Annotated in this window: 55 protein-coding genes (1 of these 55 running past the window's edge); 23 read left to right on the forward strand and 32 right to left on the reverse strand. The window is 72.1% G+C overall.

All coding sequences use genetic code 11. The features are described from left to right. The 4 genes from BMY61_RS33265 to BMY61_RS33280 form a co-directional block, all read right to left on the reverse strand. Nucleotides 1-606: ABC transporter permease (locus tag BMY61_RS33265; protein ID WP_075004170.1), on the reverse strand; the 606-nt coding region annotated here is incomplete at its 3' end. Further along, nucleotides 603-1550 carry an ABC transporter permease gene (locus BMY61_RS33270; RefSeq protein WP_042452577.1) on the reverse strand — a complete coding sequence of 316 codons (948 nt, stop codon included), beginning with the start codon at nt 1548-1550 and terminating at the stop codon, nt 603-605. The genes BMY61_RS33270 and BMY61_RS33265, both read right to left, overlap by 4 nt. After that, nucleotides 1550-3202 (reverse strand): ABC transporter substrate-binding protein, encoded by a 1653-nt coding sequence (locus tag BMY61_RS33275; protein ID WP_143094660.1) that lies wholly within the window; start codon nt 3200-3202, stop codon nt 1550-1552. The genes BMY61_RS33270 and BMY61_RS33275 overlap by 1 nt, the downstream gene beginning before the upstream one ends. 29 nt (nt 3203-3231) lie before the next feature. After that, nucleotides 3232-4944 (reverse strand): amidohydrolase, encoded by a 1713-nt coding sequence (locus BMY61_RS33280; RefSeq protein ID WP_042452573.1) that lies wholly within the window; start codon nt 4942-4944, stop codon nt 3232-3234. 135 nt (nt 4945-5079) lie between these two features. On the opposite strand from BMY61_RS33280, the gene BMY61_RS33285 reads away from it, so the two are divergent. The 4 genes from BMY61_RS33285 (at nt 5080) to BMY61_RS33300 (ending at nt 8060) form a co-directional block, all read left to right on the forward strand. Then, a complete protein-coding gene (locus BMY61_RS33285; protein WP_042452571.1) occupies nt 5080-5793 on the forward strand; it encodes a TetR/AcrR family transcriptional regulator in 714 nt (237 codons plus the stop codon). A gap of 7 nt (nt 5794-5800) precedes the next feature. Beyond that, the gene (locus tag BMY61_RS33290) at nt 5801-6412 is read left to right on the forward strand and encodes a TetR/AcrR family transcriptional regulator (RefSeq protein WP_042452568.1); all 612 of its coding nucleotides are present in this window, start codon (nt 5801-5803) and stop codon (nt 6410-6412) included. Nucleotides 6413-6483: 71 nt separating this feature from the next. After that, nucleotides 6484-7077 carry a TIGR03086 family metal-binding protein gene (locus tag BMY61_RS33295; RefSeq protein WP_042452649.1) on the forward strand — a complete coding sequence of 198 codons (594 nt, stop codon included), beginning with the start codon at nt 6484-6486 and terminating at the stop codon, nt 7075-7077. A gap of 113 nt (nt 7078-7190) precedes the next feature. After that, nucleotides 7191-8060 carry an MBL fold metallo-hydrolase gene (locus tag BMY61_RS33300; protein WP_042452566.1) on the forward strand — a complete coding sequence of 290 codons (870 nt, stop codon included), beginning with the start codon at nt 7191-7193 and terminating at the stop codon, nt 8058-8060. A gap of 13 nt (nt 8061-8073) precedes the next feature. On the opposite strand, the gene BMY61_RS33305 is transcribed toward BMY61_RS33300, so the two are convergent. Next, complete coding sequence (locus BMY61_RS33305) at nt 8074-8883, reverse strand: HAD family hydrolase (RefSeq protein WP_042452564.1); 810 nt, start codon at nt 8881-8883, stop codon at nt 8074-8076. Between the two features lie 184 nt (nt 8884-9067). Between BMY61_RS33305 and BMY61_RS33310 the strand changes: the two genes are divergently transcribed. Together BMY61_RS33310 and BMY61_RS33315 are read left to right on the forward strand one after the other, a co-directional pair. Further along, on the forward strand, nt 9068-10900 hold the full coding sequence (locus BMY61_RS33310; protein ID WP_042452562.1) for a beta-glucoside-specific PTS transporter subunit IIABC: 1833 nt from the start codon (nt 9068-9070) through the stop codon (nt 10898-10900). Nucleotides 10901-10981: 81 nt separating this feature from the next. Next, nucleotides 10982-12403, forward strand: a complete 1422-nt coding sequence (locus BMY61_RS33315) for a glycoside hydrolase family 1 protein (protein ID WP_042452559.1) — start codon at nt 10982-10984, stop codon at nt 12401-12403. Here the strand turns inward: BMY61_RS33315 and BMY61_RS33320 are convergent, their stop codons facing one another. The 8 genes from BMY61_RS33320 to BMY61_RS33355 form a co-directional block, all read right to left on the reverse strand. Next, nucleotides 12404-13117, reverse strand: coding sequence for a cytochrome b/b6 domain-containing protein (locus tag BMY61_RS33320; protein ID WP_063773315.1), 714 nt, complete (start codon nt 13115-13117; stop codon nt 12404-12406). Next, nucleotides 13098-13826 (reverse strand): molybdopterin-dependent oxidoreductase, encoded by a 729-nt coding sequence (locus BMY61_RS33325; protein ID WP_042452557.1) that lies wholly within the window; start codon nt 13824-13826, stop codon nt 13098-13100. The genes BMY61_RS33320 and BMY61_RS33325 overlap by 20 nt, the downstream gene beginning before the upstream one ends. Nucleotides 13827-13902: 76 nt before the next feature. Further along, the gene (locus tag BMY61_RS33330) at nt 13903-14703 is read right to left on the reverse strand and encodes an ABC transporter ATP-binding protein (protein ID WP_042452553.1); all 801 of its coding nucleotides are present in this window, start codon (nt 14701-14703) and stop codon (nt 13903-13905) included. Continuing rightward, nucleotides 14700-15695, reverse strand: a complete 996-nt coding sequence (locus tag BMY61_RS33335) for an ABC transporter ATP-binding protein (protein WP_042452551.1) — start codon at nt 15693-15695, stop codon at nt 14700-14702. Before BMY61_RS33335 ends, BMY61_RS33330 begins: the two co-directional genes overlap by 4 nt. After that, nucleotides 15692-16561 carry an ABC transporter permease gene (locus tag BMY61_RS33340; protein ID WP_042452548.1) on the reverse strand — a complete coding sequence of 290 codons (870 nt, stop codon included), beginning with the start codon at nt 16559-16561 and terminating at the stop codon, nt 15692-15694. The genes BMY61_RS33335 and BMY61_RS33340 overlap by 4 nt, the downstream gene beginning before the upstream one ends. Beyond that, entirely contained in the window at nt 16558-17514 is a 957-nt protein-coding gene (locus tag BMY61_RS33345) for an ABC transporter permease (RefSeq protein ID WP_082015276.1), read from the reverse strand. The genes BMY61_RS33340 and BMY61_RS33345 overlap by 4 nt, the downstream gene beginning before the upstream one ends. Beyond that, on the reverse strand, nt 17511-19166 hold the full coding sequence (locus tag BMY61_RS33350; RefSeq protein WP_042452543.1) for an ABC transporter substrate-binding protein: 1656 nt from the start codon (nt 19164-19166) through the stop codon (nt 17511-17513). Before BMY61_RS33350 ends, BMY61_RS33345 begins: the two co-directional genes overlap by 4 nt. A 26-nt stretch (nt 19167-19192) precedes the next feature. Continuing rightward, nucleotides 19193-20884, reverse strand: coding sequence for an amidohydrolase (locus tag BMY61_RS33355; protein WP_052439013.1), 1692 nt, complete (start codon nt 20882-20884; stop codon nt 19193-19195). Nucleotides 20885-20990: 106 nt separating this feature from the next. On the opposite strand from BMY61_RS33355, the gene BMY61_RS33360 reads away from it, so the two are divergent. Both BMY61_RS33360 and BMY61_RS33365 read left to right on the forward strand, forming a co-directional pair. Beyond that, entirely contained in the window at nt 20991-21716 is a 726-nt protein-coding gene (locus BMY61_RS33360) for a TetR/AcrR family transcriptional regulator (RefSeq protein WP_052439012.1), read from the forward strand. Nucleotides 21717-21789: 73 nt separating this feature from the next. Further along, the gene (locus tag BMY61_RS33365) at nt 21790-23445 is read left to right on the forward strand and encodes a flavin monoamine oxidase family protein (RefSeq protein ID WP_042452539.1); all 1656 of its coding nucleotides are present in this window, start codon (nt 21790-21792) and stop codon (nt 23443-23445) included. Nucleotides 23446-23582: 137 nt separating this feature from the next. Here BMY61_RS33365 and BMY61_RS33370 read toward each other — a convergent pair whose 3' ends face one another. Then, nucleotides 23583-24821 (reverse strand): cytochrome P450 family protein, encoded by a 1239-nt coding sequence (locus tag BMY61_RS33370; RefSeq protein WP_042452538.1) that lies wholly within the window; start codon nt 24819-24821, stop codon nt 23583-23585. 106 nt (nt 24822-24927) lie between these two features. On the opposite strand from BMY61_RS33370, the gene BMY61_RS33375 reads away from it, so the two are divergent. Further along, on the forward strand, nt 24928-25728 hold the full coding sequence (locus tag BMY61_RS33375; protein ID WP_236656272.1) for an SDR family oxidoreductase: 801 nt from the start codon (nt 24928-24930) through the stop codon (nt 25726-25728). Between the two features lie 24 nt (nt 25729-25752). On the opposite strand, the gene BMY61_RS33380 is transcribed toward BMY61_RS33375, so the two are convergent. From BMY61_RS33380 to BMY61_RS33400, 5 genes are read right to left on the reverse strand one after another with little or no spacing between them, the layout of a single operon-like run. After that, nucleotides 25753-26181, reverse strand: a complete 429-nt coding sequence (locus BMY61_RS33380) for a hypothetical protein (protein ID WP_042452533.1) — start codon at nt 26179-26181, stop codon at nt 25753-25755. Beyond that, on the reverse strand, nt 26178-26969 hold the full coding sequence (locus tag BMY61_RS33385; RefSeq protein ID WP_052439011.1) for a methyltransferase domain-containing protein: 792 nt from the start codon (nt 26967-26969) through the stop codon (nt 26178-26180). Before BMY61_RS33385 ends, BMY61_RS33380 begins: the two co-directional genes overlap by 4 nt. Beyond that, the gene (locus BMY61_RS33390; protein ID WP_042452530.1) at nt 26966-27748 is read right to left on the reverse strand and encodes a DUF2071 domain-containing protein; all 783 of its coding nucleotides are present in this window, start codon (nt 27746-27748) and stop codon (nt 26966-26968) included. Before BMY61_RS33390 ends, BMY61_RS33385 begins: the two co-directional genes overlap by 4 nt. Continuing rightward, a complete protein-coding gene (locus tag BMY61_RS33395) occupies nt 27745-28788 on the reverse strand; it encodes a DUF3419 family protein (RefSeq protein WP_063773314.1) in 1044 nt (347 codons plus the stop codon). The genes BMY61_RS33390 and BMY61_RS33395 overlap by 4 nt, the downstream gene beginning before the upstream one ends. Beyond that, nucleotides 28785-29195 (reverse strand): DoxX-like family protein, encoded by a 411-nt coding sequence (locus BMY61_RS33400; protein ID WP_201777608.1) that lies wholly within the window; start codon nt 29193-29195, stop codon nt 28785-28787. The genes BMY61_RS33395 and BMY61_RS33400 overlap by 4 nt, the downstream gene beginning before the upstream one ends. A gap of 227 nt (nt 29196-29422) precedes the next feature. Between BMY61_RS33400 and BMY61_RS33405 the strand changes: the two genes are divergently transcribed. The 3 genes from BMY61_RS33405 to BMY61_RS33415 all read left to right on the forward strand — a co-directional run bounded on the left by BMY61_RS33405 (nt 29423) and on the right by BMY61_RS33415 (nt 33348). Then, the gene (locus tag BMY61_RS33405; RefSeq protein ID WP_042452528.1) at nt 29423-29875 is read left to right on the forward strand and encodes an SRPBCC family protein; all 453 of its coding nucleotides are present in this window, start codon (nt 29423-29425) and stop codon (nt 29873-29875) included. Nucleotides 29876-30095: 220 nt separating this feature from the next. Beyond that, nucleotides 30096-32612 carry a DEAD/DEAH box helicase gene (locus BMY61_RS33410; RefSeq protein ID WP_042452526.1) on the forward strand — a complete coding sequence of 839 codons (2517 nt, stop codon included), beginning with the start codon at nt 30096-30098 and terminating at the stop codon, nt 32610-32612. 76 nt (nt 32613-32688) lie between these two features. Beyond that, nucleotides 32689-33348, forward strand: a complete 660-nt coding sequence (locus BMY61_RS33415) for a hypothetical protein (protein WP_042452524.1) — start codon at nt 32689-32691, stop codon at nt 33346-33348. A gap of 12 nt (nt 33349-33360) precedes the next feature. Here BMY61_RS33415 and BMY61_RS33420 read toward each other — a convergent pair whose 3' ends face one another. Further along, nucleotides 33361-33774 carry a winged helix-turn-helix transcriptional regulator gene (locus tag BMY61_RS33420; RefSeq protein WP_042452522.1) on the reverse strand — a complete coding sequence of 138 codons (414 nt, stop codon included), beginning with the start codon at nt 33772-33774 and terminating at the stop codon, nt 33361-33363. 92 nt (nt 33775-33866) lie between these two features. Between BMY61_RS33420 and BMY61_RS33425 the strand changes: the two genes are divergently transcribed. Then, nucleotides 33867-34802, forward strand: a complete 936-nt coding sequence (locus tag BMY61_RS33425) for an NADP-dependent oxidoreductase (RefSeq protein WP_042452520.1) — start codon at nt 33867-33869, stop codon at nt 34800-34802. On the opposite strand, the gene BMY61_RS33430 is transcribed toward BMY61_RS33425, so the two are convergent. Genes BMY61_RS33430 through BMY61_RS33440 form a run of 3 tightly spaced genes read right to left on the reverse strand, consistent with a single transcriptional unit; the run spans nt 34783 to nt 39187 of the window. Then, nucleotides 34783-36249, reverse strand: a complete 1467-nt coding sequence (locus BMY61_RS33430; RefSeq protein WP_236656270.1) for a DUF2079 domain-containing protein — start codon at nt 36247-36249, stop codon at nt 34783-34785. The genes BMY61_RS33425 and BMY61_RS33430 overlap by 20 nt on opposite strands. Nucleotides 36250-36299: 50 nt before the next feature. Further along, the gene (locus BMY61_RS33435; RefSeq protein ID WP_082015274.1) at nt 36300-37118 is read right to left on the reverse strand and encodes a class I SAM-dependent methyltransferase; all 819 of its coding nucleotides are present in this window, start codon (nt 37116-37118) and stop codon (nt 36300-36302) included. A gap of 44 nt (nt 37119-37162) precedes the next feature. Continuing rightward, on the reverse strand, nt 37163-39187 hold the full coding sequence (locus tag BMY61_RS33440; protein WP_042452516.1) for a beta-galactosidase: 2025 nt from the start codon (nt 39185-39187) through the stop codon (nt 37163-37165). Between the two features lie 268 nt (nt 39188-39455). Between BMY61_RS33440 and BMY61_RS33445 the strand changes: the two genes are divergently transcribed. From BMY61_RS33445 to BMY61_RS33455, 3 genes are read left to right on the forward strand one after another with little or no spacing between them, the layout of a single operon-like run. Further along, the gene (locus BMY61_RS33445; RefSeq protein WP_042452514.1) at nt 39456-40154 is read left to right on the forward strand and encodes a response regulator; all 699 of its coding nucleotides are present in this window, start codon (nt 39456-39458) and stop codon (nt 40152-40154) included. Continuing rightward, nucleotides 40151-41383, forward strand: a complete 1233-nt coding sequence (locus BMY61_RS33450; RefSeq protein WP_236656268.1) for a sensor histidine kinase — start codon at nt 40151-40153, stop codon at nt 41381-41383. The genes BMY61_RS33445 and BMY61_RS33450 overlap by 4 nt, the downstream gene beginning before the upstream one ends. Before the next feature lie 56 nt (nt 41384-41439). Further along, complete coding sequence (locus BMY61_RS33455; RefSeq protein ID WP_042452511.1) at nt 41440-41796, forward strand: hypothetical protein; 357 nt, start codon at nt 41440-41442, stop codon at nt 41794-41796. Between the two features lie 6 nt (nt 41797-41802). Here BMY61_RS33455 and BMY61_RS33460 read toward each other — a convergent pair whose 3' ends face one another. Then, entirely contained in the window at nt 41803-43581 is a 1779-nt protein-coding gene (locus tag BMY61_RS33460) for a phosphatidylglycerol lysyltransferase domain-containing protein (protein WP_042452509.1), read from the reverse strand. 168 nt (nt 43582-43749) lie between these two features. Continuing rightward, the gene (locus BMY61_RS33465) at nt 43750-44997 is read right to left on the reverse strand and encodes a polysaccharide deacetylase family protein (RefSeq protein ID WP_042452506.1); all 1248 of its coding nucleotides are present in this window, start codon (nt 44995-44997) and stop codon (nt 43750-43752) included. Nucleotides 44998-45364: 367 nt separating this feature from the next. Here BMY61_RS33465 and BMY61_RS33470 point away from each other — a divergent pair, with 367 nt between their 5' ends. Together BMY61_RS33470 and BMY61_RS33475 are read left to right on the forward strand one after the other, a co-directional pair. Continuing rightward, nucleotides 45365-46000, forward strand: a complete 636-nt coding sequence (locus BMY61_RS33470) for a hypothetical protein (RefSeq protein WP_042452504.1) — start codon at nt 45365-45367, stop codon at nt 45998-46000. Nucleotides 46001-46006: 6 nt separating this feature from the next. Beyond that, the gene (locus BMY61_RS33475; RefSeq protein ID WP_042452502.1) at nt 46007-46279 is read left to right on the forward strand and encodes a Smr/MutS family protein; all 273 of its coding nucleotides are present in this window, start codon (nt 46007-46009) and stop codon (nt 46277-46279) included. A 37-nt stretch (nt 46280-46316) separates the two neighbouring features. Here BMY61_RS33475 and BMY61_RS33480 read toward each other — a convergent pair whose 3' ends face one another. The 3 genes from BMY61_RS33480 to BMY61_RS33490 are packed head-to-tail and all read right to left on the reverse strand — an operon-like array spanning nt 46317 to nt 47490. Further along, on the reverse strand, nt 46317-46844 hold the full coding sequence (locus BMY61_RS33480; protein ID WP_042452499.1) for a hypothetical protein: 528 nt from the start codon (nt 46842-46844) through the stop codon (nt 46317-46319). Nucleotides 46845-46876: 32 nt separating this feature from the next. Continuing rightward, entirely contained in the window at nt 46877-47272 is a 396-nt protein-coding gene (locus tag BMY61_RS33485; RefSeq protein WP_425314721.1) for a hypothetical protein, read from the reverse strand. Next, on the reverse strand, nt 47269-47490 hold the full coding sequence (locus BMY61_RS33490; RefSeq protein WP_042452493.1) for a toxin-antitoxin system HicB family antitoxin: 222 nt from the start codon (nt 47488-47490) through the stop codon (nt 47269-47271). Before BMY61_RS33490 ends, BMY61_RS33485 begins: the two co-directional genes overlap by 4 nt. 64 nt (nt 47491-47554) lie before the next feature. Between BMY61_RS33490 and BMY61_RS33495 the strand changes: the two genes are divergently transcribed. Beyond that, nucleotides 47555-48295, forward strand: a complete 741-nt coding sequence (locus BMY61_RS33495; protein ID WP_042452490.1) for an SDR family NAD(P)-dependent oxidoreductase — start codon at nt 47555-47557, stop codon at nt 48293-48295. Here BMY61_RS33495 and BMY61_RS33500 read toward each other — a convergent pair. From BMY61_RS33500 to BMY61_RS33515, 4 genes are all read right to left on the reverse strand, one after another. Then, nucleotides 48253-49332, reverse strand: coding sequence for an aminotransferase class V-fold PLP-dependent enzyme (locus BMY61_RS33500; protein WP_042452487.1), 1080 nt, complete (start codon nt 49330-49332; stop codon nt 48253-48255). The two genes, BMY61_RS33495 and BMY61_RS33500, sit on opposite strands and share 43 nt — an antisense overlap. Nucleotides 49333-49553: 221 nt before the next feature. Next, on the reverse strand, nt 49554-50645 hold the full coding sequence (locus BMY61_RS33505) for a threonine aldolase family protein (RefSeq protein ID WP_042452485.1): 1092 nt from the start codon (nt 50643-50645) through the stop codon (nt 49554-49556). Next, nucleotides 50627-51358: an SDR family NAD(P)-dependent oxidoreductase gene (locus BMY61_RS33510; RefSeq protein WP_174514529.1), complete on the reverse strand. Its 732-nt coding sequence runs from the start codon at nt 51356-51358 to the stop codon at nt 50627-50629. The genes BMY61_RS33505 and BMY61_RS33510 overlap by 19 nt, the downstream gene beginning before the upstream one ends. Continuing rightward, the gene (locus tag BMY61_RS33515) at nt 51355-52764 is read right to left on the reverse strand and encodes a DUF6421 family protein (protein ID WP_042452484.1); all 1410 of its coding nucleotides are present in this window, start codon (nt 52762-52764) and stop codon (nt 51355-51357) included. The genes BMY61_RS33510 and BMY61_RS33515 overlap by 4 nt, the downstream gene beginning before the upstream one ends. A gap of 289 nt (nt 52765-53053) precedes the next feature. Between BMY61_RS33515 and BMY61_RS33520 the strand changes: the two genes are divergently transcribed. The 4 genes in view from BMY61_RS33520 to BMY61_RS33535 are tightly spaced (at most 41 nt apart) and all read left to right on the forward strand, a layout consistent with a single transcriptional unit that may run on beyond the window. After that, the gene (locus BMY61_RS33520; RefSeq protein WP_082015282.1) at nt 53054-53899 is read left to right on the forward strand and encodes an ABC transporter substrate-binding protein; all 846 of its coding nucleotides are present in this window, start codon (nt 53054-53056) and stop codon (nt 53897-53899) included. Between the two features lie 41 nt (nt 53900-53940). After that, nucleotides 53941-54831: an amino acid ABC transporter permease gene (locus BMY61_RS33525; RefSeq protein WP_143094666.1), complete on the forward strand. Its 891-nt coding sequence runs from the start codon at nt 53941-53943 to the stop codon at nt 54829-54831. Beyond that, nucleotides 54828-55589: an amino acid ABC transporter ATP-binding protein gene (locus BMY61_RS33530; protein WP_042452479.1), complete on the forward strand. Its 762-nt coding sequence runs from the start codon at nt 54828-54830 to the stop codon at nt 55587-55589. The genes BMY61_RS33525 and BMY61_RS33530 overlap by 4 nt, the downstream gene beginning before the upstream one ends. Next, a protein-coding gene (locus BMY61_RS33535) for a hypothetical protein (protein WP_042452476.1) crosses the window boundary here: on the forward strand, nt 55586-55895 show its beginning. The gene runs 773 nt beyond the window's last position; the window shows 310 of its 1083 coding nt (coding positions 1-310); it begins with the start codon at nt 55586-55588; its stop codon lies off the right edge, out of view. Before BMY61_RS33530 ends, BMY61_RS33535 begins: the two co-directional genes overlap by 4 nt.

Genomic DNA, 55895 nt, shown 5'->3' on the forward strand with positions numbered 1-55895 from the left:
GGTGATGTTGCGCAGGATGTGACGGACCGTGATCCGCAGCACGCCGAAGCCCTGCACCGCGAGCGCGTCCACATACGGGCTGACCCGCTGCTGCCGCGCCGCCGCCCGCACGATCCGCGCCAGGAACGGAATGTAGGCGATGGAGAGGGCGACCACGGCCGGGGTGAGGCCGGGGCCGAACAGCGCCACGGTCAGCACCGCGAGCAGCAGCCCGGGCAGGGCGTAGACCAGGTCGAAGACCCGGGCGACCACCCCGTCGACCCAGCCGCCGTACCAACTGGCCAGCAGCGCCAGCGGGATGCCGATCAACAGGGAGACCCCGACGACGAGCGCGGGGCCCAGCAGGGAGGTCCGCGCGCCGTAGATCAGGCGGGAGAACAGGTCGCGGCCGATGCCGTCGGCGCCCAGCAGGTGGGCGCCGGACGGGCCGGCATAGGCGTCCAGCAGGCTGGACTGGTTCGGGTCGGCGGGCGCGACCAGCGGCGCGAGGACCGCGGCAAGCAGCACGACGACCAGGAAGGCCAGCGACAGCATCCCGGAGCGGCCGAGCGCCTTGTTCAGCCGCCTCCACAGGGACGGCTTCGAGGGTGACTTCGGGGGGTTCACGACGTGCTCCCTGCCTCGCGCAGCCGCGGGTCGACCACGGCCTGGATCAGATCGCTGGCCGCGTTGCAGACGACGAACGCGGCGACCAGCATCAGGGCCACGGCCTGGACGACGGGGAAGTCCTTCTGCGCGACCGACTGGATGGTCAGCTGCCCGATCCCGGGCACCGCGAAGGCGGACTCGACGACGAGGGTCGAGGCGAAGGTCCCGGCCGTCAGCAGGCCGACGGCGGTGATGATCGGCGGCATGGCGTTGCGCAGCACGTGGCTGCGGAGCACCGTGCGCCGGGGCAGGCCGCGCACCAGCGCGGTCTGCACGTGCTCGCGCTCCAGCTGGTCGCGGACCGCGTTGCGGGTGACCCGGGCGAGGAAGCCGCAGGAGAGGATCGCCAGCGCGACGGCCGGCAGCACCAGTCCGTCGACCTTCCCGCCGAAGCCCTGGCCGAGGCCCGAGGCCGGGAACCAGCCCAGCTGGACGGCGAAGACCGAGATCAGCAGCGCCGAGGCGACGAACGAGGGGATGGTGACGGTCACCGAGGTGAGCGCGTTGACGAGGCCGTCGACCCGGCCGGGCAGCAGAGCGGCGACCAGGCCCATGGTCAGGCCGAAGAGCACCACCATGATCATGCTCATCAGCACCAGCAGCAGGGTGGTGGAGAGCCCGGAGCCGACGCGGTCGGCGACGGGCTGGCCGGTGACCATGGAGGTGCCGAAGTCGCCGTGGAGCACGCCGGTCAGCCAGTCCCAGTAGCGGACGGGCAGCGGCTGGTCGAGGTGGAGCCGGTGCCGCACGGCCGCGCGGGCGGCGGCCGTGGGCGTGCGGGATCCGAAGATGACGTTCTCGGGGCTGCCGGGGGCCAGGTAGAGGCTCCCGAAGATGACGATGCTGGACAGGAAGAGCGTCGTCAGCAGGCCGCCGAGCCGGTGCAGGAGCAGACGACCCATCAGGGCGCCCCCACCGCGGTGATCCAGGAGTTGTCCATGTAGGAGAAGGTCAGCGGCGCGCCGGTGACGTCCTTGCTCTGGAAGAGCAGCGCGCGGGGCGCGATGATCGGGATCCAGGGCAGGTCCTTGTTCAGGATCGCCTGGGCCTTGAGCACGTCCTCGGCGCGCGCCTGCGGGTCGTTGGTGCCCTGGGCGGCGTCGAGGGCGGCCTGAACCTCGGGGTTGGCGTAGCCGTTGAAGTTCTGCACGCCCGACTTGGTCCCGTAGCTCGCGTACATGGTGGCCGCTTCCGGGAACTCCATGTAGTTGATGGTCAGGAAGCCGTCGTAGGAGGCGCGCGCCTTCGGGTCGGTGAAGAGGCTGCCGTACTGCTGGTCCGGCAGGCCCACGATCTTGATGTTGAGACCGATCTGCTGGCCGGTCTGCTGGATCACCTGGGCCAGCTGGGCCTGCTGCGGAACGCCGGCCGTGTAGGCGATGGTGACCAGCTTCCCGGCCGATCCGGCCTGCTGCACCAGCTTGGACGCGCCCGCCACGTCGGCGCCCTTGGCGGCGAGCTGGTCGTAGGCGGCCTTGTAGGTGGCGGCCGCCGGACCGCCCTGCCAGAAGCCCGGTCCGGCCACCGCGTAGAGCGGGTCGGCGGCGCCGCCGGCCAGGGTCTTGGCGATACCGACGCGGTCGAGCGCCATGCTCAGCGCCTGCCGGGTCCGGGCGTCGCCCAGGCCCCCGGAGAAGTTGGAGACGATCAGGTCGATGTTCTGCGTGGTCGAGCCCGTGGCGCCGATGTAGAGCTTGCCCGCGGTGCTCTTGCTGAGCTGCGGGATCACCGAGGCGCCCAGGTTGAACGCGCCCTGCATCGAGCCGGAGGAGAGGGCGTTGGCGAGGGCGGAGGGGTCGGCGAGGAACTTGAAGGTGACGTTCTCGGCCTTGCCCGCGTGGCTCGGGTCCCAGTAGGTCGGGTTCTTCTTCAGCACCATCTGGTTGGTGCCGTCGAAGGAGGCGATCGTGTAGGGCCCGGTACACATGACGCCGACGTTGGCGTTGCCGAAGTTCTGCCCGGCCTTCACCGCGAAGGCCTTCTCGACGATCGCGGAGCCCAGGATGCCGAGCTGGCGGTCGAAGATGTAGTCGGGCTTGGTCAACGTGAAGGTGACCTCGTGCGGACCGGTGGCCTTGGCGCTGCCCAGGTCGTTGAAGGAGTCGGCGTAGTTGCTGGCCTCGTTGGGGTCGAGGTTGCGCATGATGCTGTAGACCACGTCGTCCGTGGTCACCGGCTTGCCGTCGGCGAAGGTGGCGCGCGGGTCCAGCTGCACCACGACGTGCTTCGAGTCCGGCTGCGTCCAGGACTTGGCGATGCCGGGCTGGAGCGAGTAGTCGGCCCCGACCCGGATCAGCGGCTCGCAGACGTTGCCGAGGATGGTCTCCTCGGGGTAGTCGGCGGTCTTCAGCGGGTCCTCGGAGTAGGGGGCGCGGTAGTCGCCGGACCAGGTCAGGTTGGTCAGCGGCTTGGTGCCGGGCGCGGTGGTGACCTGGGCGGTGGAGAAGTTGCTCTTGGCGTCGGGCGTCTTGGCGGCGCCGCCGGAGCTGCAGGCGGTGGCCAGCAGGGCGACGGACGTCCCGGCCAGGGCGGCACGGAGCATTCTGTTGCGCATCGGGGTTCTCCTTCTCACGGTTCGGCAGCTCACAGCTCGGTGGCGGCGTGGACGAGCTCGCCCTGGACGTAGGTGCGCAGCACGCGGGTCTCGGCGATGGCCTGGCTGGGCCCGTCGAACGGGTTACGGTCCAGGACGACCAGGTCGGCGAGCTTGCCGGTCTGGATCGAGCCGGTGAGGTGGTCGAGGTGGTTCACCCGCGCGGTCCCGGCGGTGTAGGCGGCGAGCGCCGAGCCGAGGTCGAGGCGCTCCTCGGGGCCCAGCACGCGGTTCGGGTCCTCCTCGCCGGTGCGGTTGACGGCCACGTGGACGCCGGCCATCACGTCGGGGGTGGAGACGGACCAGTCGCTGCCGGCGGCGAGGGGCACGCCGGCACGCAGCAACGAGCCGAAGGGGTACTGCCAACCGGCCCGGCGCTCGCCGAGGAACGGGATGGTCAGCTCGTCCATCTGCGGCTCGTGGCAGGCCCACAGCGGCTGGATGTTGGCGATGGCGCCGAGCTCGCGGAAGCGGGCGATGTCGTCGGGGTGGACGACCTGGAGGTGGGCCAGGTGGTGCCGGTTGCCGCGGTCGCCGTTGCGGCGCAGCGCCTCCTCGATCGCGTCGAGGGCGTTGCGGACGGCGCGGTCACCGAGGGCGTGGAAGTGCACCTGGAAGCCGGCCGCGTCGAGTTCGGCGACGTACCCGGGCAGCTTCTCGGGGTCGACGAAGTCCAGGCCGGTGGTGTTGGTCTGGCAGCCGCAGCCGTCGAGGTAGGGCTCCAGCATGGCGGCGGTGTGGTTCTCGGCGACGCCGTCCAGCATGATCTTGACCGTGCCGGCCCGGAACCGCTCGCCGTTGCGCTCGGACTCCTCACGGCGCTCCAGGAAGAACGGGAGCTGCTCGAGACCGCCCTCGCGGTCCCACCACTGGGCGCCGCGCACCCGGGCGGTCAGCGTGCCCTCGCGGTCGGCGCGCAGGTAGGCGCCGTAGACGTCACCGGTGCCGAAGTTCGGGCCGACGCCGGCGTCCTGCCAGCCGGTGATGCCGTAGGAGTGCAGGTAGGCCTGGCCGGCCAGCAGGCCCTGGTAGAAGTCCTCGTCGGTCGCCGCGGGCATGAAGCGGGTGACGAGCTCGGCGGCGCCCTCCTGGAGCATGCCGTTCGGGGTGCCGTCCGGGTCGCGCTCGATGCGGCCGTCGGCGGGGTCCGGGGTGTCCTTGGTGATCCCGGCTATCTCCAGCGCGCGGCTGTTGGCCCACAGCGCGTGCCCGTCGGCGACGGGCAGGGCGACGGGGCGGTCGCCGACGGAGGCGATCGCGTCCAGCATGGTGCGGTGCGGCATGCCGCCGGGGAAGGCCTGGAAGGACCAGCCGCCGCCGGTGATCCACTCGGCGTCGGGGTGGGCCGCCGCGTAGTCGGAGACCGCGGCGAGGTACTCGTCCTTGGTGGCCAGCTCGTGCAGGTTGCAGCGGGCCAGGGTGGTGCCGGCGAGCACCGGGTGGACGTGGGAGTCCTGGAAGCCGGGCAGCAGCAGCTTGCCCGCGAGGTCGACGACCTCGGTGCCCGGGCCGATGAGCGGCCGGACGTCGTGGTCCTGGCCGACGGCCACGATCCTGCCGTCGCGGACGGCGACGGCACCGGCCCAGGAGCGGGCCGGGTCCACGGTGTAGACGGGTCCGCCGAGGAAAACCAGGTCGGCGGGGTGGAGATCAGGGTGCACGGGCGCTCCAAGACAGGGGGGTGCGCAGGACCGGGGCGGCATCGCTGCCCGACGTGTGGAGAAGGAAACCCCGTGACAACGACCCTGTCAATGCCATTGACAGCGACTCGCCGTTACGATCGGATGAAGCACGCTCGCAAGGGCGGCATACCGAGGCGAACCTGAGGAGTGGCCCGAGTGGAGGCCCGAGTGGCGGAGCAGTCGTCCAAGCGGCGCGTGACGCTGACCCGAGAGTCGATCCTGGAGGCGGCCCTGCGGCTGTGCTCCCCCGAGGGCGGCGGCCAGCTGACCTTCAGCCGCCTGGGCAAGGAGCTGGGCGCCGACCCGACCGCCGTCTACCGGCACTTCCGCGACAAGGACGAGCTCGTCCTCGCCCTCACGGATCTGACGGTCCAGGAGGGCATGGAGCTGTCGCGGCAGGCGCTGCCCGACGGGCCGTCGGACGACTGGCGGGCCTGGCTGACCGTCACCGCGCAGTCGGTGCGCGCCTCCTACCTCGCCCGCCCCGCGCTCGCCGTGCTGGCCGCCGCCCGCACCACCGCGAGCCCGGCCGAGACGCACAGCGTCGAGCAGCTCATCACCGTCCTGCACCGGGCCGGTCTCCCGGTGATCGAGGCCGCCGAGTGCTACCGCGCGCTGCTCGACATGACGCTGGCGATGACGCAGTACACCGCCGCGTTCTCGATCCTGGACCGCTCCGCGCAGGAGAAGGACGAGGCGGCCTGGGCGGTCAAGTACGGCATGCTGCCCGAGGACGAGTTCCCGCTGCTGCACCAGAGCGCACCGCGCCTGACCGAGCTGTTCCGCGACGACGACGGCGTCTTCGCCCTGGTCCTCACGACGTTCCTGGACGGCGTCGCGGCCCGCATCGAGCGCGCACGGAAGGCGTGAGCCGGCGATGACGACCGACGGCCGGGTACTGAAGGGCAACGAGACCCGACGCCTGGTGCTCGGGCAGGCCATGCGGATCGCCTCGGTCGAGGGGCTCGCGGCCCTGTCGATCGGGCGGCTGGCGGGCGAGCTGGAGCTCAGCAAGAGCGGGGTCTTCGCGCTCTTCGGCTCCAAGGAGGAGCTGCAGTTGGCGACGGTCCGCGCGGCCGAACGGGTCTACCACGACCGGGTGATCGCACCCGCACTGGACCGTCCGGAGGGCGCTGCCCGCCTGTGGGCCCTCGCCGAGAACTGGCTGGCCTACTCGCGCACGCGCGTCTTCCCCGGCGGCTGCTTCTTCTACGCGGTCGGTGCGGAGTTCGACGCCCAGCCGGGCCGGGTGCGGGACGCGCTCGCCGAGGGCAGCAACGCCTGGCACGCGCTGATCGCCGGTCAGCTGGCCGCCGCGCGCGCGGCGGACCGACTCGGCGCCGACGAGGAGGTGGAGCAGCTGGCTTTCGAGGTGGTGGCGGTGCTGGAGTACGCCAACGCGATGTCCCTGCTGCACGACGACGCGTCGCCGTACGACCGCGCGCGCACCGCGCTGCGGCGCCTGCTGGGCGCCGACCCGAACGACTGAAGCGGCACCCGCAGGCGCGGATCTCGCGGTCGGCCTAAAACTACACGAACGGTCGTGCTAGTTTTGTGGGCATGATGCTCGCACCCCTGCACTCCAGGGCGCTGGCCCTGATGACGCCCCTGGTCTCCTCCGTCCGCCCGGAGGACCTCACCCGCCGCACGCCTTGCGCCGCGTGGGACGTGCACCGCCTGCTCTCCCATGTGATCGGCCAGCAGGACGGCTTCGCCGAGTCCGCGTACGGGCGCGGCGACGTGCCCGGCGTCTTCGACGACCGCCCGCTGCCGCCCGGCACCGACCTGTCGGCCGCGTTCCTGCACTCCGCCAAGGGCCTGACGGAGGCGTTCACCGAGGCCGAGGCCACCGGACGCACGCTCGCGATCCCGGAGATCCTGCCCGGTCACGGCTTTCCCGCCGCGCAGGCGATCGGCTTCCACCTGCTGGACACCGTCGTCCACGCCTGGGACCTGGCCGCCGCCCTCGGACAGCCCTTCGACTGCCCGGAGGAGCTGCTGCCGACTGTCGTGCAGGTCGCGGAGTTCGTGCCCACCGACCCCGCGTACCGCGGGCCGGGACGGGCCTTCGCGCCGGTCCTGCCGGGTGCTCCCGAGGGCGGCCTCGACCGCGCCCTGCGGCTGCTCGGTCGCGATCCGGACTGGCACGCCTGAGAGCGCCCCGCCCTGGAAAGCACAAGATCGGCGGCTCTACCGGTTCCCACCTCGGGTGGGCTATCCCTGAAGGGGGAGTCCCCCGAAACCCCGACACACGAGGAGCCCCGGCTGTGGACGGCTGGTCCGTGGACGACAACTGCATCAACTGCGACGTGGCCCGACAGTTGGCACCCGGGCTGATCGACGAGGTGGACGGCCGGTCCCGGATCGTGCGGCAACCGGTCGGCCCGGCGGAGGAGCAGCGCCTCCAGGAGGCCGCGTTCGCCTGCCAGACCCGCTCGATCCGGCCGGGCTCCGGCCGCCTGGACGCCACCCTCGATCCCTATCCGCTGGCCCTGGACGACGGCGTCCTGCTCTGCGGCCACAACTCCCGACTGACGGCCGGGGCCAACTCCTACCTGCTGCGGCGGCCCGCCGGTTCGCTCATGATGATCGACACCCCGCGCTGGAGCGCCGGGCTCGCCCGGCGCTACGCGGCCCTCGGCCCGGTCACCGACGTGCTGCTCACCCACCGCGACCACGCCCGGCACGGGCGCGCGTACGCCGACCGCTTCGGCGCCCGGCTCTGGATCCACGAGGGCGACCTCGACGCCGCTCCCGACGCGGACCAGGTGATCCGCGGCGTCGAACCGGTGGAGATCGGCGAGGGTGTCACCGCCCATCCACTGCCCGGTCACACCCGCGGCAGCGTCCTCTTCCTCGCGGACGACCGGTACTGCTTCACCGGCGACAGCGTCTACTGGTCCCGCACGACCGGCGACCTGGAGGTCCACGAGAACGTGACCTGGTACTCCGTCGAGGAGTTGGCCGCCTCGCTGGCCCGGAGCGCCGGACGGCTGCGCTTCGAGTGGGTCCTGCCCGGCCACGGCGACCGCCGCCGGCTGCCTGCCGAGGAGATGGCCACCCGCCTGAACGCGCTGACCGCCCGCACCCAGCTGCTCCGACCCCGCGCGGTCGACTTCGCCGCGACCCGCTGGTAGCCCGGGCCCTGCCCTAGGCCGCGGCAACGAGGCGTTCCAGCACCACGGCCACCCCGTCGCTCATGTGATCCAACGTCATCTCGTCCGCCACCGCCGCGAGATCGGGGTGTGCATTGGCCATCGCGACGCCGTGGCCGGCCCAGGCGAACATCGGGATGTCGTTGGGCATGTCGCCGAAGGCGATCGCCCGTGCCGGGTCGGCGTCGAGGCGTTCCGCGGCCAGCTCCAGGCCGACGGCTTTCGACAGGCCCGGTGGCAGGACCTCGACGCAGGTCGGCCCGGCCACCACGGCGTCGACCAGGCCGTCTGCGAACTCTCGTACCGCCGCCGCGAGTTCGTCGTCTCCAAGGACGCCGTGCTGCACCATCACCCGGCCGATCGGCCGGGACCAGAGGGCCTGCGCGTCCCGTACGCGGGAGGTCGCGTCGGCTCCGGCACCCGGGGTGGCGAAGCCGGGGCCGAAGAGCACCTCGCCCTCCAGCCCGTCCTGGACGACGGCGAGGGCCAACGGACCGACCTCCGCCTCCACCCGCGCCAGCGCCGCCGAGGCGTCGCGGCGGTCCAACGGGACACTGGTCAGCAGCCGGTCGGCGGCCGCGTCGTAGACCTGACCCCCCTGGCCGCAGACCGCCAGGCCCGTGTAGCCCAGCGAATCCAGCACGCCCTTGGCCCAGTTGGCGGGACGCCCGGTCACCACGACGTGCCGCATGCCGGCCTGCTCCGCATCCCTCAGGGCTGCCCGACTGCGGGCGGAGACGGTGTGGTCGCGGCGCAGCAGGGTGCCGTCGAGATCGGTGGCGATGAGGTCGAACGGCACGGGCACGGGGACACCTTTCTGGACAAGTCTCCTTTCATTCCTACCCGAGGTCACCCGATCCGACAAATACCCATCAAGTGACCAATACCGACTGAATCCAGGACCTAAGTCCCCCAGGTCCGCGCCGGTCCTCGTGAAGGGTGAAGTCGAGCCCGGGAAGGGGCCACGGCAGGTCAAGGGAGACCACAGCATGAACCATCGGACAACGGCCGAAAGGGTCCTGGCCGGGGTCGGCGGCGAGCAGAACGTCGCCTCCCTCGCCCACTGCGCGACCCGGTTGCGCTTCAAGGTCAAGGACGCCACGGCAGTCGACAAATCGTCACTGGAGGCGACGCCCGGCGTCGTCGCGGTCGTCGAGGCCGGCGGACAGCTCCAGGTGGTGATCGGCAACGAGGTTCCCCGCGTCTTCGCGGAGATCGGCGCGATCGCCACGCTCGGGGACGCCGCCGACGGCAACGCCCCGAAGGGCAGCCTGCTGGCCCGGACCATCGACATGATCTCCGGCATCTTCCTGCCGCTGCTGTGGCCCATGGCCGGCGCGGGCATGCTCAAGGCCCTGCTCGCCCTGGTCGTCAAGGTGGGCTGGCTGTCGGCCGCCTCCAACGAGTCCCTCGTCCTCAACGCCGCGGGCGACGCGCTCTTCTACTTCCTGCCGGTGCTGCTGGCGGCCACCGCCGCCAAGCGCTTCGGCGCCAACCAGTACGTCTCCATGGCGATCGCGGGGTCGCTGCTCTACCCGGCGATCGTGCAGTTGCACGACAAGGGCGAGGCGGTGCACTTCCTCGGCCTGCCGATGGTCCTGATCTCCTACGCCTCCTCGGTGCTGCCGATCCTCCTCGCGGTCTGGGTGCAGAGCCAGGTCGAGCGCTTCTTCGGCAGGGTGCTGCACTCCAGCGTCCGCAGCTTCCTCACCCCGATGCTGACGCTGGCCGTGGTCGTGCCGGTCACGCTGCTGTCGATCGGCCCGCTCGCGGACTACGCGGGCAAGGGCGTCTCCTCCGGCGTCACCTGGGTGTTCGGGCTGAGCCCGTTCGTCGGTGGCGCGCTGCTGGGCGGGTTCTGGCAGGTGCTGGTGATGTTCGGTCTGCACTGGGGCGTGGTCCCGGTGATGATCAACGACCTCTCCACGCAGGGCCACTCGGTCCTGTCCGGGCCACTGGTCCCGGCCGTGCTGGCGCAGGTCGGCGCAGGCGCGGCGGTATTCCTGCGCACCCGCAACCGGGGCCTCAAGGGCCTGGCCGGCACCGGTGCCGTCTCCGGGTTCCTCGCCGGGGTCACCGAGCCACTGGTCTACGGCGTCACGCTGCGGCTGAAGAAGCCGTTCATCTACGCCTGCGTGGCCGCCGCGGTCGGCGGCGGCATCGCCTGCTCGGGCGGCTCGGCCGCCAACACCTTCGCCCTGGCCAGCGCGCTGACGCTGCCCGCCTACCTGAGCGTCGGCAACTTCACGCTCCAACTGATCGGCTGCGCCGTCGCACTGGGCCTCGGCTTCGCACTGACGATGGTGCTGGGCTTCAAGGACATCCCGGAGGAGGCGAGCGAGGCGGAGGAGACCCCCACGACGGCCGGTTCCGGCCCGGTGGAGGTCACCGCTCCCGTCGCCGGAGCGGTGCTGCCGCTGGACCAGGTACCCGACCCGATGTTCTCCGCCGGCCTGCTCGGCGACGGGGCCGCCATCACCCCGAGCAGCGGCGAGGTCCACGCGCCCGTCGAGGGCACGCTCGTCAGCGCCATGCCGCACGCCTACGGCATCCGGACCCACGACGGCGTCGAGGTTCTGGTCCACGTCGGCATCGACACCGTGCAGTTGCACGGCGAGCACTTCACCCAGGCGGTCCAGCAGGGCGCCGAGGTCGAACAAGGCCAGCTGCTGGGCGAGTTCGACATCGACGCGATCCTGGCCGCCGGCTACGACCCGGTGACCATGGTCGTCGTCACGGCCGCCCCCGACGAGCTCGGCCCGGTCACCCCCACCGACAGCACCGAACTGCGCAGCGGCGAAGCGCTGCTCACCCTCGCCTGAACACTCCCACGGGCCAGATCACTCCCAAAGGCCAGATCACTCCCGCGGACCAGATCACCGCCACGGAAAGGACGAACCACCATGCAGCACCGACAGCTCGCCCCCTTCTCCCCCGACTTCCTGTGGGGTGCCTCCACCTCCGCCTACCAGGTCGAGGGAGCCTGGGACGCGGACGGCAAGGGCCGCTCCGTGCAGGACGCCCGGACCAACTTCCCCGAGGGCACCACCGACTACAGGGTCGCCGCCGACCACTACCACCGGTTCGCCGAGGACGTGGAGCTCTTCGCCGAGCTCGGCCTGACCGCCTACCGCTTCTCCGTCGCCTGGACCCGCATCGTCCCGGACGGCGACGGCGAGGTGAACCGGGAGGGGGTCGCCTTCTACCACCGCCTGATCGACGCGCTGCTGGAGCGCGGCATCGAGCCGGTCCTGACGATGTACCACTTCGACCTGCCGCAGGCCCTGCACGAGAAGGGCGGCTGGGGATCGCGGGCCACCGTCGACGCGTTCACCCGCTACGCCCGGATCCTCTTCGAGGAGTTCGGCTCCAAGGTCCGCTACTGGCTGACCATCAACGAGCAGAACATGATGATCCTGCACGGCGCCGCGATCGGCACGGCGGGCGACGCCGCCAACCCGCAGAAGGCGCTGTACCAGCAGAACCACCACATGATGCTGGCCCAGGCGGAGACCATGCGGCTCTGCCACGAACTGGTCCCGGGCGGCAAGATCGGCCCCGCGCCGAACATCTCCGTCGTCTACCCGGCCTCGCCGCGCCCCGAGGACATCCTGGCCGCCGAGGACTTCAACGCCATCCGCAACTGGCTCTACCTCGACATGGCCTGCCGCGGCAGCTACAACCCGACCGCCTGGGCCTGGCTCACCGAGAAGGGCATCGCACCCGAGATCGCCGACAGCGACCTGGAGATCCTGGCCTCCGGTCGCCCCGACTTCCTGGCACTGAACTACTACTCCACCGCCACGGTCGCGGCCCCGCTCGACGGCGGGGGCGTCGGCGCCGTCGACGGCGCCGACCAGCAGCTCGCCGTCGGCGAGGAGGGCGTCTTCCGCTCGGTGCGCAACGAGCACCTGCCGGTCAACGCCTTCGGCTGGGAGATCGACCCGGTGGGCTTCCGCACCACGCTCCGCGTCGTCCACGACCGCTACCGGCTCCCGCTGCTGGTCACCGAGAACGGTCTCGGCGCCTTCGACACCCTGGAGGCGGACGGCAGCGTCCACGACCCGTACCGGATCGAGTACCTGGCCGCCCACATCAGCCAGATGCGCGCGGCGGTCAGCGACGGCGTCGAGATGCTGGGCTACTGCCCGTGGTCCGCGATCGACCTGATCTCCACCCACCAGGGCGTGCGCAAGCGCTACGGCTTCGTCTACGTCGACCGGGACGAGTTCGACCTCAAGGAGCTGAAGCGGTACCGCAAGGACAGCTTCTTCTGGTACCAGCAGCTGATCAAGTCCGACGGCTCCGAGGTGTCCGCCGCCTGATCAGCCACGATCCCCGGGTGGGGTGGTGTCCGCCGGCGCCGCCCCGCCCGGTTCCTGCTGCTGTTCGCGTGTCCCGCGCGTCTCGCGCTCCCAGAGCGGGTGTTCGCGCCTGGCCCAGGGACGGCCCACACGCCCGGTCCGCATCCCGTGCCGCGCCTCCGGGTCCTTCAGCGCCATCCGGATGTGCCCGATCACCAGGATGCCGATGACCAGTGCCAGCCAGTCGTGGACGAAGGTCGCCCCGGTCCGCACGTCCAGCGCGGCCAGGTGCGGGAACCAGAGGATCAGCCCCGTACCGACCATCACCAGCGTGGCACCCGCGATGAAGGCCGCGTAGAGCTTCTGCCCGGCGTTGAACTTCCCCGCCGGTCCCGCCGCGCGGGTGCCGTGCCGCACCGCCCGCCAGGCCCAGCCGCGATCCCCCGGCCGGAACCGGTTCAGCCGCCGCAGGTCCGCGCGGACCGAGCGGAAGCCCAGCCCGACAGCGAGCGGCAGTGGCAGCAACACCCCGCTCCACTCGTGCACGGTCACCAGCAGCCGCCGTCTGCCGACCAGCTCGGCCAGCTGCGGCACGTAGAGGAACGCGGCCGTCAGGATCGCGGCCATCATGAGCGTCGACGTGGTGCGGTGCACCCAGCGCTCGGCGGTGGTGAACCGACGCAGCTCCGCGCTGTCGCCGCCTTCGCTCTTGGGGTCAGCCGGAGGTCGGGGCATCGTTGCGTCCGTTGGAACGTCCCACCCAGGCCTCGACGTCATAGCCGTAGTGCTCCCAGTAGCCGGGCTCGACCTGCGAGGTCACCGTGATGCCGGAGAGCCACTTGGCCGACTTGTAGAAGTACATCGGGGCGACGTACAGCCGCACCGGCCCGCCGTGGGCGGAGGTGACGGGCGCGCCGTTCATCTCGTGCGCGATCAGCACGTCGCTGCGGCGCGCCTCGTCAAGGCTGAGGCTCTCGGAGTAGACCCCGTCGAAGCAGGTGAACTTCACCGCCGTGCCCTGCGCCTGCACACCGGCCATGGACAGCAGGTCGCGCAGCAGCACGCCGGAGAACTCGGTGTTGGGCACCCGCCAGCCGGTGACGCACTGGACGTCCTTGACCAGCCGGGTCTGCTGCATCGCCTTGAGGTCGGCGAGGGTGTAGGTGGCGGGCCGGTCCACGAGCCCGTCGACGGTGAGCCGATAGTCCGTCGCGCTGCGGTGCGGGATGGAGTCGGCGACGTTGTAGAACTGGAAACCGCCGCCACCGGGCAGGAGCTGCGTCAGCCCGGTCGGGTCCTTGGCGCTCACCTCCGCGAGCACGTTGTCCAACCCGTTCTGGATCTTCGCCCCGAATGCGACACCCACCGCACCCAGCCCGAGCACCCCGAGCACCACCCGTCTCCCGACAGGTTTGCCCACGCTGCGTCGACCCCGCTCTTCCATGCCTCCATCCCATCACTGCGGGCCCGCGCTGACCAGGGCAAAGGGGGTGCCGTCACACTTTCATAAGCAATGCAACCTAAGCGGCCCGCCGTCGTCGGGCGATGGACTCCGGGTCCCAGCCCGGGTGCGGAACGGAGTCCAGGAGGAGACGGGTGTAGTCGTGGTCGGGGTTGTCGAGAAGTTCCTCCATCGGCCGGTGCTCCACCGGGCGCCCGCGCAGCAGCACCAGCGCCTCGTCGCAGACGTACCGCACCACCGCGAGGTCGTGGCTGACGAAGACCAGGCCGATCCCGGCCTCCCTGCGGATGTCCGTCAGGACGTTCAGCACCTGTGCCTGCACCGAGACGTCCAGTGCCGAGACGGCCTCGTCGAGGACCAGGACCGCCGGTTCGACCGCCAGCGCACGCGCGATCGCCGCGCGCTGGCGCTGGCCGCCGGAGAGGTGGCGGGGCAGGGCCGCCGCCTCCCGGTCGCCGAGGCCGACCTGGCCGAGGAGCTCGCGGATCCGGGCCGCCCGCGCGACGCGGTCGCCTTGGCCGTGGAGGCGCAGGACGCCGTCGAGGGTGGCGCCGATGGTGAGGCGGGCGTCGAGGGAGAGGTACGGATCCTGGAAGACGATCTGGATCGCCTTGGCCCGGGCCAGCCGCGCCGCGCGGCCGCGCACCTGCGCGCCCAGCGGCTGCCCGAGGACGGTGATGCTCCCGCTGTCCGGGCGTTCCAGCCCGACCAGCATCCGGGCCGTCGTGGTCTTGCCGGAACCCGACTCGCCGACCAGGCCCAGTGCGCCGCCCGGCGGGAGGGTGAACGAGACGCCGTCGACGGCCGTCGTCCCGCCGTAGGTCTTGCGCAGGTCGGTGACCTCCAGCAGCGCGGTCATGAGCGGACCTCCGTAGCAACGACAGGCGGGAGTTCGGCGACGCGGACGCAGGCCGCGCTGCGGTCGGCCGCGCCCGGGACGGGCAGCAGTCGCGGCGGGGACTGGTCGCAGCGGCCGGGCTCGGCGAAGTCGCAGCGTGCGGCGAACGCGCAGCCCGGCGCGGACTCGGCGAGGCTCATCGGCGCGCCCGGCACCGGCCGCAGCCGCTCCAGCGGGCCGGTCAGCGGCGGCGTGGAGCCGAGCAGGCCGCGGGTGTAGGGGTGGCGGGGCGAGCCGAACAGCTCACCGGCCGAAGCCTCCTCGACGATCCGGCCCGCGTACATCACGTAGACGCGGTCGCAGGAGGCCGCCGCCAGCTCGATGTCGTGGGTGATCAGCAGCAGGCCGAGGCCGCGTTCGCGCTGCAGGCCGCCGAGCAGGGCGAGGATCTCGGCCTGGGTGGAGACGTCGAGCGCGGTGGTGGGCTCGTCGCAGAGCAGCAGCCGTGGCTCCCCGGCCAGCGCACCGGCGATCATGACGCGCTGGAGCATGCCGCCGGAGAGCTGGTGCGGGTACTGCCGCAGGTGCCGGGGAGGATCGGGCAGGCCGACGGCGGCCAGCAGCTCCAGCGCCCGCGCCTCGGCCTGCCGCTTGGACCAGCCCTTGGTCAGCCGCAGCGGCTCGGTGAGGAAGTCGCCGATCCGGCGGACGGGGTTGATGCCGGCGCGCGGGTCCTGGAAGACCATCGACGCCACCCCCGTGCGCACCTCGCGCAGGTGCGCCGCGTCCGCACCGACCAGGTCCTTCCCCTCGACGAGGACCCGGCCGGTGACGCGCGCCTTCGCGGGAAGAAGCCCCAGCGCGGAGCGGGCGGTGACGGACTTGCCGGAGCCGGACTCGCCGACCAGGCCGACGACCTCCCCGGCCGCGACGCTCAGGTCGACCGCGTCGAGCACGGGCCGGGCCGAGCCCGGCAGTTCGACGGTCAGACCCTCGACAGAGAGAAGAGTCATTTCGCGTCCCTCCGGGCGAGCTGGTCGCCGAACTGCTCGCCGACGACGTTGAAGGCCACCACCACCAGCACCACGGCCACGGCCGGGACGACCGCCGACAGCGGTTGTCCCTGCAGCACCGCCGCCTCTGCCTGGTTGATCATCGCGCCCCAGTCGGGCGTCGGCGGCTGCACGCCGAGGCCGAGGAACGACAGCGCCGCCAGGTCCAGCAGCGCGTAGCCGAAGTTGACCGTCGACTGCGCCAGCACCGTCGGCCCGAGGTTCGGCAGCAGCCGTCGCACCGCGACATAGACCGGGGCATGGCCCTGGACCAGGTAGGCGGACACGTACGGGCGGTTCTTCTCCTGCGCGGTGAGGCCGCGCACCAGCCGGGCGGTGTAGGGCATGTAGGCGACGGCCATGGCCAGCACCGGCGCCCCGAGCCCCTTGCCGAACAGGGCGACCGCGAGGATCGCCAGCAGCAGTGAGGGGAAGGCGAAGAGGATGTCGAGGACGCGGCCGATCACCGCGTCGACCCAGCCGCCGCGCCATCCGCTGAACAGGCCGACGGCGATCCCGACGACGGTGGAGAAGACCACGACGCCGAGGGGGCCGAGCAGGCTGGTGCGGGCGCCCACCAGCAGCGCGGAGAAGGTGTCGTGGCCGCCCTGGTCGGTGCCGAGCAGGTGGTCGGCACCGGGTCCGGCCATGGTGTTCGCGAAGTCGCCCATGGTCGGGTCCTGCGGGGCCAGCCACGGCGCGAACACCGCGACGACCACGAAGCCGACGAGCAGCACCAGGCAGACCCGGAACAGCCACCCTTGGGCGAGGAAGCCGCCGCGCAGGCGGCCCAGCAGGGGCCGGCGGACGAGAACGGTCGTGCTCATCGAGCTCCTCCCCCGGCCGCGATGCGCGGGTCGATCAGCGGGTGGACCAGGTCCACCAGGGTGTTGACGACGACGAAGACGGCGACGACGAGCAGCACCAGCGCCTGCACGACCTGGAAGTCGAGCTCGTCGACGCACTGGACCAGCAGCGAGCCGATCCCGGACATCCCGAAAGCGGTCTCCACGATCGCGGTGCTGACGAGCATCCCGGAGACCAGCAGCCCGGAGACGGTGACGATCGGGCCGAGCGCGTTGCGGAACACGTGCCGCCGCAGCACGCTGCCGCGCGGCACGCCGCGGCTGAGCGCCACCTCGACGTGCTCGCGGCCCAGTTCGTCCAGCATCGAGGCGCGGGTGACGCGGGTGACCAGCGCCATGAAGGTCACCGACAGCGCGACGGCGGGCATCGCGACGTGGTGCAGCTCGTCGAGAAGGCCGGTGCCGTTGCCGATGGTCGGGAACCAGCCGAGCCGGACCCCGAAGACCGAGCGCAGCAGCACGGCCGCCGCGAACGACGGCACCGCCGCGCCGACGGTGACCAGCAGCAGCACGCCCTTGTCGGTACGGGTGCCGCGCCGCAGCGCGCTGAGCGCTCCGGCGCCGATGCCGACGACGGCGATCAGCAGCGTGGCGACGCCGACGAGCAGCAAGGAGGCGGGCAGCCGGGCCCAGATCACCGCGCCGACGCTCTCGTGGAAGAGGTAGGAGCGGCCGAAGTCGCCGTGCAGGACCGCGTCCAGCCAGTGCCAGTAGCGCACCGGGAACGGCTGGTCGAAGCCGAACTCCTTGCGGATCGCCGCCAGTTCGGCCGGGCTCGGGCTACGGCCCTTGACCAGGAAGGAGACCGGGTCGCCGGGCGCGAGGTAGAGCGAGGAGAACACCAGGAACGAGGTGACCAGGAGGGTCACCGCCATGCCGACGACCTTGCGCAGCACGGCGACCGCGACGCTCATCCCTTCGCCCCGATCTCGGCCGCCCACGGGTAGTACAGGTAGTCGATGGAGGGCGAGACGCCGGTGATCCGCTTGCCGAGGAAGAGGCTGACCGGCTCGGTGTAGAGCGGCAGCCACGGCAGCTGCTCCATGGTGATCTGCTGCGCCTTGGCTGCGGCCTGCGCGTGCGCGGTCGGGTCGTAGGCGCCGACCGCCTGGTTGACGGCGGCGTCGAACTGCGGGTCGGACCAGTTGCCGTAGTTGGCGAACGCGCCGCTCTGCAGGTCGCCGTACATGTCCAGCGGGTCGGTGATGGAGGTGTACCAGAAGGTCAGGAAGAGGTCGATGCCCTTGCGCGCGGCCGGGTCGGTGAACAGGGCGGTGTACTTGTCGGCCGAGACGGTGTCGATCTGCGGCTTCAGCCCGATCGCGGTGGCGGCCTGGGCGACTGCCTGCGTGATGATCGTGGTCTGCGAGTCCAGCGGGCTGGTCGCGATGACCACGGTCTGCCCGTTGACGCCGGCCTTGGCGGCGAGCGCCTTGGCCCTGGCCGGGTCGTAGGGGTACTGCGGCAGGTTCTTCAGCAGCGCGTCGACGCTCGTCCGCGAGCCGCTGCCGTTCCAGTTGTTGCGGGTGACCAGCGAGTCGGCCACGTCGCCGACACCGCCCGCGCCGGCCTTGATGATGCCCTTGCGGTCGATGGCCATCAGCAGCGCCTGCCGCACCTGGGCGTTGCCGAGCACGCCCTTGAGGTTGCCGACGACCTCGTCGGCGACGGTGGTGTTGCGGCCGTAGTAGAGCGTGCCGGCGGAGCTGGTGGAGAGCTGGCTGTAGGAGTCCGGCGGGACCATCCAGCCGCCGTCGACCTCGCCGGTCTGGAAGGCGTTGACGCGGGCGGTGGCGTCGGAGAGGAAGACGAACTTGACCTGTCCGGCCTTGGCCTTGAGCTTCGGGTCCCAGTAGCCGTCGAACCGCTTGAGGATCAGGGACTGGCCGGGCGTCCAGGAGGAGAAGGAGAACGGGCCGGTGCAGTTGACGCCCTTGCCGGGGTTGCCGTAGTCCTTGCCGTCCGCCTTGAGCGTGGCGGCGGACTCGACGGTGCCGGGGCTGGCGGCCAGGTACTTGTTGAACGTCGAGTCGGGGGTGTTGAGCGTGACGGTGACCTGCAGCGGGCCGGTCGCCTCGACGGACTTCACGTTGCGGAACGGGTAGGACCAGTCGCTGCCGACGTTCGGGTCGAGGTTGCGGCGCAGCGAGGCGACCACGTCGGCGGCGGTGAGCACGGTGCCGTCGTGGAAGTGCACGCCGCTGCGGATCGTGTAGACCCAGGTGGTGGGCGTGGGGTTGGCGTAGGCGGTGGCCAGGCCGGGCGAGACGGTGAGGTCCGGGTTCCAGCGCAGCAGGCTCTCGCAGACGTTCGCGAGGACGGTGTTCGGCGGGTAGTCGAAGGAGTAGGCGTAGTCGATCGAGGTCGGCTCGGCGAAGAGCGACCAGGTGAAGGAGGAGAGTTCGCCCTTGCTCGCCGGGGTGGTGTCGCTCAGGTGGTAGGCAGCCGCGTCGGCGCTCGCGCTGCCGCCGCCGTGGGCGGTGCCGCTGCACGAGGTGAGCGCGAGCGCGGTGAGCGGGACGGTCGCGAGGACGAGGGATCTGCGGCGCGTGCGGGGACGGGTCACGGGAGGGCCTCCGGGGAAGAGTGGGGTCAGTGGTCGGCGACGTGCACGGCGACGCCGTCGACGAAGGTCATCCGGACTCGGGTGGCGCCGATCTCCTCGGGCGGTCCGGCGAAGGGGTCGCGGTCGAGCACGACCAGGTCCGCGCACTTGCCGGGCTCGACGGTGCCGGTCTCCTGGTCCAGGTGGTTCACCCAGGCACTGCCGGCGGTGTACGCGGTGAAGGCCTGGGCGAGGGTGAGCGCCTGCTCGGGGTAGAAGGGCCGCCGCGGCCGGCGGTCCGCGGCGGCGTTCGGGGCGTCGGTCGGCACGGCGCGGTTGACCGCGACGTGGATGCCCCAGAGCGGGTTGGGACTGCTGACCGACCAGTCGCTGCCGGCGACCAGGCGGGCACCCGCACGGGCCAGGTCCCCGAACGGGTACTGCAGCGCGGCACGCTCGGGGCCGAGGAACGGGATGGTCAGCTCGTCCATCTGCGGCTCGTGCGCGGCCCACAGCGCCTGGATGTTGGCGGCGGCTCCGAGTTCGGCGAAGCGCTTGTAGTCGCCGGGGTCGACGACCTGGAGGTGGGCGAGGTGGTGGCGGTTGTCGTTCGCGCCGTTCGCCGTGCGGGCGCCCTCGAGCGCGTCCAGCACCTCGCGCACGGCCCGGTCGCCGAGCGCGTGGAAGTGCAGCTGGAAGCCGAGGGAGTCCAGTGCGGCGACGGCGGCGTTCAGCACCTGAGGCGGGACGAAGCTGAGGCCTGCGTTGGCGGTGGCACAGCCGCAGCCGTCGAGGTAGGGCGAGAGCATCGCGGCGGTGTGGTTCTCGGCGATGCCGTCCTGCATGATCTTGACGGTGGTGGCGTTGAACCGGCCGACCTGTCCGTGCAGGCGACGCTCCACGAGGTCGGGGATCTGCTCGGTGCCGCGCTCGCGGTCCCACCACAGGGCCCCGACGACGCGGGCGAGCAACGAGCCGTCGCGGGCGGCGTCGACGTAGACGGCGAAGTTGTCCGGGTTGCCGGGGAACGCGCCGATCATCGCGTCCTGCCAGGCGGTGACCCCGAGCGAGAACAGGTGCTGCTGGGCGACGAGCAGTCCGGCCCGGGCCTCCTCGGCGGTGGCGACCGGGACGAGGTCGCCGACCAGGTCCATGGCGCCCTCCTGGAGCATCCCGATCGGGGTGCCGTCCGCCTCGCGCTCGATCCGGCCGTCGGCCGGGTCGAGGGTGTGCTTACCGACCCCGGCCAGTTGCAGGGCGCGGGAGTTGACCCAGGCGCCGTGGCCGTCGCGGTTGGTCAGCAGCACCGGCCGGTCCGGGACGACGGAGTCGAGCATGGCGCGGGTCGGGATGCCGTCCGGGAACACGTCCATGGACCAGCCGCCACCGCGGATCCACGCGGCGTCGGGGTTGGCCGCGGCGTAGGCGGCGACGATGGCGAGGTAGCCCTCGATGCTGCGCTCCCCCGAGAGGTCGCAGCGCAGCATCTGCACGCCGGCCACGGCCGGGTGGACGTGGGCGTCCTGGAAGCCGGGGGCGAGCAGGCCGCCGGCCAGGTCGACGACCTCGGTGGCCGAGCCGACCAGCGCTCGCAGCTCGGCTTCCGGTGCTACGGCGAGAATCCGCCCGTCCCGGACGGCCACGGCGGCATCGACGGGCGCCGGCCCGGTCGCGGTGAATACCCGACCGCCACGGAACAGCAGCTGAGCAGGGGTTTCTGACGGTGCTTGGGACGCCATCGGCGCTTCCTCCCCGAGTGATGGTGAGGAGGAGTGAAGCGCGGCGCAACACTGTTGTCAACACTGTTGCGCTCGACGGACCCCGCATCGTTACACTGGCCGCACCATGACGAATCCCGCCTCGAAGCCCGCCTCGAAGCCGGCCGTTCCGGCACCGGCCCCCCGCAGCCGGAGCAAGCGCTCGGGCAGCCAGCTCACGCCCGAAGCGATCGTTCAGGCCAGCCTGCGCATCGCCGCGCGCGGCAGTTCGGACGCGTTCACCGTCCGCCGCCTCGGCGAGGAGCTCGGCGCCGATCCCACCGCCGTCTACCGGCACTTCCGCGACAAGGACGAACTGCTGCTGGAGGTCGCCGACCGCACCCTCGGCGAGGTTCTGGACAGCATCCGGCCGGGCCTGGGCTGGCAGGACCGCATCCGCGCCCTGGCCGACGGCTCGCTCGCGGTCGCCCTCAAGTACCCGGCCGTCGCCTCCGCCATGGCCAGCCGCACCACCCGCCGCGCCAACGAGTTCCGCGTGGTCGAGCTGATCCTCGGCGCCGTGACCGAGGCAGGCCTGCGCGGTGCGGAGGCCGCGGTGCACTACCGCATGGTCGGCGACTCGCTGCTCGCCCTGGTCGGCCAGCGCGCCGCCTACCTGCTCTTCTCCGCGGAGGCGCGGGCGGCGGACGAGTCGGCCTGGAGCCGGGAGTACCGACTCGTCGACCCGCAGGCGTTCCCGCAGATCACGGCGGTCGCCGAGGAGCTGGCCGGGGTCACCCAGGACGCGGTCTACCAGGCCCGGGTCGAGGCGCTGATCACCGCGATCGAGACCAGCGTGGCGCAACACCGTTGACAACACTGTTGCGCCAGCGCTTCACTCCCGGTCAACATCGTTCGATCGATCCCCCAGAGAGGGGTTCTTCGTCATGGACCGGGAACCTGCCAGATCGAGCTCCACCCGTACCGGACTGCCCACCTCGCTCGGCCTCGCCTTCTCGCTGGAGGGCGAGGCCCGTCGGCGCGGCATGCCTGTCGCCGAGGTCGCCGGCGAGCGCGCCGAGCGCGCCGAGCGCGCCGAGCGTGAACTGAGTCGTCGTCACCTGCTGATGGCAGCAGGCGCAGCCACCGCCGTCGGTCTGGCCGGGGCCGCCCTCGCCGGCGCGAGCCGGGCAGCGGCGGCCACGAATCCGGCCACGGCCCCGCGCGTCGTCATCGTCGGCGCCGGCCTCGCCGGACTGCGCTGCGCACACCAGCTCTGGACCGGCGCGACGCCGGTCGCCTCGACCGTCTACGAGGCCGACACCACCCATGTCGGCGGCCGTTGCTGGACCCTGCGGGGCTTCTTCGCCAACGGGATGGTCAGCGAGCACGGGGGTTCGTTCATCAGCTCCACCGACAGCTCCGTGCTGGCCCTCGCCAAATCGCTCGGCCTGAAGACCGAGTACGCCAACGGCGGCTCCCTCGGCTCGGGCACCTACGCGGGCTGGATCAACGGCGCCCGCTACGACGGCCCGCAGCAGCAGAGCGACTGGGTCGCCGAGGCGTACAACGCCTTCGCCGCCTCCTACGCCGCGATGGGCACCCCGCGCTGGAACAGCTGCACGGCCACCGCCAAGCAGCTCGACCAGCTCTCCTGCCTCGACTACCTCACCCGGATCGGCCTGCCCTCGGGCTCGGCCCTCAGCCAGCTGATCCAGTCGGTCCAACTCCAGGCAGGCGGCGAGCCCGCGGCGGCATCCGCCGTCGGCATGATCGGCTTCCTGGGGAACTCCTCGACCTTCGACGGCGGCCCGGGCTTCGACGAGAAGTACCACCTCATCGGCGGCAACGACCAGTTGGTCAGCGGCATGGTCTCGGCGCTCCCCGCGGGAACCGTGCGGCAGGGGTACCAACTGGTGGCCGTGGTGCAGAACTCCGACGGAAGCTACACCTGCACCTTCCAGTGCGGCGGCACGCCCGTCTCCGTGCAGGCCGACCACCTGGTGCTGGCCCTGCCGTTCAGCACGCTGCGCGACGTGGACCTCACCCGCTCCGGCCTCAGCGCGCTGAAGCTGCAGGCCATCGCGGAACAGGGCATGGGCCAGAACGCGAAGCTGGTCACCCAGCTGACCACGAAGACCTGGCCGTCACTCGGTTACAACGGCGTCAGCAACACCGCGCCGACCGGCTACCAGACCGCGTGGGACGGCTCCGTCCAGCTCGGCGCGAAGGGTTCCCCCGCGCTCCTCGTCAACTTCCCCGGCGGCGACGCCGCTCGCACGGGCCTGACCGGAGCGGCCCACGGCCCCGCCCCGACGGCGGACGTGAACGCGTTCCTGTCCCAGATCGAGCAGGTCTTCCCCGGCACGACGGCGGCGTACAACGGGCTCGCCTACGAGGACCACTGGTCCCTGGACCCGTGGCACAAGGGCGCGTACCACTACTACGAGGTGGGCCAGTACACCTCGTTCGCCGGCTACGAGGCGGTCCAGGAGGGCCGCGTCCACTTCGCCGGCGAGCACACCGACGTCGACAACGCGACGCTCGACGCCGCGGTGGCGTCGGGGGAACGGGCGGCGGCGGAGATCGCGAGTCAGATCTAGACGCAGGGAAGTTGCCCTGTCCAGGGGCGCGGGGAACCGCGCGACAAGCCACTGGCGTGCGGATGGTCCTGAACGCGCAGGGCCACCGCACGCCGGTGGTTTCTGCGCAGTTCCCCGCGCCCCTTGAGGAGTTGCAACTACAGCTCGACCGGCAGGGCTTGCGGCCCGTGCATGATGCCGCCCACCGTCCACGCCAGGTCCGTGTACTCCCCCAACAACCGCAGGCTCGGCAAGCGGCGCAGCAGCGTCCCGAGTGCGATCTGGCCCTCCAGGCGCGCGAGGGGCGCGCCGACGCAGTAGTGGATGCCGTGGCCGAAGGAGAGGTGGCGGCCGTCCGTGCGGGTGACGTCGAGGTCGGCGGCGTTCGTCGCGAGCGACGGGTCCCGGCCGACCGCCGCGAGGGAGACGGCGAGGGCGCTGCCCTTGGGGATCAGCACCCCGCCCAACTCCACGTCGCACGCGGCGAACCGGAGCGGCGTCTGATCGACCGGAGCGTCGAAGCGGAGGAACTCCTCCACCGCGCCGGGCAGCAGCTCCGGCCGCTCGCGCAGCAGCTCGGCCTGCTCGGGGTGGTCCAGGAGCGCGGCCATCGCGTTGCCGAGAAGGTTGACCGTCGTCTCGTGGCCTGCGACCAGGAGGATGACGGCCGTGCCGAGCAACTCCTCCTCGCTCAACGCCTCCTCGTCCTCGCGGTTGACGCGGATCAGCGCGGCCAGCAGGTCCTTGCCGGGGTCGGCCGCGGCCTGCTTCGCCGCGATCAGCGCGATGAAGTACGCGTTCAGCGCGAGCATGCCCTGCTGCTGCTCGACCGAGGGCGTCGCCGAGCCGCCGGAGACGGCCGCCAGGGTCCAGGCACGGAAGTCCGCCTGCGCGTCCAGGGGGACGCCCAGCAGTTCACAGATGACCATGACCGGCAGCGGCCCGGTGAAGTCCTCGACGAGGTCGATCGCCTCGCCTGCGGCGGCCTTCGCGTCGATGGCGTCGACCAGCTCGTCCGCGATCTGCTGGATCCGCGGGCGCAGCTCCTCGACGCGGCGCGGGGTGAAGGCCCGGGCGACGGGGCCGCGCAGGCGGGCATGGTCCGGCGGATCGGCCATCAGCATGTTGGATCCCAGCCCCTGGCCCCTGCCCTGGTAGTTGAGGACGCCCGCGGCGTCCAGCCCGGCGCGGCCGATCTCCGGGTCCTTGAGCAGATCGGGGTGGGTGAGCGCGACGCGGGCCAGCTCGTGGTCGAGGACCAGGTAGAGGTCGAGCCCGCTCGGCTGCCGCACCCGCTGAACCGGGCCCCGGTCGCGCAGCCCGACGTAGCGGGCGTGTGCCTCGGCCTTGAACGACGGGTCGTTGATGAGCGGATCCAGCTCCTCGTTCGTGGTCATGCTGCCCCTCCCGTGGACCGGCCGTGTCCTGACCATTGTGCGTTGCCTTCGCCATCGACCGCACGGTTATGGACATCAGACGCACCGTCAGCGAAGGATGTGCGCCATGCGCATGGAGGGCACGGCCGCGGTGGTCACCGGCGGCTCACGCGGGATCGGGCTGGCTGTGGCACGGGAGTTGCTCGACGCCGGGGCGTCGGTGCTGATCGGGGCGCGCGGCAAGGACGGCTTGGAACAGGCGCTCGCCTCGCTCGGGCCCGCACCGGGTCGGCTGATCGCCGCGGCCGGGGACGCGGGCGACGAGGTGGACGTGCGCCGCTGGGCGGGGCTCGCGCTGGAGACCTTCGGACGGCTGGACTTCGTCGTCTGCAACGCCGGAGCCAACCATCCGCTCGGCCCGGCGGTGACGAGCGACCCGACCGCCTGGCGCGACACCTTCGCGGTCAACGTGCACGGCCCGCTGGCGCTGGTGCGGGCCGCCTGGGAGGGGTGGATGCGCGAGCACGGGGGCTCCGTCGTCACCGTGGTGACCGAGGGCGTGCACGGGGTCGGCCCGGGACTGGCCGCCTACGAGACGAGCAAGGCCGCGCTGCTGCAGCTCACCAAGCACCTCGCCGCCGAGCTGGCCCCGCGGGTCCGGGTGAACGCGGTCTCGCCGGGCCTGGTCCGCACCGAGCTGGCGCGCTTCTGGTGGGAACGCGACGAGGCCGGCCTCGCCGCCGGGACACCGCTGCGGCGCCTCGGCGAGCCGGAGGACATCGCCCACGCCGTCGTCTGGTTGCTCTCGGACGAGGCTGCCTGGGTCACCGGCGCCGACCTCCTCGTCGACGGCGGCCGCCGCGTCCGCGCGGGGATGCTCGCCTCGCCGCCGACCCCGGAGGGGGGATCCGGCCGGCGGCCGGACTGACGCCGGCGCCCGTCACCGCCCGTGTCACCGCGCCAGGGTGTGGACCAGCGCGGCGACGAAGACCCCGGCGACCCAGGTCCACAGCAGGGACAACGCCACGTGCCCGGCGGTGCGGAAGCGGTCGCCACGCCAGAGCCGGGGCGAGAAGAAGGCGAACTCGAAGACCCAGCGGGTCCCCCAGAACACCGACTCGCCCCCGAGCAGAACCGCGCCCAACGGACCGCGGGACAGCAGGGCCGGCGCCAGAGCGAGCGGCAGCAGGCCGAGCAGGACGCAGGTCAGGGCGATGAAGAAGAGGTGCGCGGAGGCCACCTGACGGGTGAGCAGGGTGGTCCCGGCCAGATCGGCCGGCCAGCCGATCACCCGGGGCAGTACCGCGTGGAGGAGCCCGACCGCGACCAGCGCTGCGCCCACCAGACGCAGTTGAGTCTCCAGAGTGAGGACGTGCGTCACGCCGCCGCCTCCTTGCGGAAGGCGAACGCGGTGACCAGGCCGGCGATCCGCCGCTCCGCGCCGCGCCGCAGGCCGGCGTGGTCGGCCAGGCGCAGCCATTCAGCCCTGGGCAGGAAGTGCCAGGCGCCCGGGCCGTACGCGGCCGCGTTGGCGGCATCCCTGCGGTGCTCGACCAGCACCAGGGCGCCCCCCGGGCGCAGGACGCGGACGCACTCGGCGAACAGGGCCTCGCGATCCTCCCGGCGGCGCAACTCGTGGGCGGCGAAGACCGCGAAGACGCTGTCGTGGGCGGCCGATTCCACCGGCAGGGCGGTGGGCCGCCCGGGCAGCGCTCCCTGCGCGGCCCCACCGGTCAGGCGGTGGGCACGGCGGATGGAGCCCGTCGTCATGAGCGCCGGGTCGTACAGGTCGACGACGCACTGCGCCGCTCCGGGGTGGCGCGCGGCGAGCGGGCGGGCGGCCTCGTCGAGGCCGGCCGACAGCACGAGGTGGTCACCCGGACCCTCGGGCAGCAGGTCATCCAGCCAGTCGAACGAGAACGGTCGCGCGTGGTCGTAGACCCACCAGGTCGCCGCGGTGCTGCCGACCAGCAGGGCCGCCGCGGTCGCCGCGCCCGCTCGGGCGAGCCGGGCGGGCCGGACCGGCAGGCGGCGCGCGAGCGCCCAGCCCAGGACCACCGTCGTGGCGCCGACCGCGTACATGGGCCAGTTGAACCGGGCGACCTCGCGCACGCCGGAGGGCCGGGTGGGCGCGGGCGCGTCGGCGCGCGGGAGCTGGAGCAGCCTCACGCTGCGGCTCCTTCCCTGGTGCGGCGACGGCCGGCCTCCCAGCCGTAGTCGACGTCCGCGACGTGGAACGCGTTGGCAAGCCGGGGTCGGGCACCGGCGAACGACCCGTGGTCGAAGAAGGTCAGCGCGCTGACCTCGACGTCGACGGGCACGGGATCCCACGCGGTCCTGGTGGCCTTGACGACGATCACGGAGTCCGTCTGCGGCTCGTACTCGAAGGTGTAGGGCAGCGGCCCCGCGAACCGGCGGGCATCGCGGGCGGTGGCGAAGGGGCTTCCCTCGGGCAGTCGTGCCGGGCTGCCGTCCCCGATCCGGGCCCGCACGACCAGGTCGGCGTGCCCGTCGTCGCTGCGGACGTCGAAGTGGAGGTCCCCGTCGCTGACGCCGGTGGTGATCCGGGCACGGTGATAGTTGTAACGGCTGAAGACGTTGCCGCCCAGCGCCATCAGGCGGTCGTCGGTGTCGCTGCGCAGGATGCGCAGGCCGCGCATGGTGCGGCCGGTGGGGGTCGGGAACCGGGTGAAGATCCGGTAGCCGGTCAGCACGTGGTCACCGCCGCAGGCGGCGGGCAGGAAGGACGGGCGCAGCGCGCGGGCGTCGACCACGGCGGCGGCGACGAAGCCGTGCTCGTGCCCGTACTGGTCGGTGTAGGTGTCGAGGCTGAGACCCGGCGGGACCAGGGCCGTGAGCACCTCCGGCGGCAGGGCGTAGGTGAGCACCAGCGAGTGGGCGAACCGGGTCCGCATCGGGAACGGATGACGTTGCAGCAGATGTCTCATCGGGGGTCCTTTTCCGGGGTTTCCGGGGTTTCCGGAGTTCCCGGGGTTTCCGGGGTTTCCGGGGTTTCCGGGGTTCCTGGGGTTCGTTCGGGGGCCGGCTCACCGAGTCGCTCGACCCGGACCACCCCCCAGAGCATCGATCGGTCGGCTGCGGCCTGCCCCGGCCCGGCGGGGCCGGGTTCGCGCAGACTGCGCCAGACGACGACCCCGCCGGGCCGCACCGCGTGTCGCACCGCGGCCCACAGGCGACGTGCGAACTGAGGGCCGGGGCCGTCCAGGACGTTGGACAGGGTCGCCGCGTCGTAGGCGCCGCGCGGCGAGCGCTCGAGGTGCTCGACGACGTCGCAGTGCAGCAGGCGCACCGCGCGGCCGGCGAGCGGCACGACCGTCGAGGACGTGGCCCCCGCGATCGCCGGCGCCGGATCGGGCAGCTCGCGCCCCGCGAGCAGCCGCCAGGCCCACGGGTTGGAGGAGTTGGAGTGCCGGGCGACGGCCCGGCCGATGCGGCGGCGCAGCACCGAGTCGAACCGGCCCGGCATCACCTCGCGGAAGGCGGGTCTCAGGGCGAGGGCCAGCGTCCCGGCCGGGCGCAGCGCGAGGCCCGCCAGGATCCGCAGCCCGCGGGAGTCCAGTTCGTCGTGCCATCGACGGGCTTGTTCGGCCGGGTCGTCGAGCCGCAGGAAGCGCTCGGGTCCGTCCGAACGCCAGGCGGGAAGCGCGCGGGCCGCCGCGAACCGGCCGAGGGCGAGCAGTCGCTCGGCCGTGCCGGTCTCGGCGGGCGCACCGTCGTGGAGTCGGCGGCGTGCGTAGGCGAGTTGGGCCGCGTTCAGGTCGACCGCGGTGACGTCGTGTCCGGCGGCCGCGAGGGCTCCGGCCGTGTCCCCCGCCGAGGCGATGCACAGCACGCGTGCACCGGGCGGCGGGAACGCGTCGAGCTCGATGCCCACGTCCTCGTACATCCGCCCGAACAGCAGGCCGGGGGAGCACGACGAGCCGAACGCCAGGATGCTCCCGTCGCCCCAGGGTGTGGCGGCGCTCATGGGGCCAGCGCGCGTGCCGGGGCGGCGGTGGCGCCGCTGCGCGTGGTCGCGACGGTCCAGATCAACGCGATCAGGGCGAGGTCCTGGACCACCAGCCGTCCCGGTTCGGCGATCTGGTCCGCGCCGAACAGCAGCCCGCCGGTGTTGAAGGCGACGATGAGCGCCGTCTGAACCGCTGCGGCAAGCAGCGGGCGCCGGCCGCTCAGCACCCACAGCCCGATGCCGACCTCCATCAGCCCGATCGCGGCCAGCACGGTGGTGACGGCGCCCGCGGGCAGCATCGGCACGCTGCCGACGATCGCCCGCTGGTCCGCGCGTCCGGGCCAGAGCTTGCACCACAGACCCTCGTAGAACCAGGTCAGCGCGACCGCCGCCGCAGGCAGCGCGGTCCGCCGGGATCGTTGCACCGGGACCTCCTCGGAAGCGGACTGGACACCGCCTCAACAGGCATGACGGTTCGCCCGTTCGTCAGCGGCGCACGCCCCCGTCCCGGGTCCCCCTCGTACGGGAACCATCATGGCGCACATTTTGAACACGTTCAATATTGAGTTCTCGGCGCCCCCTGGTGGCCGAGCGGTGATCCTGGGAGCATCCACGGGTCCGCGCCCCGCGGAGCCCGACGGAGGAGACGCACGTGCCGAGCACCGAACTGACCCGGACCTACGAGGTCCCCGCCGAGCCCGCCGCCGTGCTGGCGCATCTGGTCGAGCCGGACAACTACGTCGGGCTGTCGCCACTACTGGTCGCCGTGCGCGACGTGCGGCGCGAGGACGAGGTCACCCACTATGTGGCGGTCGAGCGCTTCCGCTTCCTCGGGCTGGTCACGCATGACAACCACATCCGGGTCACCCTGCGCTCCGAGCCCGGCGGCCTGCCGGAGGAGGCGACCGTCCACGGGGACGTGGTCAGCCCGGGCGGCGTGCGGATGTCCTACAGCTTCGCGATCCACGCGCACGACAACGGCTCGCGCGTCGTGGACACCCTGCACCTGTCCGCGCCGTTCGGCCTGCTCCGCTTCGCCGCCGGGAAGGCGGGCGAGGTGCAGGCCGCGCGCGGCAGGGTGCTGGCGGAGCGCCTGGCCCGCTGACGTGGGGATCCCAGCACCTCGAAACGATCGAGGAAGTCCGCCACCACGAACCCGGAGAACGACTGGACCGGGAAGCTGCGGGACCACCCACTCATGAGGATCCCGCTCTCGGCCGGTCGATCCGTGTTCCCGGGCCCTTCGGGTTCTCTCTCGACACGTCCCGACTGCCGGGCTACCGACTCGAGTCCGGCCGAGGCGGCGGACCAGGCAGAATGGTCCGGTGACCCTGACTGATCTCATCCCCGCCAGCCCCCAGCCCGACGAGCTCTTCACGGCCTTCGCCGGGTGGGCCGAGGAGCGCGGGATCACCCTCTATCCCGCCCAGGAAGAGGCGCTGATCGAGATCGTCTCGGGCAACAACGTCATCCTGAACACCCCGACCGGCTCCGGGAAGAGCCTGGTCGCGGCGGGGGCGCACTTCACCGCGCTGGCGAACGGGCAACGGACGTTCTACACCGCGCCGATCAAGGCACTGGTCTCGGAGAAGTTCTTCGACCTGGTGAAGATGTTCGGCACCGAGAAGGTCGGCATGATGACGGGTGACGCGTCCGTCAACCCGACCGCGCCGATCATCTGCTGCACCGCCGAGGTGCTCGCCTCGATCGCGCTGCGCGACGGCGCGCAGGCGGACGTGCAGCAGGTGGTCATGGACGAGTTCCACTTCTACGCCGAGCCGGACCGCGGCTGGGCCTGGCAGGTGCCGCTGATCGAGCTGCCGCAGGCGCAGTTCCTGCTGATGTCGGCGACGCTCGGCGACGTGCGGAAGTTCGAGGCGGACCTGAAGCGCCGCACCGGTCGCGCCACCACCACGGTCTCCTCGGCGACCCGTCCCGTCCCGCTGTTCTACGAGTACCAGCGCACGCCCATCCACGACACCCTCGAGGACCTGCTCAAGTCGGGTCAGGCGCCTGTCTACGTCGTGCACTTCACGCAGGCACAGGCCGTCGAGCGGGCACAGGCGCTGATGAGCATCAACATGTGCACCAAGGCCGAGAAGGACGCGATCGCCGCGCTGATCGGCAACTTCCGCTTCACCACCAAGTTCGGCCGGAACCTGTCGCGGTTCGTGCGGCACGGCATCGGCATCCACCACGCCGGCATGCTGCCCAAGTACCGGCGCCTGGTGGAGCGGCTCGCGCAGGCCGGTCTGCTGAAGGTCATCTGCGGCACCGACACACTCGGCGTCGGCGTCAACGTGCCGATCCGCACGGTGCTGTTCACGGCGCTGTCCAAGTACGACGGCCAGCGGGTGCGGATGCTGCGCGCCCGCGAGTTCCACCAGATCGCCGGTCGCGCGGGCCGCGCCGGGTTCGACACCGTCGGTACGGTCGTCGCCCAGGCGCCCGAGCACGTCATCGAGAACGAGCGGGCCGTCGCCAAGGCCGGTGACGACCCGAAGAAGAAGCGCAAGGTCGTCCGCAAGAAGGCGCCCGAGGGCTTCGTCTCGTGGGGCGAGGAGACCTTCACCAAGCTCATCGACGCGGCGCCCGAGCCGCTGGTCTCCCGCTTCAAGGTGAGCCACCTGATGCTGCTCTCCGTCATCAACCGGCCCGGCAACGCCTTCGAGGCGATGCGGCACCTGCTGACGGACAACGACGACGACCCGCGCACGCGGCGCCGCCACATCCGCGAGACCATCGCGATCTACCGCTCCCTCGAGGCCGGCGGCGTCGTCGAGCGGCTGCCGCACCCGGACGAGACGGGCCGCATCGTCCGTCTGACCGTCGACCTGCAGGACGACTTCTCGCTCACCCAGCCGCTGTCCACGTTCGCACTCGCCGCGTTCGAGCTGCTGGACCCGGCGTCGCCGACATACGCGCTGGACGTGCTGTCCGTCGTCGAGTCGACCCTGGACGACCCGCGCCAGATCCTGCACGCGCAGGAGAACAAGGCGCGCGGCGAGGCCGTCGCGGAGATGAAGCGCGACGGGGTGGAGTACGAGGAGCGGATGGAGCGGCTCCAGGAGATCTCCTACCCCAAGCCGCTGCAGGAGCTGCTGGAGCACGCCTACGAGGTCTACCGCCGCTCGCACCCGTGGATCAGCGACCACCCGCTGCGCCCGAAGACCGTCGCCCGCGACCTGTACGAGCGCGCGATGACCTTCACCGACTACGTCGGCTTCTACGAACTCCCGCGCACCGAGGGCCTGGTGCTGCGCTACCTCGCCTCCGCCTACAAGGCCGTCGAGCACACCGTGCCGGACCACCTGAAGTCCGAGGACCTGCGCGACCTGATCTCCTGGCTCGGCGAGCTGGTCCGCCAGGTCGACTCCTCGCTGCTGGACGAGTGGGAGCAGCTGGCGAACCCCGAGGACGAGGAGGAGTTGGAGCAGTCGTTGGAGGAGAAGACCGCGCCGGTCACCGCGAACACGCGCGCCTTCCGGGTCCTGGTCCGCAACGCGCTCTTCCGCCGCGTCGAGCTGTGCGCGCTGGAGAACTACGGCGCGCTGGCCGAGCTGGACGCCGAGGACGGCGGCTGGGACGCGGACCGCTGGGCGGACGCCATGGACGCCTACTGGGACGAGCACGACGACCTGTTCACCGGCCCGAACGCCCGCGGGCCGAAGATGCTCATCATCGACGAGGAGACGGTCCAGGGCGCCTGGCTGGTCCGCCAGATCTTCGACGACCCGGCGGGCGACCACGACTGGGGCATCAGCGCCGAGGTCGACCTCCACTCCTCCGACGAGGAGGGCCGCGCGGTCCTGCGCGTCACCGGCGTCGACCGCCTGGGGTGAGTCCGGTCCGCCGGTGATCTCGACGGCGCTCGGCCCCGGTGGGAGCATGGCGTCCGTCTTCGGGGGGAGCGGGCGTATGGGTCGCGTCAAGCGGTCGAGCGTGGTGGTCGGCGTGCTCGCCGCGGCGCTGATCGGGTTCTGGTCGTGGGTGCTCGCCACCCCGGCCACCGTTCCCGACTGCCCGTCGCATCCGGCCGCCGGCGCCGTCTGCCTGAGCTCGGCCGCTGTCCGGGTCGGTTCCTACCTGCCCCGCTACCGGTACGTGCTGGGCCTGCGGCACGGGATCGGCCCGACCTACGGGGTGACCGTGTCCGGGCTCCCGGGCGGGGTCCGCACGATCTACCTGGACCGCGACGGCCTGTTCCGGCTGGACCCGCGGATCGGCCAGACGGTGACCGCGTCCGTCCTGCGCGGCCGGGTCGAGCGCCTGTCCGACGGCAACGGCACGGCGTGGGTGAGCGGCTACGACCCCGGCTTCCGCAGCGGCTGGATCCTCGGCTCGGTGCCGCTCGGCGTACTGCTGGCCGTCATGGCGCGCCTGGACCGGCGCGACGTGCGCACCCCCCGCCGATGGCTGTGGGTGGACCGTACGGCGGCCCTCGCCGCTCTCGGATCGGTGGTCGTGGTGGCGTTCGTGCGGGGCCGGGTCGAGGTGGGGGCGCTGGTGGTTTGTTTCGGGCTGCTCCTGGCAGTGGAGACGGCGGGCCAGCGCTGGTCGCGCGAGCCGGGAGACTGAGCCGGTCGCGGCTCAGAGCGGCCGGGGCGGCTCGGCCGCGCGGGCGTCGAAGCGGGCGCGGGCGGCCTGGATGGCGTGGGCGTGGTCGACGGCCCAGTCGGCGATGGCCGTCGTCAGTTCGCCCGCCGCGCGGCCCTCGTCGGTGAGGGTGTACTCGACGCGCGGCGGAACCGTCGGGTAGACGGCCCGGGAGACCAGGCCGTCGCGTTCCAGGGTGCGCAGGGTCTGGGTGAGCATCTTCTGGGTGATCCCGTCGAGGATGCGCCGCAGCTCGTTGAAGCGCAGCGGCCGGTCGAAGCGGCCCAGCGCGGACAGGACGTAGAGGGACCACTTGTTGGCCAGGACCTCGACGACCGTGCGGGAGGGGCAGTCGCGGCGGTAGCCGGCGAACTCCTCGGCGAGGACGCGGCGCGTGACGGTATCCATGAGGTACCTGGGTATCAGACGGGTGCCTTCTTCACAACGGATACCCGCCGCGGAAAGGATGAAGCCCTCGAACCGAGTCCCGGGAGGGCGTCATGCGCAGCATCAGGATCCGTTCCTTCGGCGGCCCCGAGGTCGTCGAGCTCACCGAACGGCCGGTGCCGGAGCCCCGGCCCGGGGAGGTGCTGGTGCGGGTCGCGGCGGCCGCGGTGAACCCGGCCGACTGGCGGATCCGGGCCGGGGAGGTGCGGCGGCTCGGGGAGCCGCCGCTGGGGCTGGGGTTGGACGTCGCGGGCACCGTGGTCGCCGGCGACGGCGGACGGTTCCGGACCGGGGATCGGGTCTTCGGGGTGGTGCCGCCGCCGCAGGGGTCCTTCGCGGAGTACGTCGCCGTCCCGGGGACGACGCTCGCGCGCACTCCCGACGAGCTCGACGACGCGTGCGCCGCCGCGCTGCCGGTGGCGGGCCTGACGGCCTGGCAGGCGCTGGTCGCGGCGGCGCACCTCGGCTCCGGGGAGCGGGTGCTCGTGCACGCGGGGGCAGGCGGCATCGGGCATCTCGCCGTACAGATCGCCAGGGCACGCGGCGCGCACGTCACGGCGACCGCCGGCACCGCCAACCAGGCCTTCCTGCGCGAGCTCGGCGTGGACGAGCCCGTCGACCACCGCGCCACCGACGTGTTCGCCCGCCCGGACCGCTTCGACGTCGTGCTCGACCCGCTCGGCGGAGCGCACGCGCTGCGTTCGCTGGAGCTGCTGCGTCCGGGCGGACGGCTGGTCGACGTGCGCGGTACCGGCGTCGACCGGACCGCGCTGCGCACGCGCGCGGCGCAGCTCGACGTGGAGCTGACGGAGCTCTACTTCCGCCCCGACCCGGGCGACCTCGACGCCCTCGCCCTGCTCGCCGCCAAGGGTGACCTGCGTCCGCACCTCGGGCTGGTGCTGCCGCTGGAGCGGGCCGCCGAGGCGATCGCCGAGGTGGAGTCCGGCCACGCCCGCGGCAAGGTCGTGCTCAGCGTCGCAGCAGGGTGACGCCGTCGCTGCTGACGACCACGGTGTAGCCGCGGGACTCGAAGTGGGCCAGTTCGGCGACGGCGGTGTCCGCCGAGCACGGCGCGATGGCCTTGGAGTCGGTCGCGTCGACGACGACCCAGGCGGCGTCGGCCGAGGCGTCGCGCATGCAGACCAGGGTGACCGTGTCGCGGTGGACGAGCTGGGCGGCGAGACGGTTGCTGGCGGCCACCTTCACGCCGTCGGGGATCTGGTTCAGGATCGCCTCGGCCGTCTGCACGTGCGCCGGCGTCACCCACTGGGGTGACAGCGCCAGCTCGCGCAGCGGGAAGAAGGGCATCGCCGCCGCCGTGAAGGCGGCGGAGGCCGCAAGCACCGCGCGCCCCCGGCGCCAGGAGAGCCGCCCGCGCGTCAGCGCGTGCACGAAGCCGCCGAAGACGATCGGCATCAGTACCGCGCTGTAGTGGTACGCGACGCCCCAGTAGTGCGAGTTGCCCGAGGCGAAGCGCCACAGCAGCGTCGGAGTGCACAGCAGTGTCAGCGGCGATCGGAGCGCGTAGAAGGCGGTGGGCGCCAGCAGCATCAGCACCGTGAGCCATTTGACGGGCGGCCAGGGCAGGTGCAGCAGCAGGCCGACCAGCGTGCCGCCGCCGCCCGCCTGGGTGACGCCACCGGTGGTGGCGCTGCCACCACCGGTGATCTGCTGCCAGTAGTCGAACCCGCCGTGGACGTTGACGGCGGGCAGCACCAGCAGCACCTCGACGCAGGTGCCCAGCGCGCCCAACGCGGCGAGCCACAGGCCGAGCCGACGCGGGCCGCGCAGCGCGAGGTAGACGCCGACCGCGGCGACAGTCAGCCCCTGGTCCTCCTTGACCAGCAGCAGCGGCAGCGACCACCAGGCCGCCGCGTGCCACCGCTCCTCCCCCAGCGCGCGCACCGCGAAGGCGATCAGCGGCACGGCGAGCGCCACCTCGTGGAAGTCGAACGCCGCCGCCTGCACGATGCCCCAGGAGGCGCCCAGCCCGAACCCCACCACCAGCGCGGTGCGCGGCCCGCGCGCCGTGAACGCCCAGTCGGCGAGCGGCACGATGGCCAGCGAGAGCAGCACGCTCTGCGCCACCAGCAGCGTCACCGGGCTCGGGAACACCCGGTAGAACGGCGCGAGCACGGCGACGGCGGGGCTGAAGTGGTCGCCCAGCACGTCGAAGCCGGGGCCCTTGAGGGGGGTGACCGGCGCCTGCAGGTGCGCGTAGGCGCGCACGGCCTGCTCGAAGATGCCGAGGTCGTATCCGGCCGTCTGCTGGAGCTGGTGGCGCCGCACGGACAGCACCGTGTAGAGCACGGCGAAGACCGCCGCCGTGCCCCAGCTGTACGCCCAAGGCGGTATCCGCCCCTCTGCGCTTCCGAGCTCCCCCGTCACCAGCCGTACGCGTCGCTGCGCGACGACCGTCGTCCCGGTTGTACTCACGTGCCGTGTCCCACCCCGTCAGCCTGCAAACCCGTCCACCTTATGCCCGCTTATGCCCGCACCTCGCCGCGGGCCCGTCTGGCGAGGAACACGTCGGTGATCCACTCGGTGTCGAGCCCGTCGCCGTGCGCCTCGAGCACGGCGCGCAGCGCGGCGAGGAGCGCCGCCCGGCGTTCGGGCTCCAGGATCTGCACACCGGACTGGGTGGCCACCCGGGAGAGCCACGCGTCGGCGCTGTGCCGGGTGAGGCCGTTGCGGACGCGCACCGAGCGCTGGTCGGTGAAGCGCTCGTCCCCGGCGAAGTCCAGGCTGGGCCAGCCGTTCTCCTCGGTGGCCTCGATCTCGTCGGCGAACTCGGCGGCGAGACCGGTGAGCCGCCCCAGCTCGGTGCCGTACTCCTCGTCGATGGCGGTGAAGTCGCGGTGCAGGACCGGGTCGACCATGGGCGCGAAGTTCCAGATCAGCGCGACGGCCCCGCCGGGGGCGAGGGCGTCGAGGAGGTGGTCGCGCCGGGTGTGCGGGTCCAGCCAGTGCCAGGACTGGGCGGCGTAGACGAGGTCGAAGCGGCGCTCCCCGGGCTGCCACTGCTCGAAGAGCCCGACCTCGACCTCGACCTGCGGCAGCCCGGTGATGTTGCGGCGCAGGACCTCGGCCATCCGAGGGTCCGGCTCGACGGCGAGGACCGGCAGGCCGCGTCCGGCGAAGGCGACGGTGGCCTTGCCGGTCCCGGCGCCGATCTCCAGGGCGCGCGGCAGGTGCGCGCCGGTGTACGCGAGGACGGTGTCGACCAGGAGGTCGGAGTACCCGGGCCTCGCCGCGTCGTACTGCTCCGCCGTCGTCCCGAACACGAGCGCTCGTTGCTGTCCCACGCGCCCCTCCCCGTCCCTTCGGTCACGCGCCGGTCACGTCCCGGTCACTGGTCCGTCGGCGAACCTACCGACTCCAGCGGCTCGGAGGCCAGCACCCGGACCGTTCCGGCGGGTACCGAAACGGGACCTTCCGGCCCCGGAACGGTCGTATCGGACGCGGTGTGGTTGATGACGACGTCCCAGTCGCGGCCGTCCGCGTCCACCCGGCAGACGCGTTCCACGCCGTCCGGCAGGCCGCTCGGGGTGCGGACGCCCGCGTCGGCGAGGGCGGCGCGCAGGACGGCGTCGAGCGTCCCCGCGTCGGGAGCGGTGGCGACGTACCAGGCGATGCCTGAGCCGAACGCGTGGCGGGTCACGGCGGGGCGCCCCGCGGCCGGGCCGTCGGCGTGCTGCAGGACAGCGGAGGCGCCGTCCAGGGCGAGGTCCTCGGCCCAGCGCGAGGCCGTGCCGGGCGCGGCGGCCGCGCCGTCCATCCGCGGCGTGGCGACAAGCGTGGTGGTCTCGCCGCGACGCAGTGGCAGGAACTCCTCCGCGCGCACGCCCAGCACGTCCCGCAGTGCGCCGGGGTAGCCGCCGAGGTGGACGGCGTCGTTCTCGTCGACGATGCCGGTGAAGTAGCTCGTCAGCAGCGTGCCGCCGGCGCGGACCCAGGACCGCAGGTTCTCCGCCCAGGCGGTGCGGGTGACGTACATCGAGGGCGCGACGACGAGCCGGTAGCCGCTCAGGTCCGCGCCGGGGTGGACGAAGTCGACGGTGACGCCGGCCCGCCACAGGCGCTCGTAGTAGGCGTCGATCCGCTCACGGAAGTCCAGCTCGACACTGGGCCGGTACTCCAGCTCCAGGGCCCAGCGCGACTCCCAGTCCCACACGATCGCCACGTCCGCCCGCACCCGACTGCCACGCAGCGGTGCGAGCGCGCGCAGACGGGCGCCCAGGTCGACGACCTCGCGCCACAGCCGGGTGTCGGTCCCGGCGTGCGGGAGCATCGCGGAGTGGTACTTCTCCGCGCCCGCGCGGGAGGCGCGCCACTGGAAGAACATCACGCCGTCCGCTCCGCGCGCGACGTGCGCGAGGCTGTTGCGGGCCATCTCCCCGGGCCGCTTGGCGATGTTGCGCTGCTGCCAGTTGACCGCGGAGGTGGAGTGCTCCATCAGCAGCCAGGGCGCGCCGCCGGCCAGGGAGCGGGTGAGGTCGGCACTCAGCGCCAGGCCGATCTGGTTGTCGGCGCGCTCGGCGGAGAGGTAGTGGTCGGTGGCGACCAGGTCCACCTCGCGGGCCCAGGACCAGTAGTCGAGGTGGTCGGAGAGGCCTGCCATGAAGTTGGTGGTGATCGGCACGTCCGGGTCCGCGGCCCGGATGATGTCGCGCTCGGCCTTGTAGAGCGTCAGCAGCGCGTCCGAGGAGAAGCGCCGGAAGTCCAGCTGCTGGGCCGGGTTGACGGCCGTCGGTGCCTCGCGCGGGGCGTCGATCTCGTCGAAGGAGTCGTAGCGCTGGCCCCAGAAGGAGGTGCCCCAGGCCTCGTTCAGCACGTCCACGGTCTTGTAGCGGTCCCGCAGCCAGTCGCGGAACGCCGCGGCGGAGCGCTCGCAGTAGCAGCGCGAGACGTGGCAGCCGTACTCGTTGTGGACGTGCCACAGCACGACCGCCGGGTGGCCGGCGTAACGGTCGGCGAGGGCGCGGGTGATCCGGGCGGCGGCCTGGGCGTACTCCGGGGAGCTCGGGCAGTAGGTCTGCCGGGCGCCGTAGCCGAGGACGCGGCCGTCGGCGGTGACCGGTCGCACGTGCGGGTGGGCCTTCTGGAACCAGGCGGGCGGCGCGGCCGTGGGTGTGGCCAGGTCGACGGCGACGCCGCCGGCGTGCAGCAGCTCGATGACGCGGTCCAGCCAGCCGAAGTCGAACTCGCCCGGTCGCGGCTCCAGCCGGGCCCAGGAGAAGATGCCGAGGCTGACCAGGTTGACCCCGGCCTCGCGCATCAGCGCCACGTCCTCGGCCCAGACCTCCTCCGGCCACTGCTCCGGGTTGTAGTCGCCGCCGTAGGCCAGGCCCGTGAGGCGCAGCCGCTGTGCCATGGATCACTCCTCGTCCGGTGCCCTTGCTGGAACCGCACACGCCGTGCGCAGCCTCTCCTCTTCGACGCACCTTCGGCAAGACCCCGTCCGGGGTACGTCGTCCGGGTGTGTCGGCCGGGTGCGTCGGGCGGGTCCGTGGTCCGGGTCCGTCCCGTCGCCGGGCACGGATCCGTGCACCAGCCTCTGCCCCGTGGCGCGCCGGTACTCGTAGGCTCTATGTCGGGGCATCCATGCACACCCCGCCCACAGCAATGCGAAAGGTCCGCCTGTGATCCACGTGGTCATCGTCGACGACGAGACGCTCGTCCGCTCCGGCCTGAGCCTGATCGTCGGCTCGGCCCCGGACATCGAGGTCGTCGGCACCTGCGGCGGCGGGGACGCCGTCGCCACGGTGGCCAGGCTTCACCCCGAGGTCGTGCTGCTGGACGTCCGGATGCCCGACGTCGACGGCCTGACGGTGCTGCGCGGGCTGATGCAGCTGCCCGAGCCTCCGGCCGTCGCGATGCTGACGACGTTCGACAGCGACGAGTACATCGGCACCGCGCTGCGCGCGGGCGCGAGCGGCTTCCTGCTCAAGGACACCGATCCGGAGCAGCTGATGCACGCGGTGCGGGTGCTGGCCTCCGGCGGGCGGATCCTCTCGCCGGCCGTGACGGACACCGTCATCGCCGGCTACCTCGACTCCGGTCCGGACCGGCAGACGGCCGCGCGGCTGGCCACCATGACCACGCGCGAGCTGGACGTGCTGATGCTGCTGGGCGAGGGTCTGTCCAACGCGGACATCGCCGCGCGGCTCTACCTGAGCACCGGCACGGTCAAGGACCACATCAGCGCGATCCTCGCCAAGCTCGGCACCGCCAACCGGGTTCAGGCGGCGGTCTTCGCGCACCAGGCCGGGCTGCTGGCCGGCGATCACGGCCCGGGCGCCGGCGCGTCGGGCGCGGGAGCGCGCAAGGACGGCCAGTGAGCGCGGGCGCGCTCGTGAGCGCGCCGGTGCCCGACGCATCCGGCGCTTCGGGTTCACCCGGTGCGGCGGGTTCGGGCGCGGCAGCCTCGGGCGCGGCAGGTTCGGGCGCGGGCGCCGGAGCCGCGCGCCCCTGGTACTTCAGCCCCTGGGTCACCGTGCCCGTGCCGGCTCTGCTGGCAGCGCTGGACGCGCTGCTCGCGAACGACCTCGGCTCGGCGACGGAGATGATCACCTCCATGGTGGCGGCCGCCGCGCTGCTGCTGCGCAAGCGCTGGCCGCTGATCGCCCTGCTGGCGACGCTGCCGGGCATGGAGCTGAGCAACATCTGGCTGGCGCCGATGTTCGCCGTCTACTCGGTCGCCGTGCGCTACCGCAACCGGTGGCCGATGTGGATCGGCGGCCTTCTGGTGGCACTCACCCAGTTCGTCCCCTGGCCCTGGGGCGACTTCACCCTCGCCTGGGACCGCACGACCGCACTGGCCGCGATGTACGCGGTACTGACGGCGGCGGCGCCGATCGCGCTGGGCATGCTCGTCACCACCCGCCGGGAGCTGGCCGTCCGCCTCGACGAGCTCACCCGCGGCCAGGAGCGGGAGCGGCGGCTGCTCGCGCAGTCCGTCCTGTCGACGGAGCGGGCACGGCTGGCCCGGGAGATGCACGACGTGGTCTCCCACCAGGTCAGCCTGATCTCCATCCAGGCGGGCGCGCTCCAGGTCCGCGCGGGCGACCCGAACGCGACCAAGGAGACGGCGCGGACGATCCGGCAACTGTCGGTGAAGACCCTGGAGGAGCTGCGCCAGATGGTCGGCGTGCTGCGGGCCGCCGGCGGCGACGCCAAGCAGCTGACGCCACAGCCGACCCTGGCCGACCTGCCGCGCCTGGTCGCGGAGTCCGGCCTCAGCTGCGATCTCGAAGCGGACGTCGAGGAACCCCTGCCGGAGCCGGTGGAGCGTGCGGCCTACCGCACCGTCCAGGAGGCCCTGACCAACGTCCGCAAGCACGCCCCGGGCTCCTGCGTCACCGTCCGCCTCACCCGCGGCTCCGGCTCCCTCCAGGTGACCGTGGCCAACACCGCCGGCTCCCCGGACGCCACCCCGCTGCTCCTCCCCAGCGGCGGCCACGGCCTCATCGGCCTCGGCGAGAGAGCCCAACAACTCGGCGGCACCCTCTCGGCCACCCCCACCCCGGACGGCGGCTTCACCGTCGCCGCCTCGTTCCCCACCGGCTGAGAGCTGCGGAAACTCCGTCGCACCGGCCCCGGACGTCCGGCTACGCTCCGGTGCTCATGAACGAGACCCCGCGCCCGACCACGACCCTCTGGCGCCCCACCGGCCCGGTGGAGCTGGCCCTGGTCCGCGACCTCTCCTGGCGCGCCTGGCCGCCCCGCCTGCCGGAGCAGCCGATCTTCTACCCGGTCCTGAACGAGGACTACGCGGTCCGCATCGCGCGTGACTGGAACGTCAAGCACAGCGGCGCCGGCTTCGTCACGCGCTTCGAGGTGGAGACCGAGTTCCTGAAGCGCTACCCGGTCCAGCAGGCGGGTGGGCGGACGATCCTGGAGCTCTGGGTCCCGGCGGAGGAGCTGGACGAGTTCAACGCGCACATCGTCGGCACGATCGAGGTCGTGCACGAGTTCAGGTAGGCGCGGCTACGCCACGTGCTGCAGCTCGCGCTCCTGCTCCGGCCGGTGCGCGGCGCTGCGGCGCTTGCCGCGCGGGAGGGCAGGGAGGCGGGGCTGGGCGATGAAGCCCTCGACGCAGGCGTTGGCCAGGGCGATGCGAGGCAGGTCGCGGCTGCGTTCGAACAGGACGTAGCGGGGCTCCCACTGCGGGCGGTACTTGGCGTTCGCACGGTAGAGGGACTCGATCTGCCACCAGCGGGAGAAGAAGACCAGCACCGAGCGCCAGGCACGCAGGAACGGGCCCGCGCCGAGCTTGCCGCCGCGCTCGAAGACCGCGCGGAAGACCGCGAAGTTCAGCGAGACGCGCTCCACGCCGATCGAGCGGGCCTGCTGCAGCAGCTCGATGACCATGAACTCCATCAGGCCGTTGTCGCTGTCGCGGTCGCGGCGCATCAGGTCCAGGGAGAGGCCGTGCTCGCCCCACGGGACGAAGCTCAGCAGGGCCTTCAGCTCGCCGTCGGCGTCCTTGCACTCGAGCATCACGCACTGGCCGTCGTCCGGGTCGCCCAGGCGCCCGAGCGCCATGGACCAGCCGCGCTCGGTGCCGCCGTCGCGCCAGCGGTCGGCGTGGACGATCATCGCGTCCATCTCGGCCTCGCCGATGTCCGCGTGGCGGCGGACGGCGACCGTGTACCCGGCGCGGCGGACGCGGTTGTGGGCCTGGCGGACGCCGCGCATGGAGCGACCCTCCAGGGAGAAGTCGGCGACCTCGACGATCGCCTCGTCGCCCAGCTCCAGCGCGTCCAGGCCGTGGCGGGCGTAGACGACGCCGGCCTCCTCGCTGGCGCCGGTGACCGCCGGGGTCCAGGCGTGCTCGCGGGCCTGCTCCAACCACTTCTCGATCGCCCCGGGCCACGCCTCGACGTCGCCGATCGGGTCGCCGGAGGCCAGCGAGACGCCGCCGACCACGCGGTAGGTGACGGCCGCCTTGCCGCTGGGCGAGAAGACCACGGACTTGTCGCGCCTCAGCGCGAAGTAGCCGAGCGAGTCCCGGGCGCCGTGGCGGTCCAGCAGGCCGCGCAGCCGCGCCTCGTCCTCGGGGCCGAGGTACTCCTTGCCCTTGGGGGCCCGGAAGAGCGCGTAGGTGACCAGCACCAGCACGGCGACGCTGAGCCCGTTGACGGTGACGTCGATCCAGCGCGGGACGGCGACCTCGAAGAACTGCGAGCCGGCCGAGTTCAGCGTGATCGCGCGGTAGATCACGTACTCGACGCGGTCACCCAGCGTCGCACCGCGGCCCGCCTCGGTGAGGCTGAGCAGGCCCGTGCCCACCAGCAGCGTCACCAGGCCGCCGCCGACCAGCACGCCGGCGGCCAGCCGCGGGTTGGTCGGGTCCCCCTTGGCGCGGAACTCGGCGCGCCCGAGCAGCAGGGCCGCCCCGAACAGGACCAGGACGCCGAGCGTCGCCCAGTTGAACCAGTGCGCCCGCACGCCCGGCTGCTCGATGAGGGAGAGCACCAGCGCGATGGTCAGCAGCCCCGACAGCACTGCGTTGGCGATCCAGGCGGCCCGCTTGTGACGGTTCATCATGACGGCCATGAAGACCGCGAACGCGGCCGAGCTGAAGCCGGCGGTCAGCAGGTAGGGGGTGTAGAAGTCGCCGGCGTTGTGGTGCCGCACCTGCTCGCGGAAGCTCAGCGAGACCGCGGCGAAGAGGTTGAGGCAGGCCACGATCCGCAGATACCAGACGGCGGTGCGCGCGCTGACGTGCGTCACCTTGTCGAATGTGGTGGCGGTCGAGGACAAGAACGGCTCCGGGTGGGACGCGGGACGGGACGCTGACTGGGCCGGCTGAAGAGGTATCAGCCCAGTTATCAGCTTGGCGCGGCCCGGTGCGGGTTTCGTCACTCCGAGGTCCCTGTTGCGACCCCGCCGATCGGCGGGGTCGCGGGCGTCGAACGGCAGGTCCGCAGGTCAGACAGGGGTCACCGAGGTGTACTGCTTCCAGTCGGTCGGCTTCTGCCCCACGTTCAGGGTGCGCAGCTTCGCCAGTACCGCCGGGTCCTGGGCCTCCAGCCACTGGACCATCTGCCGGAACGAGACCAGCCGCACGTCGGGCTTGGCCGCGATCTCGCGCAGCGCCTGCTCGACGGACTTCATGTAGATGCCGCCGTTCCAGCTCTCGAAGTGGTTGCCGATGAAGAACGGCGCCCGGTTGGTGGTGTAGGCGCGGTTGAAGCCCGCCATGTACGACGCGTACGACTGCTGCTGCCAGTAGGCGCGCTTGGACGGGTCGCCCTTCGGGTTGCCGCCGCTCTGGTTGGCCATCATGTTGTAGTCCATCGACAGCACCTGGAAGCTGTGCCCGGGGAACGGGATGGACTGCAGCGGGAAGTCCCACAGGCCGTGCTTCTTCTCCGGCCACATCTGGTTGCCGCCGGGCGAACTGGCGTCGTACTTGAAGCCCATCGCGGCGGCCGTCGGCAGGAACTGGTTCTGCCCGAGCAGGCACGGGGTGCGGCCGCCGATCAGCTCCTTGCGGTAGTCGAACGGCAGCGGATCGAGGTCGTGGAAGCCGGTGTTGGTCTTCCAGTTCGCCACGAAGTCCATGGCCTGCTCGGTCTCGCTGCGCCACTCCTCCGCGCTCCAGGTGCCCACACCGGAGCTCGCACTGCAGAAGTGACCGTTGAAGTGCGTGCCGATCTCGTGGCCCTCCAGCCACGCCCCCCGCGTCTGCTCCAGCGTCGCGCGGACGTGGTCGTCGGCGAGATAGCCGATGTCGGAGGCACCACGCCGGTGCCCCGGCGGGTTGTAGAGGTCCTTCTTGCCCTCGGGCAGCACGTAGATGCCGGAGAGGAAGAAGGTCATCGTCGCCTTGACCTCCTGGGCGACGGCGCGGAAGTGCGAGAACAGCTGCTTGCTGTCCTCGCCGGCACCGTCCCAGGAGAAGACGACGAACTGCGGCGGGCGCTGGCCCGGCTGCAGCCTCGTCGCCTCCGGCTGGTTCGGCTGCGGGCCGGTGTCGGCCATCGACCCGTCACCGATCAGGTTGACCGGACGGGCGTTGACGCTCGGGCTGCCGGACGCCCCGCCGACCGGCTTGCCGTCCCCGCCGCCCGCCCTGGTCCCGCCACCGGAGCGACCACAGGCGGACAAGCCCAACGCCGCCGCCGTGGCGACCGCTCCCCCGGCGAGCATGTTCCTGCGAGAGATCGCTCCCATACGGTTCCTGCCTTCCGCGCGTGCTTCCGCTCGCTCATCGTTCAGCTGTGCGCCTATTGGGACGCTTGCCCGGGCTGTCGCGGTTCGCTGCGATCCATCCCGATGTAAGCAACCCTCACAGCATCCCTCATCCGGAGACAGCCGTGTTCCAAGGACCCACCGGAGATTCAGTCGTCAGTACGTGTCCTGGGGAGGTGTCCCACAGGAACTCCAGAGGAAACTCACTCGAACGTGTGCGTTTCGCGCCAGGCGACTACGCTGCGCCTGGTCTGACAAGATCCCCGCGGGTCCGATGAGATCACCACCGTCCGGCGGTCATCCATCCGTCGGACGGCTGGAATCCGTGACGGACCGGGGGGATGGACGCGTGGCGATCGACTGGGGCACCGTCTCGGCCGTGCTGACGGCCGGTGGGACGCTGGTGCTGGCGGTGGCGAGTTTCGCCTCCATCCGTTCGGCCGACCGCGCGGCGCGCTCGGCCGAACGCGCGATCCAGGTCTCGCTGCGCCCCGTCCTGGTCGGCGCCCGACCCACCGATCCGGAGCAGAAGCTCATCTGGAGCGACGGCCACCGCGCGCACCTCGCCGGGTCCGCCGGCTACGCCGCGCTCGGCGACGACGCGATCTACCTCGGCGCAGCGCTGCGGAACCTCGGTCCCGGCCTCGGCGTCGTCCACGGCTGGTCGCTCCCCCGGGGCGACACGCCCGTGGCCGCGGCGGAGTTCCGCCCGCAGGGCCTGGACATGTACCTCGCCCCCGCCGACCACGGCACCTGGCACGCGGCACTGCGCGACCCCGCCGATCCGGCCTTCGCCGTCCTGGCCCAGCAGGTGAAGAACCGTGAGCGGATCAACGTCGACCTGCTCTACGGCGACCACGAGGGCGGCCAGCGCACGGTCACCCGGATCTCGCTGCTCCCCCGCGGCGAGGAGGGCTGGCTCTGCCAGACCGTCCGACACTGGAACCTCGACCGCCCCGACCCCCGCCGCAGCGAGAGGCCCTGAACGACGATGCGCAGCCTCGACCTCCACCCGATCTTCCGCAACAACCGCGACATCGAACTGGCCATGCGCCAGTTCCTCTTCGCCTGCGCCCAGTCGGGCGACCCCGTCGCCGAGATCATCCCGGGCAAGGGCTCGGGGCAGCTGAAGCGGCGGGTGCTGGCGTTCCTGGACCAGAAGCACATCCGGCGGCTGTACGCCCGCCGCGAGGAGGACCCGAAGAACCCGGGGCGGATCGTGATCCACTTCGCCCCTCAGGTGCGCGAGGAACTGCGCGAGTAACCCCCTTGTGCGGATGGCCCTGCGCGTTGAGGACCAGCTACTCGTCGCCGGCTTGTCGCGCCCCTGAGGTGCCGGCAACTGCCCCGAGCGCTGTCAGCCACAGGATCAGCGCGCAGCCGACGCCGACGATCGTGAACACCGTGCCCGGGGAGGCGCCCGCCGCGCGGGCGGCGAGGCCGGAGAGGCCCACCGCGGTGAGGAGCGCGCCCGTGGCGACCATCCGCGGTTCGGCGAAGACCCGCGCCAGCAGGAAGAAGTGGAGACCGACGACCACCGCGACCAGCGGCATGATCAGGACCGGGACGCCGCCCAGCCCACAGCCCACCGCGATGGCTGCGATCAGCAGCCACTGCACGGCGTTGACCTGCCCGAACCGTCGCGCCTGCGCGGGGGGCAGGCGTTCGCCGCGCCCGGGATCGCGCCGCCGCGCCGCGCGGACGAGCAGGAGAGCGACGACCAGGCCCACCGTGCCGGCCACCCCGGTCACCGTGCCGCCGAAGTGCCCCAGCCCGGCCAGCAGCCAGCCCAGCCCGAAGAACGCGTAGAACAGCACCCCCACCGCCATACCGGGAGCGTAACCCCGACCGAAGGGATCTGTCAGTCCGTCAGCTTCCTCAGGGCCTCCGCCGTCGCGAAGACGTCGTTGCGGCCCTCCTTGGCGTGCTCGACGAGGTCCGCGAGGGCGAAGCTGTTCGGGAGCGGCTTGACGTCCGCCATCGCCAGGTACGCACGGGTGAGGGTCGCCGCGTAGAACTCGTTCATCGGGGAGTCGAGCGGCGGGCAGACGGAGAGGGTGTGCAGCAGGGCGGCCGCGCGCCAGTGGACGTCGCGCGGGGGCTCGTCGGCGACGAGGACGACGTCGCTCGCGTGGCGGGCGATCGCCGCGCTGATCGCGGACGGGTCCCAGACCGTCGGATCGGACGGCAGATGGTGGGCGAGCACGTTCCAGGCCCAGGCCTCGTCGGCCTTCACCACTTCCTCTGCTGCCTTCACGCGGACTTCTTCCCGCCGAACCGCTCCTGGAAGTACTCCCAGTTCTCGGACGTGTTGAACTCGGCCGCCGCCTCCAGGAAGCGCTGCCGGTCCGGGTCGAGCTCGCGCCGCGCGGCCTCGGTGACCAGGGCGGTGATCGTGGTCCCCTCGGCCGCCGCCCGCGCCGCCAGCCGGGCATGGAACTCCTCGTCCACCCGGATGGTGATGTGCTTCGACATGACGGTTACCGTACAGCAGGCGTGCTGTACGCCATCTGGCGCATGGAAAGTTCTGGGGGAAGTCTTGACTGACCAGCGGGTAACCGTTGTCACCGGCGCGAGCCGGGGCATCGGCGCGGCCGTCGCGCTGCGCCTGGCCCGCGAGGGCCATGACCTGGTGCTCGGCTACCGGTCCGACGAGGAGGCCGCCCGGCAGGTCGCGGAACAGGTCCGCGCGCAGGGCCGCCGGTGCGTGACCGTGCAGGCGGACACCACCGACCAGAGCGACGTGGAGCGCCTCTTCGGCGCGGCCGCCGAGGCCGGGCTCGGGCCGGTGACGGGGCTGGTCAACAACGCCGGCGTGCCGGGCCCGTACGGGCCCCTCGCCGAGGCGGACCCGGAGGGCATCCGCCGCTCCGTCGACGTGAACGTCACGGGCTACCTGCTCTGCGCGCGCGCCGCGGTGCGCGCGATGACGGAGACGGGCGTGGCCGGTTCGATCGTCAACATCTCCTCCGGCGCGGCCACCCTCGGCAGCCCCGGTGAGTACGTGCACTACGCCGCCGCGAAGGCGGCGGTCGACGCGATGACGGTCGGCCTGGCCAAGGAGCTCGGCCCGCGCGGCATCCGCGTCAACTGCGTGGCGCCCGGGACGGTGTGGACGGACTTCCACCCCGACCCGGAGCGTCCGGCCAAGCGGGCACCGAACATCCCGCTGGGCCGCTGCGCCCAGCCGGAGGAGATCGCCGGCGCCGTGGCCTGGTTCTTCTCCCCCGACGCGAGCTACGCCACCGGTGCGGTGCTGCGCGTGGCCGGCGGGATGTAGTCGAGCAGCCGGTCCACGTCCGCCTCACTGTTGTAGAGGTGGAAGGAGAGCCGCAGCCCGCCGGCCCGGGCGCTGACCCGGACACCGTCCCCGGCGAGCTGATTGGCCAGGTCGCCGAGCCCCGCGACGGAGACGATCGCCGAGTCCGCGCCGACCGGCCGGTACCCGAGCGCGTGCAGCCCCTCGCGGCAGCGCGCCGCGAGGGCGCGGTCGTGCGCGCCGATCCGTTCGGGGCCGAGCTCCTCGATCACCGCGAGGGAGCTCGCCGCGCCGACGAACGGCAACCAGGCGGGGCTGTGGTCGAACCGCCGTGCAGACTGCGCGGGCCGGACGGCGTCGTAACAGCTGGCCCACGGGTCCTCGCCGGAGTACCAGCCGGGCGCGAGCGGGCGCAGACCAGCCATGGCGTCGGGGGCGACGGCCAGGAAGGAGACCCCGCGCGGCGTGAGCAGCCACTTGTACCCGGCACAGACGAGGTAGTCCGCGGCGGCGGCGTGCGGCGCGAGCGGGAGCCAGCCGGCGGCCTGTGTGGCGTCGAGCAGCAGCCGCGCGCCGACGCGACGGGTCGCCTCCCGGACGGCCGCCAGGTCGACGACGCGCCCGTCCGCCGACTGCACGACGCTCACCGCGACCAGTGCGGTCCCGTCCGTGACCGCCTCGGCCAGCCGCTCCAGCGGGGCGACCCGCACCCGCAGACCGGGCCGGTGCTGGAACGGAGCGGTCACGGAGGTGAACTCACCCGCCGCGAGCAGCACCTCGGCCCCGTCGGGCAGCGCCTCCGCGACGACCCCCACGTGCTCGGCCGCGGTGGCGCCGACCGCGACCTGCCGCTCCGCGACCCCGGCGATCCGCGCGAACGCCCCGCGCGCCGCTCGCACCTGATCGTCGTACGCGACGGCATCCGTTCTCCCGCCCGCCTGCGCGGCGATCGCCGCGTGCAACGCGGCCACGGTCCGCGCGGGCGGCAGGCCCATGGTGGCGGTGTTGAGGTAGACGGTCTCGGGCGCGAACTCCCGGGCGACGAGGTCAAGATCCATGCCGCCATCGTCCCCGCTGCGGCCCGTCGGCACCACGGCCAATTCCCTTGCCGTGGCCCCAAGGGACACTTATGCACACGCCCGGGTGGCACACGCCCAGGGGCGCGAGGAACTGCGCGACAAGCCACCCACTCAGGTGGTTCGCCGAACGAGCAGGGCCATCCGCACCGGGTGGTTGCTCGCGCAGTTCCTCGCGCCCCTGGCAAAGTGCAACGAGCCCTTTAGCGGCCCATCTCCTCCGCGATCGCCGCGGCGAAGGCGTCGATGTCCGCCTCCGTCGTGTCGAAGGAGCACATCCAGCGGACCTCGCCCGTGTGCTCGTTCCAGAAGTAGAAGCGGAACCGCTTCTGCAGTCGCTCGCTCACCTCGCGCGGGAGGAGCGCGAAGACCGCGTTGGCCTGGACCGGGCGGACGACGGTGACACCGTCGACCGCCGCGACCGCCGACTCCAGGCGCTTGGCCATGGCGTTGGCGTGCGAGGCGTTGCGCAGCCACAGGTCGCCGGCCAGCAGGGCCTCGAACTGGACCGAGATGAAGCGCATCTTGGAGGCCAGCTGCATCGAGGTCTTGCGCAGGAACGTGATGTTCCTGACCGCGTCCGGGTTGAGCACGACCACGCACTCGCCCAGCATCAGACCGTTCTTGGTGCCGCCGAAGGACAGCACGTCCACGCCCGCGTCCGTGGTGAACGCACGGAACGGCAGGCCCAGCGTCGCGGCCGCGTTCGCCAGGCGGGAGCCGTCGACGTGGACGAGCATGCCCAGCTGGTGGGCGTGGTCGCAGATCGCGCGGATCTCGTCCGGGGTGTAGACGGTGCCGAGCTCGGTGGACTGGGTGATGGAGACCGCGAGCGGCTGCGCGCGGTGCTCGTCGCCGAAGCCCCAGGCCTGCTCGTCGATCAGCTCGGGGGTGAGCTTGCCGTCCGGCGTGGGGACGGTGAGCAGCTTGATGCCGCCCATCTTCTCCGGCGCGCCGCCCTCGTCCACGTTGATGTGGGCGGTGGCGGCGGCGACGACCGCACCCCAGCGCGGCAGCAGGGCCTGCAGGGCGGTGACGTTGGCGCCGGTGCCGTTGAAGACCGGGTAGGCCTGGGCCCGCTCGCCGAAGTGCGCCTTGAAGACGTCCTGCAGGTGCTCGGTGTAGGCGTCCTCGCCGTAGGAGATCTGGTGGCCGTCGTTGGCCACGGCGAGCGCCGCCAGGATCTCCGGGTGGATGCCGGCGTAGTTGTCGCTGGCGAATCCGCGCACGGCGGGGTCGTGCCGACGCCGGGCGTCGGTCGAGGGCTGGGCGTTGGTCACTGGGGCGTCAGCCACAGGTGCGTTCCGTTCACTTCGGCGGCGGGGCGGGCCCACAGGGAGACGATGTTCTCGGCGAGGTCGGCCGTCTCGGTGTACCCGGCGAACTTGGCGTTCGGCTTCTCGGCGCGCATCTCCGGGGAGAGCAGCGCCTTCACCACCAGGATCGCAGCCGCGGCGGAGGACTCCTTCAGCGAGTCGGCCATGGCCAGCGTCCACGTCTCGGCGGCGGCCTTGGCGGTCGCGTACGCGGCGTTCCCGCCGGTCGGCTTGTGGGCGCCGGCGGCCGAGATGATCGCGAAGCGGGCGTCGTCGCTGCGCCGCAGGGCCTCGAGGAAGCCGAGGCTGGTGTGCTGGAGGGTGCGCACGAGCATGTCGTGCAGGAAGTCCCAGTCGGCCAGGTCGGTGTCGGCGAAGGTCTTGCTGCCGCGCCAGCCGCCGACCAGGTGCACCAGGCCGTCGACGCGGCCGTGCTCGGCCTCGATGTGGTCGGCCCAGTCGCGGGCGGCCTGCGGGTCGAGCAGGTCGACGACCTGCCCCACGACGACCGCGCCGGGGACCGCGCGACGGACGGAGTCCATCAGCTCGTCCAGCTTGCGGGCGTCGATGTCACCGCAGGAGACCGTCGCCCCGGCCTGCGCGAGGCGCAGCACGGTGGCGCGCCCGGCGATACCGGTGGCACCGGCGACGGCGACGACGCGGCCCTTGAGGTCGACCTTCTCGATAGTCACGCTGCGTTCTCCATAACGGTCGTGCCGGTCATGCCGCTGGTGGAGGCGATGACGCCGGACAGCTTCTTGGACAGGGCTTCGAAGAACATGCTGAGCGGGAACTCGTCGGGCAGCACCGCGTCGCAGAGCGCCTTGTTGAGTGCCTTGGCCTCGGTGTGCTGGGCGAACGGGAGCGCCTCGGCGCCCTTGGCCCAGGTGGAGGCCGGGTGCGGGGTGAGGTAGGTGGCGACCAGCTCGTAGGCGGCGAGCCAGTGCGCGGTCTTCGGGCGGTCGATGCCGTCGCGGTAGAGCTTCTCGATCTCCGCGCACAGGTCGTTGGTGACCTGCGGGGCGCGCTGCCAGTCGATGTGCAGCTTGTTGTCGGTCCAGCGCAGCGCGTCGTGCTTGTGCAGGTAGGCGAAGAGCAGCTGCCCACCGAGGCCGTCGTAGTTGCGGACGCGGCCGCCGGAGACGGGGAAGCGGAACATCCGGTCGAAGAGGATCGCGTACTGGACGTTGCGGCCGTGCTCGTTGCCCTCGGCCTCCAGCTCGACCGCGGCCTTGAAGGCCGTCAGGTCGCAGCGGAGCTCCTCCAGCCCGTACATCCAGAACGGGGAGCGCTGCTTGATCATGAAGGGGTCGAACGGCAGGTCGCCGTGGCTGTGGGTGCGGTCGTGGACCAGGTCCCACAGGACGAAGGTCTGCTGGGCCAGCTCCTGGTCGGCGAGCAGCGCGGCGGCGTCCTCGGGGATCGTGAGGCCGAGGGTGTTCACCGAGGCGTTGGAGACGGCGCGGAAGCGGGCGGCCTCGCGGTCACAGAAGATCCCACCCCAGGTGAAACGTTCCGGCACCTCGCGCACCGAGACCGTCTCCGGGAAGAGCACCGCGGAGTTGGTGTCGTAGCCGGCCGTGAAGTCCACGAACGTGATCGGCACGAACATCGGGTTGTCGTAGCGGGTGCGCTCCAGCTCGGACAGCCACTCCGGCCAGACGACGTGCAGCAGCACGGCCTCCAGGTTGCGGTCCGGGTTGCCGTTCTGCGTGTACATCGGGAAGACGACCAGGTGGGCCAGGCCGTCCACGCGCTGCTCGGCCGGCTGGAACGCCAGCAGCGAGTCGAGGAAGTCGGGCACGGCGTAGCCGGAGGCGGCCCAGCGCATCAGGTCCAGCACCACGGCGTCGAGGTACGCCTTGTCGTGCGGGAAGAGCGGAGCCAGCTCACCGATGGCGGCGGTGATCGCGGCCAGCTGCGCGTCGGCCTCGTCCTTGGTGGACGCGCCGCGCGAGTTGAGGTCGATCGACCCGTCCTTGGACTGCAGCGGACGCATCGCCTCGACAGCGGCCTTGAGGCGCAGCCAGGCGGGGTGACCCGCGAGATCCGCAGTGGATTTGTCTGCCGCGGGGAGCGTCGACGAGAGATTTTCCATGAGGACCCTGCCTGAACGAAAGAAACTGTGGTGGTGCCACCGTATATACAGAAGGTTCTGTTGTTCAAGAGGAGACTGCAACCGCTGGCGTGGCGCCCGTCACGGATGGTCACCATGGTGAGAAATCTGTCCGGAATATGAGACAGAATCCATCCGGAAGGGCTGCTTCACCCTCCTGTGACAACCGGTAGGTAGGCTGCGGCCACTTGCCGTCCCACCAGGAGTCACCGTGAACGCCCTGCTCAAGACCTCCCGTCTGCTCAGCGCCGCCGCCGGCGCGGCCGTACTGATGCTGGCCGGGTGTGCGCCGCAGGCCGGCAGCAGCGCCGGCGGCTCCGGCGCGACCGCGTCCGGCTCCGCCGCCGCGGCCACCTGCACCAAGGGCGCGCTGCCCACGCTGACCTCGGGCGCCCTGACCGTCGGCACCGACGACCCGGCGTACGACCCCTGGTTCGACAACAACAAGCCGTCCGACGGCAAGGGCTTCGAGTCCGCCGTCGCGTACGCGGTCGCCAAGCAGCTGGGCTACGACACGGCCAAGGTCAAGTGGACCGTCGCGCCGTTCAACAGCGTCATCGCGCCGGGGCAGAAGAAGTTCGACTTCGACATCAACGAGGTCTCGATCACCGACGAGCGCAAGAACGCCGTCGACTTCTCCTCGGGCTACTACGACGTGCGCCAGGCCGTCATCACGCTGAAGGACTCCAAGTACGCCGGCGCCACCACCGTCGCCGCGCTCAAGGGCGCGAAGATCGGCGCCCAGGTCGGCACCACCGGCCTGACGGTCGTGCAGAAGGTCATCGCGCCCAGCACCCAGCCGTCCGTCTTCGACACCACCGACCTGGCCAGCGCCGCGCTGAAGAACCACCAGATCGACGCGATCGTGGTCGACCTGCCGACCGCCTTCTACATCACCTCGGCCGAGCTCACCAACGCCGAGATCGTCGGCCAGTTCCCCTCCGGCTCGGCCACCTCGGACGGCAAGCCGGAGCAGTTCGGCCTGGTCCTGGACAAGGGCAGCCAGCTGACCTCCTGCGTCTCCCAGGCCGTCGACGCGCTCAAGGCCGACGGCACCCTCGACCAGCTCGCCAAGCAGTGGCTGCCGGCCGCCGACTCGGCCCCCGTCCTGAAGTGAGCGAGCAGTCAGTGAGTGAGTCCGACGTGAGCGTGCCCTCGGTGGGCCCGCCCGGGGGGAGCGACGACACCGGCGTCGTTCGGCCCCCCTACGTCCCCTCCGAGCGGCGGCTGGCCCGCGAGGCCTACCGCCGCTCCCGGACCCGGCGTTCGGCGATCGTCGCCACGGCGAGCACGCTCGCCGTGGCGGCGGTGCTCTTCTTCGTCATCACCGGCTCGCCCGGCTGGCCGGTCACCAAGAAGACCTTCCTCGACCCGGGCTACGCCCGCTCGGCGCTCTCCCCGGTGCTGCACGGCTTCGTGCTCAACCTGGAGCTGCTCGCGGTCTGCGGGCCGACGATCCTGGTCCTCGGCCTGCTGATCGCGGCCGTCCGCACCCTGCGCGGCCCGGTCTTCCTGCCGCTGCGCCTGCTGGCCACGGCCTACGTGGACTTCTTCCGCGGCTTCCCGCTGATCATCCTGCTGCTGTTGATCGTGTTCGGCGTGCCGGCGCTGCAGCTCCAGGGCGTCACCAACGACCCGATCCTCCTGGGCGGCGCCGCGCTGGTGATCAACTACTCGGCGTACGTGGCGGAGGTCTTCCGCGCCGGCATCGAGTCGGTCCACCCGAGCCAGCGGGCCGCCGCCCGCTCCATCGGGCTCACGTACGCGCAGACCATGCGCTTCGTGGTGCTCCCGCAGGCCGTCCGTCGGGTCGTCCCGGCACTGGTCAACGACATGGCCTCGCTGCAGAAGGACACCGGCCTGGTCTATGTCGGCGGCGCCATCGACGCGGTCGCGGCCGCGCACATCCAGGTCGCGAGCAGCTTCAACTACACCCCGCTGGTCGTGGCCGGTCTCGGCTTCGTCATCCTCACCATCCCGATGACCCGCTACGCGGACTGGCTGACCCGGCGCATGGACCGTCGGCGCGCCCAGGGAGGCATCGTATGAGCACCGTCGCGACCGCGCCCGTGCTGCGCTTCGAGTCGGTCCGCAAGACCTTCGGCGAGCAGGTCATCCTCGACGGCGTCAGCCTCGACGTGCCGGAGCACAGCGTCACCGTCCTCATCGGCGCCTCCGGCTCCGGCAAGTCCACGCTGCTGCGCTGCGCGAACCTGCTCGAGGAGGTCGACGACGGCGCGATCTGGCTGGACGGCGAGGACGTCACCGACCCGCGCGTCGACGCGGACGCCGTGCGGCGCCGGATCGGCGTCGTCTTCCAGGCGTACAACCTCTTCCCGCACCTGAACGTGCTGGACAACATCACCCTCGGCCAGCGCCGGGTCCACAAGGTCACCCGTGCCGAGGCGGAGCGGCGTGCGCTGGAACTGCTGGACCGGCTCGGCCTCGCGGCGAAGGCCAAGGAGTACCCGGACCGGCTCTCCGGCGGCCAGCAGCAGCGCGTCGCGCTGGTGCGCGCGATCGTCTCCGAGCCGCGCGTGCTGCTCCTCGACGAGATCACCGCCGCGCTCGACCCGGAGCTGGTGACGGAGGTCCTCTCCGTCGTACGCGACCTGAAGGAGCAGGGCCGCACCATGGTGCTGGCGACCCACGAGATGGCGTTCGCACGGGACGTGGCCGACCAGGTCTGTTTCCTGGCGGACGGTGTCATCCTGGAGCGAGGCACCTCGGCACAGGTCTTCGGCGATCCGCAGCACGAGCGCACCCGGCGGTTCCTGAGCCGTGTTCGGGAGGCCGGACGGTTGTGAACCGGCTCCAGGCCTGGGCACGCGGGACCGCCTACTTCTTCGGGCGCCACCCGCTGCTGCGCCGGGCCTGGCCGCCGGTCGCCCTCGTCGTTGCTGCCGTCTCGATGTACCGCTGGGGCCTCCACCGGCAGTACACCGTGCCCGGCGTCGTGGTCGCCACCTCGGCCCTGCCGCTGATCGCCGTCGCCGCGAGCTGGCCGGTCTGGCGCGCGTCCGCGGAGACGCGCGCGCTGTCGGGGCCGGTCCGGTGGCGGCGGCTGCAGCGCAGGATCTGCTGGCGGATCGGGTTCCTGCTGCTGATCGCCG

The sequence above is a fragment of the Streptacidiphilus jiangxiensis genome, assembly GCF_900109465.1.
GTDB lineage: Bacteria > Actinomycetota > Actinomycetes > Streptomycetales > Streptomycetaceae > Streptacidiphilus > Streptacidiphilus jiangxiensis.

Coding starts and splice junctions, on each gene's coding strand:
- BMY61_RS33515 (WP_042452484.1), bottom strand. CDS start 52,764: ATGGAAAATCTCTCGTCGACGCTCCCCGCGGCAGACAAATCCACTGCG.
- BMY61_RS33465 (WP_042452506.1), bottom strand. CDS start 44,997: ATGGGAGCGATCTCTCGCAGGAACATGCTCGCCGGGGGAGCGGTCGCC.
- BMY61_RS33530 (WP_042452479.1), top strand. CDS start 54,828: ATGAGCACCGTCGCGACCGCGCCCGTGCTGCGCTTCGAGTCGGTCCGC.
- BMY61_RS33455 (WP_042452511.1), top strand. CDS start 41,440: ATGAACGAGACCCCGCGCCCGACCACGACCCTCTGGCGCCCCACCGGC.
- BMY61_RS33325 (WP_042452557.1), bottom strand. CDS start 13,826: ATGGAAGAGCGGGGTCGACGCAGCGTGGGCAAACCTGTCGGGAGACGG.
- BMY61_RS33275 (WP_143094660.1), bottom strand. CDS start 3,202: ATGCGCAACAGAATGCTCCGTGCCGCCCTGGCCGGGACGTCCGTCGCC.
- BMY61_RS33330 (WP_042452553.1), bottom strand. CDS start 14,703: ATGACCGCGCTGCTGGAGGTCACCGACCTGCGCAAGACCTACGGCGGG.
- BMY61_RS33390 (WP_042452530.1), bottom strand. CDS start 27,748: ATGAGACATCTGCTGCAACGTCATCCGTTCCCGATGCGGACCCGGTTC.
- BMY61_RS33290 (WP_042452568.1), top strand. CDS start 5,801: ATGACGACCGACGGCCGGGTACTGAAGGGCAACGAGACCCGACGCCTG.
- BMY61_RS33415 (WP_042452524.1), top strand. CDS start 32,689: ATGGGTCGCGTCAAGCGGTCGAGCGTGGTGGTCGGCGTGCTCGCCGCG.
- BMY61_RS33355 (WP_052439013.1), bottom strand. CDS start 20,884: ATGGCGTCCCAAGCACCGTCAGAAACCCCTGCTCAGCTGCTGTTCCGT.
- BMY61_RS33520 (WP_082015282.1), top strand. CDS start 53,054: ATGCTGGCCGGGTGTGCGCCGCAGGCCGGCAGCAGCGCCGGCGGCTCC.
- BMY61_RS33335 (WP_042452551.1), bottom strand. CDS start 15,695: ATGACTCTTCTCTCTGTCGAGGGTCTGACCGTCGAACTGCCGGGCTCG.
- BMY61_RS33425 (WP_042452520.1), top strand. CDS start 33,867: ATGCGCAGCATCAGGATCCGTTCCTTCGGCGGCCCCGAGGTCGTCGAG.
- BMY61_RS33270 (WP_042452577.1), bottom strand. CDS start 1,550: ATGGGTCGTCTGCTCCTGCACCGGCTCGGCGGCCTGCTGACGACGCTC.
- BMY61_RS33320 (WP_063773315.1), bottom strand. CDS start 13,117: ATGCCCCGACCTCCGGCTGACCCCAAGAGCGAAGGCGGCGACAGCGCG.
- BMY61_RS33500 (WP_042452487.1), bottom strand. CDS start 49,332: ATGGATCTTGACCTCGTCGCCCGGGAGTTCGCGCCCGAGACCGTCTAC.
- BMY61_RS33420 (WP_042452522.1), bottom strand. CDS start 33,774: ATGGATACCGTCACGCGCCGCGTCCTCGCCGAGGAGTTCGCCGGCTAC.
- BMY61_RS33310 (WP_042452562.1), top strand. CDS start 9,068: ATGAACCATCGGACAACGGCCGAAAGGGTCCTGGCCGGGGTCGGCGGC.
- BMY61_RS33370 (WP_042452538.1), bottom strand. CDS start 24,821: ATGACCACGAACGAGGAGCTGGATCCGCTCATCAACGACCCGTCGTTC.
- BMY61_RS33345 (WP_082015276.1), bottom strand. CDS start 17,514: ATGAGCGTCGCGGTCGCCGTGCTGCGCAAGGTCGTCGGCATGGCGGTG.
- BMY61_RS33480 (WP_042452499.1), bottom strand. CDS start 46,844: ATGGCGGTGGGGGTGCTGTTCTACGCGTTCTTCGGGCTGGGCTGGCTG.
- BMY61_RS33280 (WP_042452573.1), bottom strand. CDS start 4,944: ATGCCGCCCCGGTCCTGCGCACCCCCCTGTCTTGGAGCGCCCGTGCAC.
- BMY61_RS33395 (WP_063773314.1), bottom strand. CDS start 28,788: ATGAGCGCCGCCACACCCTGGGGCGACGGGAGCATCCTGGCGTTCGGC.
- BMY61_RS33440 (WP_042452516.1), bottom strand. CDS start 39,187: ATGGCACAGCGGCTGCGCCTCACGGGCCTGGCCTACGGCGGCGACTAC.
- BMY61_RS33490 (WP_042452493.1), bottom strand. CDS start 47,490: ATGTCGAAGCACATCACCATCCGGGTGGACGAGGAGTTCCATGCCCGG.
- BMY61_RS33365 (WP_042452539.1), top strand. CDS start 21,790: ATGGACCGGGAACCTGCCAGATCGAGCTCCACCCGTACCGGACTGCCC.
- BMY61_RS33360 (WP_052439012.1), top strand. CDS start 20,991: ATGACGAATCCCGCCTCGAAGCCCGCCTCGAAGCCGGCCGTTCCGGCA.
- BMY61_RS33475 (WP_042452502.1), top strand. CDS start 46,007: ATGCGCAGCCTCGACCTCCACCCGATCTTCCGCAACAACCGCGACATC.
- BMY61_RS33315 (WP_042452559.1), top strand. CDS start 10,982: ATGCAGCACCGACAGCTCGCCCCCTTCTCCCCCGACTTCCTGTGGGGT.
- BMY61_RS33295 (WP_042452649.1), top strand. CDS start 6,484: ATGATGCTCGCACCCCTGCACTCCAGGGCGCTGGCCCTGATGACGCCC.
- BMY61_RS33340 (WP_042452548.1), bottom strand. CDS start 16,561: ATGAGCACGACCGTTCTCGTCCGCCGGCCCCTGCTGGGCCGCCTGCGC.
- BMY61_RS33375 (WP_236656272.1), top strand. CDS start 24,928: ATGCGCATGGAGGGCACGGCCGCGGTGGTCACCGGCGGCTCACGCGGG.